Genomic DNA, 56,651 nt, shown 5'->3' on the forward strand with positions numbered 1-56,651 from the left:
ATGTCCTCGGCTTCGTTCAGGCCGTAGCTTACGACGTTGAACCACTTCCCCGACATGTTGACCGGCGAGCCGTGCGTGAGGTGACCGCCTTCGGCGAGGCTCATGCCCATGATCGTGTCGCCCGGCTTGAGCACGGCGAAAAACACGCCCTGATTCGCCTGCGAGCCGGAGTTCGGCTGCACGTTCGCGGCTTCGGCGCCGAAGAGCTGCTTCACGCGGTCGATCGCGAGCTGCTCGACGATGTCCACATATTCGCAACCGCCGTAATAGCGCTTGCCGGGATAGCCTTCCGCGTACTTGTTGGTGAGCTGCGAGCCTTGCGCGGCCATTACGGCCGGGCTCGTGTAGTTTTCCGACGCGATCAGCTCGATGTGATCTTCCTGGCGGCGGTTTTCCTGCTCGATCGCCTTGAGCAATTCGGGATCGACATTGGCGAGGGTACTTTCGGCTCTGTCAAACATACGTTTTCCGTGAGATCAAAACAGGTTGACCGGATCGCGCGTGCGCCACGTTCGAAGCAGACGCAAAAGACGCTGGAAACCGATGGAGTCCAGGCGCGGCGGATAGAGGAAGAATCCGGTTTCGCGGAACGGACAGCCACCAGCAACGCAGCGACGGCGTGCGGATCTCAGCTGCCCAGGCGAACGGCAAAACGACGCTCCGCGCTTCCTGGTGGGTCGCTCCACCTTGAATCCGAAGATTCTATCGCCAGTCACGCGGGGTTTGAGCGTTGTAGTGTAATGGGCGGCCATGCTTTAGGCAACCGGCTTACAGGGCAATCGGACGGGCGCGCAGCCACGCTTAAAGCACGATCGTTCGCGCCCACGGTTGCTTGCCGCGCCGCATCAATGGAAGTACGCTTTGCGCCGTTGCCGGACGCGTCGCCCTGCGCGCGTCGGCTTTGCCCGTCTCAGTCCATTCGGAGTCCGCTCATGATCGTTTTTGTCACCGGCGCGTCGGCCGGATTCGGCGCCGCCATCGCCCGCACGTTCGTCAAAGGCGGCCATCGTGTGATCGCCGCCGCGCGTCGCAAGGAGCGCCTGGTCGCGCTGTCGAACGAACTCGGCGACGCGCTTCTGCCAGTCGAACTCGACGTACGGGACGAAAACGCCGTCCGCAACGCCGTCGCGGCGCTGCCCGAGGCGTTCGCGCAGATCGACGTGCTGGTGAATAACGCCGGACTCGCGCTCGGCCTCGAACCCGCGCAACGCGCGAATCTCGACGACTGGAAGAACATGATCGACACGAACTGCACGGGTCTCGTGACGGTCACGCACGCGATCTTGCCGGGCATGATCGAGCGCAATCGCGGACATGTGTTCAACATGGGATCGGTGGCGGGCACGTATCCGTACGCCGGAGGCAACGTGTACGGCGCGACGAAGGCGTTCGTGCGGCAGTTCAGCCTGAACCTGCGCGCGGACGTCGCCGGCACCGCCCTTCGCGTGACGGACATCGAGCCGGGGCTCGTCGGCGGCACCGAGTTTTCGAACGTGCGCTTCAAGGGCGACGACAGCAAAGCCGCGACTGTATATAAGGATGTGCAGGCGCTCACGCCCGAGGACATCGCCGACGCGATCTACTGGATAGCCACGCGCCCGGCACACGTGAACATCAACGCGATCGAGATGATGCCGGTCGCCCAGACGTTCGCACCGTTGCAAATTCACCGCGGCTGATTCCGATATCTGCCTAAGGATTTGGCGGGGGTGCTTCCGGTTCCGGTAAAATGCCGCCGATGAATATTTGTCAAAATGCGAGCCAGATCGTGTTTATGAGCCTCTGCGCGAGCGGAGCGGCGCAAAGGTGAGTGATCCGTTGACTTTCGAGTGGCCGATTCGGGTGTATTACGAGGACACCGACGCCGGCGGCATCGTCTTCTACGCGAACTACCTGAAGTTCTTCGAACGGGCGCGCACCGAATGGCTGCGCGCGTGCGGAATCGATCAGCAGCGTCTCGCCGATTCGAGCGACATCCTGTTCGTCGTGAGACGCACGGCCGTCGAATATTCGTCGCCGGCGCGCCTGGATGACGTCATTCGCGTTGTAAGTCGCATCGAGCGCCTCGGCCGTGCATCGGTGGATTTTCATCAGGAAGCGTGGCGCGACGGCGTGCTGCTCGCGAGCGGCGACATTCGCGTTGCCTCGGTGGATCGCGCGTCGATTCGTCCGGCCGCCATTCCGGATGCGGTGATCGAAGGATTGAAGCGCGGCCCGCACGCGACGCTCGCCGCGGCATCGCGCGGCGCAGATCAAGACCGAGCCTGAACGATGAACTCATCGCACACCGAAGCGAAACAGGGCATCGGGGACAGAGGAAGCATTAACGAGCATGAGCCGGCCACGGCACGGCTTTCGTTTGATTCACATCCATTTCACGAAAGCATGACGCTTTGACCGGACGCCCCTTTCGGGACGTAACAGCAGACCTTTATGAACAATACACAAGACCTGTCGATCATTTCCCTCGTCGTTCACGCGAGCCTGCTCGCGCAGGCCGTGATGGCGCTGCTGTTGCTGCTGTCGCTCCTGTCGTGGACCTTCATTTTCCGCAAGTGGTTTGCCATTCGCCGCGCGCGCGCGCAGACCGAGCGCTTCGAGCGCGATTTCTGGTCGGGCGGCGACCTGCAGGCGCTGTATCAAAGCGCGGCGAACAACCGTCACACGATCGGCGCGCTCGAGCGTATCTTCGAATCCGGTATGCGTGAATTCCTGAAGGGCAAGGAGCGCCGGATCACCGATCCGGGCGCGATTCTCGACGGTTCCCGCCGCGCGATGCGCGCCGCCTTCCAGCGCGAAATGGACGTGCTCGAAGCGAACCTCGCGTTCCTCGCGTCGGTCGGTTCCGTGAGTCCTTATATCGGTCTCTTCGGCACGGTGTGGGGGATCATGAATTCGTTCCGCGGTCTCGCCAATGTGCAGCAGGCGACGCTCGCGAACGTGGCGCCCGGCATCGCCGAAGCGCTCGTCGCGACCGCGATCGGCCTCTTCGCCGCGATTCCCGCAGTGGTCGCGTACAACCGCTACGCGCACGACATCGACCGTCTGGCGATCCGCTTCGAGACCTTCATCGAAGAGTTCTCGAACATCCTGCAGCGTCAGGCGCACTAACAGAAGGAGTCCGCGATGGCAGGCCCCATTCGTTCCAGCATGCGCGGCGGCTCGCGCCGCGCGATGGCCGACATCAACGTCGTGCCATACATCGACGTGATGCTCGTGCTGCTCGTCATCTTCATGGTGACGGCGCCGCTCGTTTCGCCCTCGATCATCAATCTGCCGACCGTCGGCAATGCGCAGCCGCAGGAGCAGCAGCCGCCGCTCGTCATCAACATCAAGGCGGACGGCAGCATGAACGTGCGCTACAAGGAAGAAGGCGGCGCGACGCAAGAGCAGAAGATGACGATGAACGATCTCAACAGCTTCGTGCTCAACCGTCAGGAATCGCATCCGGATCAGCCCGTCGTGATCGCGGCGGACAAAACCGTGAAGTACGAAGTCGTGATGAACGTGATGTCCGATATGAAGGCGCGCGGCGTGAAGCGCGTCGGATTGCTCGTCAAATCGCAATGACCCTTTCGCACAGGCCGACACGCGCATCGTCCGCGCGACCGAATCGCCCGCCGCGTGAACGCGGCACGGGTAAGGCGTTCGCGCTCGCGGCGTTGATGCATCTGCTGCTCGGCTGGTTCCTGTATCACGGCATCAACTGGCAGAACAACACGCCGGCGGGCGCGGAAGCGGAAATCTGGACCGAGATTCCGGACACGCCCGCGCCGACGCCGCGCCCTGCCCCGCCGCCGCCCGCGCCGGTGAAGGTGCAGCCCGCGCCGCCGCCGGCGAAGGACGAAGACGCGGACATCGCGTTGCAGGAGAAGAAGCGCAAGCAGCAGGAAGCCGCCGCGCGCGAAGCGCAACTCGCCGAGCAGCGCCGTCAGCAGGAAGAGGCGAAGCAGGAAGCGGAAGCGAAGCGTCAGCAGCAGCTCGCCGCGCAAGCCGCCCAGCAGAAGGCGATGCAGGACAAGCAGAAGCAGATCGAGCAGCAGCGTCAGGCCGACCTGCAGAAGCAGCAACAGAAGGCGCAGCAGGACAAGCAGCGTCAGCAGCAGCAAGCCGAAGCGCAGAAGCAGGAACAGCTCAAGGAGCAGAAGGAGAAGGAGAAGGAACAGCAGGAAGCCAAGGCGAAGGCCGACGCGCAAGCCAAGGCCAAGGCTGAGTCCGACGCGAAAGCGAAGGCCGCGGCGCAAGCGAAAGCCAAGGCCGACGCGGAAGCGAAAGCCAAGCTCGATGCCGAGCGCAAGGCGCGTCTCTCGCAACTGCAAGGGCAGTTGGGCGGCGGCACGGCGGGCAGCGGCGAAGGCCTGGCCAAGAGCGGCACCGGCAAGGGCGCGGGCGGCAATGCGACCTCGCCTGGCTACGCCGAGAAGGTGCAGCGTCGCGTGCGGCCGAACATCGTGTGGGCCGGCGAAACGGCCGGGCTCGAAACGGTCGTGTCGGTGCGCTGCTCGCCGTCGGGCACGCTGCTGTCGGCGAATATCACGCGCTCGAGCGGCAACGAGCAGTGGGATCAGGCGGCACTGCGCGCGGTACAGCGCTCGGATCCGATGCCGGTGGATATCGACGGCAAGGCGCCTTCGAGCTTCACGATCACGCTGCGTCCGGCGGGCAGTTAACGCGCTAGTCAGCAGTGAAGCGCGCTTGAAAGCTCGCATTAAGCAGCGGGAACGAAATGTGCGACCGCGGGTCTGTTCTGCAGTCCGCGGACACTTGAAAACGCTTTTATCTGGAACCTATACAGCATGAGTTTGATGACGAAGCTTGGCCTGAAAACGCTGGTCGCGTCCTGCCTGATCGCAGCCGGCACCGCTGCGCACGCCCAGTTGAACGTACTCGTGACCGGCGTCGGTTCGACCCAGTTTCCGATCGCGACGGCCAATTTCGCCAATGAAGCGAGTTCGCCGCAGCAAGTCAGCGCGATCATTCGCCAGGATCTGCAGCGCAGCGGCAAGTTCACGAATATCGACGCCGGCAGCGCGCCGGTCGCGGAATCCGATACGGTCGATCTCGGCGCGTGGAAGGCAAAAGGCGCGGACGCGTTCGTGTCGGGTAGCGTGAACAAGCTGCCGAACGGCCAGTACGAAGTGCGCTTCCGCCTCTATGACACCGTCAAGCAGCAGAACCTGGGCGGCCTGTCGCTCGTCAGCGCCGAGAGCGGCCTGCGCATGAGCGCGCACAAGATCGCCGACTACATCTACGCGAAGTTGCTCGGCGGCCGCGGCGTGTTCGCAACGCGTCTGTCCTACGTCATTCAGACGGGCGGCCGTTATCAATTGCAGATTTCGGATTCGGACGGTCAGGACGCGAAGATCGCCCTCTCCAGCCCGGAACCGATCATTTCGCCGGCGTGGTCGCCGGACGGCACGAAGGTCGCATACGTGTCGTTCGAGAAAAAGAAGCCGGTGGTGTACATCCACGACCTGCCGACGGGACGTCGCGTAGTCGTGTCGAATCAGAAGGGCAACAACAGTGCCCCGTCGTGGTCGCCTGATGGCCGCAAGCTCGCGGTCGCGCTCTCGCGCACGGGCAACACGCAGATTTTCGAAGTCAACGCAGACGGCTCCGGCCTGCGCCGTCTGACACAAGGCAGTTCCATCGACACCGAGCCGTTCTACTCTCCTGATGGCAACTGGATTTATTTCACGAGCGATCGCGGCGGCCAACCGCAGATCTACAAGATGCCGGCGGCGGGTGAAAGCGCCGGCGCGGCCCAGCGGGTCACGTTTGCGGGTGCGTACAACACCAGCCCGCGCGTGAGTCCGGACGGCAAGCAACTCGCGTACATTTCGCGCACTGGCGGCGGCTTCAAGCTGTATCTGCAGGACCTCGCGTCCGGCACGGCGACGGGGCTGACCGACACGACGCATGACGAATCGCCGAGCTTCGCGGCGAATGGTCAGTACATCCTCTACGCCACCCAAGTGAACGGACGTGGCGTGTTGGCAGCCGTTTCGACCGACGGTCGCACGCGGCAAGTCTTGTCAGTTCAGGGCGGTGTGGTGCGCGAGCCGTCCTGGGGTCCGTTCATGCAATAAGTCCAGCAATAACGTTTCACATACAACGTTCAGCTACAACACAAGGAGAGGTACCATGATGTCGAAACTTCGTATCGGCCTGGCAGTTGCGATGGTCGGCGCATTGGCGGCATGTCACTCGGGCGTGAAGCTCGACGAAGGCCAGAACAAGGGTGCAGTCGGCACGCAGCCGAACCCGACGGACGTGAAGCAGGTCAACATCGACCCGCTGAACGATCCGAACAGCCCGCTCGCCAAGCGCAGCATCTATTTCGACTTCGACAGCTATGCCGTGAAGGACGACTATCAGCCGCTGCTGCAACAACACTCGTCGTACCTGAAGAGCCATCCGGAGCGTCACGTCCTGATTCAAGGCAACACCGACGAACGCGGCACGAGCGAGTACAACCTCGCGCTCGGCCAGAAGCGTGCGGAAGCCGTGCGTCGTGCAATGTCGCTGATGGGCGTCGCCGATTCGCAGATGGAAGCCGTGTCGCTCGGCAAGGAAAAGCCGACGGCAACGGGTCACGACGAATCGTCGTGGGCACAGAACCGCCGTGCGGACCTCGTGTACCAGCAGTAATTTACTTAACGTAACCAGTCACGGGTGAGTCGCCCTATGTTGTATCGCTTTCCCTTGCTGCGCGCGGCCGCAGCCGCGTGTGTAGTCGGTTCGACGATGCTGAGTGCGCCCGCGCACGCCGGCGTCTTCGACGACAACGAAGCGCGTAAAGCCGTGCTCGATCTGCGCACGAAGACTGACAGCCTGTCCAGTCAGTTGCAGGCCGCGCAGCGCACGATTCTCGATCAGCAGAATCGTATCGACCAGCTCAATCAGCAGGTCGCGACGGTTCGTGGCCAGAACGAGGATCTGGCCAACCAGGTCGCCACGCTGCAGAAGCAGCAGAAGGACTATTACGCCGATCTCGATTCGCGCTTGAAGAAATTCGAGCCGCAGCAAGAGACGATCGATGGCGTGACGGGTTCGGTGCAGCCGGGCGAGACGGAAGCGTTCAACGCAGCGTCGACTCAGTTTCGTAACGGTGACTACAAGAATGCCGCGGCGTCGTTCAAGGCGTTCGTGGCGAAGTATCCGCAGAGCCCGTATCAGCCGACGGCGCGGTATTGGCTCGGCAATGCGCTCTATGCGCAGCGCGACTACAAGGGATCGACTGCGATCTGGCAGGACCTGGTGAAGAGTTATCCGACGCATCCGCGAGCGCCCGAGGCGTTGCTCGCAATCGCGAACAACCAGATCGAGCAAGGTCAGAAAGCGGCTGCCAAGCAGACGCTTCAGCAGATCATCTCGCAGTACGCCGGCACGGAAGTCGCGCAGACCGCACAGAGCAAGATGTCGCAAGTGAAGTAAGCGAAGCCGGCGTTTGGCGTTTCGCGCCTCTCGAGGATAATGCCCGCGGGCAATGAAGCCGCGGGCGTTTTTCTTTCGATGATTTGATGATTCTTCAACCGAGCGGGTTGACAGATTCGCGAATCGAAGTTTATAATTTTGCCTCTTTCGGGTCGTTAGCTCAGCTGGTAGAGCAGCGGACTTTTAATCCGTTGGTCACAGGTTCGAATCCCGTACGGCCTACCAAGTATCAGGTAAGAAGCCCAGTCATTGCGACTGGGCTTTTTGCTTTGGGCGTTCGGTCCTTCGCATCACTGTTCCAGCAGCCTTAGCCGCGGCGTGAGCTCGAGCGCGGCGACGGCCTCGAACATATCGTTCGCTTCACTCAACGCACGGTCCGCTTCGGCCTTGCGCTTCTTGTAGCTCGAATGTCTGTTGAACCCGGCGCCCAGCAGCATCACGCCGACCAACGCGCTCGGCCAGACGAAGTACGCCGCGAGCAGGCACAACACGCCCCAGAACGTGTAGGGCCAGAGCTTCGGCTCGGCGGGTATCGAATTGCGCGCCATCTCGATTCTGGCGAGCGCCCGTTCCAGTCCTTCGACGCAACCGCCGCGCTCCCGCAACCGCCCTTCTATTTCATAGACCGCGCGCATCGTCTTCTCCTTCGACGGAAGCGACAAGGAACCGATGTCCGTCAGCAAGCTGATCGATTCGTTGACTTGCGCGAAGGATGGCGCCAACGACACGAAGGTCTGTTCATGCTCGGGAAGCGCCATCGCTTTGCGGACGTCCGAACGCCCCACGCAGACCCCGTGCGAAAAGAAATATTGCTGGATCGCGCGCGATGTCCGGCTCTTGAGTCCCGCGAGAAATTCCTCGTTGGCCTGTTCCCTTCTACTCATTGTTTTCGCTCCTCGACATGCTGGGGCCTCATCCCCCGGCGCCGCTATTCTTTCCGCTTATGTCGAAGACCGTCACCCGAAAAATCCGAAAGCCTGATGGCCGCCCCGTCCGATCAAGACACGATTTGTCTCGATAGTTTCTATAATCAGGAGCAACCTTTCCTCGCCTGCGCATCATGACCTCCAGCCTCGACGAAGCCATCCTCCGCGTGCTCCCTACCGAGCGCGACGCGACCGCGTGGCTATCGACGCCCGAAGTCCGCAGACGTCTCGAAGAGCGCGGTCATCGCGTCGGCTATACGAAGAAGGTGCAGCGTCATCTGACGGCGCTCGAAGCCGATGCGCGCGTCGTATCCATGCTCAACGGCCGCGAGCTGCTCTGGCAGCGCAAGCCGTGGCTGCACGGCCTGCAGGAAGGCATGAGCGGTTTGATGAGCGCATCGGAGGCGGTGGCGTTTCACATCCTCCAGCGCTTTGCGGGCAACAAGCTGCCGAATGCCGTCACGCGCGACATCGATCCGCTGTTCAAGGCCGCCGAATCGCGGCTGTCGCAGGAAACGGCGGACAGCCGCATCTATCGCGCGTGGGCCGACAAGATCGATTCCGTCGATGGCGCTTTTACGCTGATTCGGCCGAAGCTGCGTCCGGAAATCTTTCAGACGGTCGCGACCGCTACGTTCTTCGAGCGCGAACTGCTCGTGCAATATCGCGCGGCATATCGGGGCGAACGCAGCGACGAACCGCGCACGAAAAAGCTGTGGCCGCTCGCGCTGGTCGAATCCGCGGGCGTGATGTATATGGTCGCGCAAGATCCGAGTCGCGCGCCGCGTCCGGAGAAAGGCGAAACGGAATGGACGCGCGCGCTGTATCGGCTGGACCGGATTCGCTCGGTTTCCGAGTCGGGCGAATCTTTCACGTATCCGGACGATTTCAAGCTGCGCAAATACATCGAAACGCAGCAGGTCTTCGACTTTCTGCCCGAGCCGCCGGTGCTGCTCGAACTTGCCTTCGAAGGCAACGCGGGCAATCAGTTGCGCGAATCGCCGATGTCGAAGGATCAAAAAATCGACACGTTGCCCGACGGCCGCATGAAAGTCACCGGCACCGTCACGCCAAGTCTCAAGCTGCGCTGGTGGCTGCGCGCGCTCGGCGCGGGCGTCGAGATTCTCGCGCCGCAAGCGTTGCGTGACGAGTTCGCCGAGGATTTCGCCAAGCTGGCGAAGCGCTATCGGACGAGCTGACGCATCAGCCCATATAACGCACGTTCACCTGCGGCCCGAACACCTCGCGCACGATATCGACGAGATGATCGTGGTGGCTCAGAAAGATCACCTGCGTGCGTTTCGCGATCTGCGCGAGCACGCGCAAGCCGGCGCGCGCGCGGCCATCGTCGAAGTTGATGAAGAGATCGTCGGCGACGAACGGCAACGCCGACGCCTTCTCGCCATGCTCTTCCAGCGCCGCGAGCCGCAGCGCGAGATACAGCTGATCGCGCGTGCCCTCGCTCATGCCGGCGATATCCACATGCTCGCCGCTCGCGCGAATCGCGGACAGCGCCATCGGCTGACGATCGTAATCGACGACGAGCCGCGAGAACGTGTCGAGCGTGAGCGCCGAAAAAATCGTGCTTGCGCGCGACAGCATCGGTCCCTGACGGCGCTCGCGATAACGGTCGATCGCCCACTTGAGCAGCGTCGACGCCGTTTCGACCTTGACGAAGCGCTCGGCGGCATCGGACATCGTGGCGAGCGCTTCCTGGCGCTTCGCTTCGGCGCGCGCGGCGTTCGCTTCGCCTGAAATGGCATTGAGTTCGCGGCGCGCGGCGTCGAGTGCCGTCGCCGTTTCGCTCGCGATTCTCACCGATTCCGACAGCGCCGCGCCCATGCGCGACAACTCCGCCTGCACGTTCGACATGTCCGCGCCCTCCACTTCCGCGATTAGTTCGTCGAGCGTCAGGCCATCGCCGCCCTTGATGAGCGCGGCGCGCGCGTCGTCGACGGCGGCGGCCAGTTCGCGCTTCTTCTGCGATTGCGCGATGCGTGCCTGAAGCACGTCCGGCGTATCGACACCCGCCAGATCGTAGAGCGGACGCAGCGTCGCCTTCGCTTCCTCGACATCGGCGTGAGCGTGACGCACGTGCTCGCTCGCCGACGCGTGCTCCTTCTTCAAACGCTCACGCTCGCCATGCGCGGCGCAAGCGAGATCGAGACGCGCCGACAACGCCGTCGCAGTCGCGTTCGCGCCGAGCGCCGCGAGCGATTCGTCGAGTTCGCGCGCAAGGTGCGATGCCTCGGCGTCGAGCGCTGTTAGCGCCGCGCGCATCGCGTCGATCTGGCCGTTGCGTACGGTTTCGATGTGCGTCAGTTGCGCGCCGATCTTCTTCACCATGTCGATGGCCGCTTCCGCCGCCGCCTGCGAATCCGCTGCGTTCGCGAGTCCCGCTTTCGCGATCGCCGCCGACCACTCGCATTGCCAGCGTTCGAACGCTTCGCGCGCCGCTTTCGCCGCGCCTTGCCGCGCGGTGCGCTCGGCTTGCGCTTCGTCGAGTCGCGCGGATACGTTGCGGCGCGTGACCGCGGCTTCGTCGATGGCCGCGATCTTCGCCTCGGCCAGATCGCAGAGCGCGTCGAGATCGGCGCGTGCGTCCGCGTCGTCCAGATGCCGCGCGAGTTCGTCGCGGCGCGCGCGGGAATCGGCGGCTTCGCGCGCGAGTTCTTCGGCGCGCGCATCGAGCGTCTGCGACGCGGCCAGCGCCTTGTCACGCGATGCGATCCACGACGGCGCATCGTCGAGCGACATGTCCGCGATCTGCGACTGCGCGGCGAGCGCGCGCCACGATTCGTCGAACGATGTCAGCGCCGATTCTGCTTCGCGCACGCTTTGCTCGCGTCGCGCGAGCGTCGATTCTTCGTTCGCGACGCGCCGCTTCAAGGCCGCGAGTTGCGTCGCGTGATTCACGGAACCCAACTGACGATCGGCGAGACCATCCGCCGCGTGCATCGCCGTTTCGAAACCGGAAGCGCCTCGATCGAGCGCGACGTCGCCGGACCGGATCGCGCGCCACGCTGCATCGCGCGACGTACGCGCGTCCCGAACCTGATCGCCCGTCACGACATCGTGCGTCTCGACCAGACTGTCGAGTTCCGATCGCACGGCGTGCAGCGCGTCCTGCGCTTCCTTCGCACGATCGGCCGCGAGCGTCAGCCGCGACGACAGATCCTGCCGCTGCGCGCGCAATGCGGCGATGCGCTCCGCCGCCGGCAGCGTCATCGACTTGAGTTCGCCGATCGGACGCGACCATCGCCCGAGCGACGCCATGCCCGCTTCGAGCAACTGCTGCGCGTCGCGCTTCGCATCTTCGAGGCGCTGCTGCGTCGCGCTCGCATCGCGATACTTCTGCGCGGCACGCAATGCAGCGCGCAGACCCGGCGACACATCGCCGTTCGCGATCGCCGCGAGCTTCGTTTGCAGCGTGACGATCTGCGCGGCGCATGCGTCGGCGGCTTGCTCCGCATTGCGCGCGGCGAGTTCGAGTTCGCCGCGTTCGAGCATCAGGCTCGTGACGGTCTGAAGCGCGAGCGCGCCGGGCATCGCGCCGCGCACGCCCGCTTCGTCGAGCGGCCAGCCGAGCTGCGCGCCGTCCTGCGCAATCTGGCGCAGCCGCAGCGCGACTTCCTGTTCGAGCCGCGCGATTTCGTTCGCGTGATCGGCACAGCGCTGTCGCGTGGCGTCGAGCGCACGAATGCGCGCTTGCGCGGCGAGGACCGCGTCGTCGATCACGATCGCGTCGAGATCGGCTTGCAACTGCGCGGCGGCTCTTGTGTGGACGTCGAGCGCGCTTTGCGCCGCCGCGAGCCGCTTCAGCGCGTTTTGCAGCGTCGCCTCGGCGTTCGCGGGCAGATCGACGGCATCGCCCACTTCGCGCAATTCCGCGGCCTTCTCACGCCACACGTTCAAGTACGGCGCCACGCGCCTCACGCGCTCCAGCTTGGCGCGCTGCGTTTCGAGCTCCGTGCGGCGCGCGTCTTCATCGCGACGCTTCTCCTCCGCCTCTTCCACGGCGCCGTGCGCGCGACGCCACTGCGCCGTTCTCACGCTCGCCGTCTTCAGCTCGGCGGTGGCTTCGTCGTATTGCTTCAGGCCGATGTAATACGCGCGATCGCCCGACTTGCGCTTCGCCCACAGTCGATCGGCCTCGTCAGCGAGACGTTGGCGCACGTCGCCGAGACTCGCGATGCCCGCCGCCGATTGAAACAGCACCTGCCCGACATCGCTCGATGCATCGAGAATGGCTTCGCCGCCGCGCCGCAGCGCCTCGTGATTCAGGCAGTACATCTGCTCGAAGAAGCCTTTATCGGATGCGCCCAGAAACGTCGCCAGCGCGTCGGCGGGCAGCGCATCGCCGTTCGGCGTGCAGAGCGGCGACTTGCGGCTCTTCGTACGATGGAACGCGAACGCGTCGCCGCCCGTTTCGATCGACGCCCCGAGCCGCAGATCGCTTTGCGGATGCACGAACGCAAGCGGCGAGCTATGCGGCATGCCGAAGAGCAACTCGGAAATCGCGTTCTTGATGGTGGATTTGCCCGCCTCGTTCGGACCGACGACAAAGTGAAAATCGTGTTCCGCCGCCGGAAACTCCACCGTGTGATCGGTGAATTTGCCGTAGCGGATGAGTTCGAGCTTGCCGATACGCATGCCTTACTCCGCGTCCGATAACTGCGCGATCAGCCCCGAGCGCACTTCGGCGACGAGCTTAGCGAGTTCGCCATTGCGCACGTGCTCGAGCTCCGGCACGGACTTCTGCAACTCGCTCGGCGCCTGCGACGCCAGTGCGATCAGCCTTTCCTTCAACATGCTCAGAAACTCCGGGTCGGATTCCGCTTCGATGAGAAGACCGTGAAGATCGGCGAGCGCATCGGTGCGGCCGGTGGCCGGCTCGCTGTGCGCGAGCGGCTCGGTCGCGATCCTCACTTTTTCGAGCCAGAGCCGGTCGTGGCTGATCGCGGCGATCTGCGCGAGGACTTCCGCGCGCAGTTGCGCTTCCAGCCCGAAGAGTTCGCCGTGCGCCGCGGTCGCGCCGGCGATCGTCACGCGCACGGCGTGCGGCACGGGCGCCGCGGACGATTCGACGAGCGCTTCGAGCGCACGTCCGACCGCGAGCGCGACTTCATCGAGCGTACCCGCCTGCGATGCGTCGACCGTCACGGCTTCCCAACGCAGCACGTCGATGAAAAGCCGCTCGACGCTCACCTCTTCCGCGTCCGAAACATTGACGATGACCGCGCCGCGCCGTCCCGTCTCGCGGATATTGCGTCCTTGCAGATTGCCCGGAAACACGATGGTCGACGCGTCCTGCCAGATTGCGTAATCGTGCACATGGCCGAGCGCCCAGTAGTGATATTCCTTCGCGTGCAGTTCGGCGACGGAGCACGGCGCGTAGCTCGCGTGCGTCGATCCGCCTTCGAGCGCGGTATGCAGCACGCCGATATTGAAATATCCCGCGACCGGCGCCGGATACGCGGTGACGAGATTCGTCGTGACCGCTTTTTCCTTGAAGCTGTGGCCGTGAAGCGCGACCTTCAGATCCTCGATGAGAAAGGTCTGCGGCTTTCGCGTCGAGAAGGTGTGGACGTTGTCGGGCAACTGAAGCTGGCTCGTCATTTCGCTTTCGGCGTCGTGATTGCCGAAGAGCACGTACACCGGAATGCCCGCGCGACGCAGCCGCCCCATTTCACGGCAAAAGAAGATGCCCGTGTTGTGATCGCGCCAAGTGCCGTCGTATAGATCGCCGGCGATCACCATGAAGTCGACTTGCTCGTCGACAGCCACCGACACGAGCTTCGAGAAGGCCTCGCGCGTGGCGTTGCGCAGCATGTCCGCGGGCGCGTCCGCGTAGGCGGAGAGGCCGTGCAATGGGCTGTCGAGATGGATGTCCGCCGCGTGTATGAAGCGCATGGCGCTCGCTCCTTTCAATGGGACCGACGATCATAGCAGCCGGTCAAGACACATCGTGTCCCGATCGACGATGCGTCTTCGGGACGCGATATGTCCCGCCCCGCTCGCAGAATCACTCGTCCGGATTCAACGCGAAACAAGGACCAGACGATGAACGCAACACTCGAACGAGACGCCACGATCACGAGCCCTTACACGCCGGGAAACGTCGATGCCGCAATCGGGCATCTGGAACGCGTGCTGTCGGCGGAAAGCGCGAATTCGCTGTTCGGCCAGACCTATTGGCGTACTCGCGTGCAGCAGGTGAGCGCAACGCGTGGCCTGCTTCACGAGCAGCGCGTGCGGCTGGAACGGCTGATGAAACTGCTGTCGGATGCGGGCCGTGTTCAGCCCTTCGAGCGCTGAACGGCTTGTGCCAGCGCGACGAATTCCGCGACCGGCACTTCCTCGGCGCGGCGCGTGAGATCGAAGCCGAGCGCGTCGAAATCGATCGCGTCGCGGTACGCGCTCAGGTTGTTGCGCAATACCTTGCGGCGCTGCGCGAACGCGGCTTTGACGACGTCGCTCAGCACGGTTTCGTCGACTTCGGGCAACTCGTGCGGCGCGAGCGGAATCATCCGCACGATCGCGGAATTCACCTTCGGCGGCGGATTGAACGATTCGGGCGGCACGTCGATCAGCTTGTTCATCACGTAGCGGTATTGCAGCATCACCGAAAGACGCCCGTAGTCCTTGCTCGCGGGTTCGGCGATCATGCGTTCGACCACCTCGTCCTGCAGCATGAAATGCTGGTCGATGACCTTGTGCGCGAACGTCGTCAAATGGAACAGCAGCGGACTCGAAATGTTGTACGGCAGATTGCCGACGATGCGCAGCGTCGGCTTCTCACTTTCGAGCGCGAGCGAAGCGAAATCGAAGTCGAGCGCATCGGCGGAATGCACGACGAGCCTGTCGCCGAAACGCTTTTCCAGACGGCCGATCAGATCGCGATCCAGTTCGACGGCGTGCAGCGGCGACTCGGGCGTGGCAAGCCGCTCGATCAGAGGCTCGGTGAGCGCCGCGAGGCCCGGCCCGATTTCGACCATGCGCTCGCCGCGCTTCGGCGCGATCACATCGACGATGGAATCGATCACGCCCTGATCGACGAGAAAGTTTTGCCCGAAGCGCTTGCGCGCGAAATGGCCTTGGTGTTTGGTCGACATACTGATTCGAATTGATTGCGCGCGAGTTCAGGCGCTGCGCTTGTGGCGCGCCATCGTAACGGCGGCATCGATGGCGGCGATCATGCTGCCCGGATCGGCGCGGCCCGTGCCGGCGAGATCGAGCGCGGTGCCGTGATCCACCGACGTGCGGATGATCGGCAAGCCGAGCGTCACGTTGATGCCTTCGCCGAAGGTCGCGTACTTCAGCACCGGCAAGCCCTGGTCGTGGAACATCGCGAGCACGCAATCGGCGTCTTTCAGATAGCGCGGCTGGAACAGCGTATCGGCGGGATACGGACCGGGCGCATCGATGCCGAGCGCGCGGGCGCGTTCGAGCGCAGGCGTGATGACGTCGATTTCCTCGCGGCCCAGATAGCCGTTTTCGCCCGCGTGCGGATTGAGCCCGGTGACGCGAATGCGCGGCGCGGGCAAGCCGAAATGCGCGCGCAGATCGTGATCGATGATGGTGAGCGTTTCGACGAGACCGTCGATGCTGAGCGCCGCCGACACGTCCTTCAGCGGCAGATGCGTGGTCGCGAGCGCGACGCGCAAGGGACGTTCGCTGGAACCCGCGAGCATCATCACGACGCGCGGCGTATGCGTGCGCTCGGCGAGGTATTCGGTGTGGCCGGTGAAGGGCACGCCGGCATCGTTGATGGTGCTCTTTTGCAGCGGCGCGGTGACGATGGCGTCGAACCGGCCGGAGACCGCGCCGTCGATGGCGGCATCGAGCAGACCGAGCACGTAGTGCCCGTTCGCCGCATTCAGTTTGCCCGCTTCGGCGGGAACGGCGAGCGCGTGATGTTCGATGTCGACCGAGTCGGGCCATGCGCCGCCCGCGCGGGACGTGAGCAGATCGCGATCGCCGAGCACCGTGAAGCGCGCCGATGGCCAGCGCTCGCGCGCCTCGCTTAGCGCCGCCGCCGTCAGTTCCGGGCCGACGCCGGCCGGCTCGCCGGTCGTAATGGCGATGGCGAGCGGTCGGGCATCGGCATTCATGCTGTTACTGCGCTTGGGCAGCGACGCCCTTGTACTGCACGTACGCGGTGTCGCGCAGTTCGCGCAGCCAGTCGGAATACGCCTGCTCGGCCTTGCGCTGGCCGATCGCCTGACGCGCGATGTCGAGTTGCTGCGACGCCGATCCTTCCGCATCCCGGCGAGCGAGCACCTGAATCAGGTGATAGCCGTACTCGCTGCGCACCGGATCGCTGACCGCGCCGTCCTGCAGGTTGTTCATCGCGCGCTCGAATTCCGGCACGGTCTCGCCCGGGCTGATCCAGCCAAGATCGCCGCCTTGCGACGCCGAACCGTCCTGCGAATACGTGCGCGCGAAGTTGGCGAAATCGCCGCCGTTCGCAACCTGCTGCTTGATGTCGAGCAGCCGCTGGCGCGCGGCCTGTTCCGACATGCCGTCCGACACGCGCAGCAGGATGTGGCGCACGTGCGTCTGCACGAGTTTCGGCGCATCGCCGGCGGTGCCCTGGCTCGCGCGGCGATCCACCAGCTTGATGATTTCGAAACCGCCGTCGGTGCGCAGCAGCGTCGGCACGACCTGGCCCGGACGCAGCGTCGACACTGCAGTCACGATGCCCGCCGGCAGCGAGCCGGGCGCGCGAAAACCGAGATCGCCGCCCTTGCCGGCGTCCGTGTCCTGCGAATTCTGCTTTGCGAGCTTGGCGAAATCGTCGCCGGCTTGCGCCTGCTTGAGCACGGCTTCGGCCTGCGCCTGAACCTTCGCGACTTCGCTTTCCGGCGCGTCCGACGGCAGCTTGAACATGATGTGCTGCAAACGCAGATCGCTCGCGTTGCGCGCGCCCGGACCGCGCTGGCTGGCGATGTAGTTCGCCACTTCGCCGTCGGACACGGTGATCTTGCTATCCACTTCCTTTTCGCGCAGCTTCGAGAGCGTGAGCTCCGTGCGCGCGTCGCGCATGAAGGTGGACCAGGGCACGCCCTGCGCCTCGATGCGCGAGCGGTAGACGTCGAGCGTCATCTGGTTTTGCTGCGCGAGACGCGCGAGCGTGCGGTTCACGGTGGCGTCGTCGATGACAATGCCGTCTTCCTTCGCCTTCTGGAGCTGAATGCGCTCGATCACCATCTGATCGAGCACTTGCCGCTGCATCTGATCCGCAGGCGGCACCGGCGCGTTTTGCTGCTGGAGACGCTTGACGATGAGGGCGGTGCGCTCTTCCAGCTCGCGCTGCGTAATGACGCCGTCGTTCACCACCGCGACGACGGAATCCGCGACCTGCACATTGCGATTCGACAACGCCTGCGCACCGGCCGGCGAACTCAGGATCAGCGCGCCGACCAGCACGCCCGCTGCGATTGCCGTCGATCGAAACATATTCACGTTTGCCACAGATACTCCATCAAATACGGACTTCACCGTTCGTGTCCTGCTTGTGTGTCCTGCCCTGCGCGGCCGCCGACGCGCTCTTCGCTGCACGTCCGTGGACGCCGCGAGCCCGATCCGGCCTCACTCGTAATCGCTGTACCGGGAGAGCGGCGGCGCCGCCGCCGGCGGAGGCTGATAACCCTGAACGCTCGCGCGGAACGCGCTGACGAGCCCGTTGTCGACGTTCGACAAGCCCTTGAACGTCAGCTGCGCGAGCACGCGCGTGCCCGAGGACGGCTGGCCCAGCGTGTTCACGCCGTTGGCGTAGCGCTGCATGCCGAAGCCGAACGCCCAGCAGTCGGCATCGTACTGGAAGCCCAGAAGCCCGTCGACGAGACGATGGCTCGCGAGATCATAGTTCACGCGGCCGACGGCATAGAGACGGTTCGTGAGCGGCCATTCCCCCGAGACCAGGATCTGGTTGATCGGCTCGTTCACCAGCGTTGTCTGGTTCGAACGCGTGTAGCGATAGCCGACGTTGATCACCTTGCGCGCGCCGGGACTGAACGCAAAACCGATGCTCGAGCGCACGAGCTGGTTGTTGTCCACATTATATTGGAACGCAGTTTCCGAAGCGAAACCTGCACCCAGCTTGATGGCCGCGCCGGCGATCAGGTCGGAGTGCTTTGCCTGTCCCGGCGGCTGATCCGGCGAGATCGTGACGCGCTGGCTCTGGAAATAATACTGCTGCGCGATGACGAAACGCGCACGCTCGTCGCCCGTCGCCGGGTTGATGAAGCGCGTGGTCAGGCCGGCCGTCAGGCGATTTGCGTCCGCGATCCGGTCGTTGCCGACAAACGTGTTCGGCGTGTAGATCTCAGCGAGACCGAAGTCGGCTTCGGCGGTATCGAAGATCGGCGCAAAGTCCTGATTGTGATACGGCGTGTAGACGTAGTAGAGCCGTGGCTCCAGTGTCTGGATGTAGTCCTGCCCGAAAAGCCGCACCGAGCGGTCGAACACGAGGCCCGTGTCGAAGCTGAGCGTCGGGATCGACTCGGTGAAATTCTTCGGCTGTCCCGCGACCGGCGGCGACGAACCCGCGACCTGCGTCGTCGCGATATGGCTCAGATCGTACGACGCGAAGTGCCATTGCACTTTCGGCGTGACGAAATAACCGGGCGCATTGACGCCGTAGCTCAGGTACGGATTGAAGTACAGTCGGTTGCCGTCGGTGGCGCCGTCGGTCGTGATCGTGAAGCGCGTGGCGTCCAGTTCCGCGCCGTAGTCGAAGCCGCCGACGTTGTACTTGTTGTACTGAACGTTGACCTGCGGCTCGCGGGCGTACGGCGGCGTCGAGGGTTGCAGCGTCTGCCAGCGCTGTTCGCGCGCGAGCACCGACCACGGGCCGTTGTTGTACGTGAGCCCCGCTTCCTGCTGATACAGCAGTTGCGTGCCGTTCAGGAACTGATTCGACGCGTTGCCCAGGTCTTCCGGATATTGGTCGTCCGAAACCTTGTTGTAATTGATATAACCGCCGAAGCCGCTACCGAAGTTCTGACGGTGCTGCCAGAAGATCGCATAGCGGTTCGAGTGCGTCACGCGATCGTCGGGCAGGTAGTTGACGTCGAGCGAGCCTGAGTACGTGGGCGACAGGTAGCGATACGTCGCCTCGCCCAACACGCCGCGCTTCGTCATGATGCGCGGCGTGACGGTCAGATCGCGATTGGGCGCGATATTGAAATAGTACGGGACCGTCAGTTCGAAGCCGGTCGTCGAACTGAGCGTGAAGGTCGGCGGCAGAAGGCCGCTGCGACGGTCGCCGGTCAGCGGAAACGACAGCCACGGGCTGCCGAAAACCGGCACGCCCTGGAAGAACAGCACGCCATTGTGCGCGATGCCCTCTTCAGCGCCGGTGTCGAAATCGAACGAAGTGCCCTTGATGTACCACGCCGGATCGGACTCGCACTGGCAGGCCGTATACGTGCCGTGGTCGATGCGCGCCCGCTCGTTGTCGATCATGTCGGCGCGGGCGGCGCTGCCGGATCCACCCGTGAGGTTGAAACGGTACTTCGGGTTCGTCATGAACCCTTCGTTCGCTTCTACCTTCAGATGCGCTTCGGGACCGACGAACGACACGCCGTTGTTGATCAGCCTGACATTGCCGAAAGCATCGGCCATGTCGGTGTCCTGGTCGTAGTGGAGCGCGTCGCCCTTGATGACCGTGACCGTGCGCCGGATCTCCGCCGAGCCCTTCGCCGCCATGTCTTCGTCGGTCGTGCCCGTCGCCTTGTCACTGAGGAGGAAGGTCGAGGGCTGCTGGCCGTTTTGCAGCGGGCGTTCCTGGAGCTCCGGCGCGAGGCGCAGGCTGCCCGGGCCGTCGAGCGGCTGCGGATAGGCGGCGTCGCCCACGAGCTGCGCGTGGGCAAGAGCGGGCATCAAGCCTGGAACGGATAGAAGCGCAGCGACGAGCCGCCGCCTGCGTGGCTTGTCGTCGCCTTTGATTTTCGATACGGGAAACTGTCGTGGCGGCATGTATGGGTGGCGGTTCGATCCCGTTCGCGTCCCACGCGCCCGATGCCGCCGGGCAGGCGGCCGCGCCTTTCCGCAGTCACGAACTTGACGGTCCGTTGCTAAGCGGGGACGACACTCGATCGAACGGTGACGCTCACAGTCGTCGGGAGCCTGGTGCCAGGCGTGAAACGGATCGCTTAAAAAAGTCGTGGGGTATTATATGGCAAGATGTTTGGCCCCTCGAATTTATGACGCACATTCCTTCCGACGCCCGCCTGAACCAGCTTCGCTCGTGGCTCGAAAACGTCGCCGGACCCTACCGGCTGAACGTCGCGAGCCTCGCTCCCGCCTCCGCCGATGCCAGCTTTCGCCGCTATTTCAGGCTCGAGAGCGATTCGGCGTTCGGCAAAACGCTCATCGCCGTCGATGCGCCGCCGCCGGAAAAATGCCGCGAATTCGTGCAGGTCGCCGGGCTTCTCGAGGCCGCGAACGTGCATGTGCCGAAAGTTTTGGAAACGGATTTCGACGCCGGTTTCATGCTGCTCACCGATCTCGGCACGACGACTTACATGTCGGTGCTCGACGAAAAGAACGCGCGGCCGATGATGCGCGCCGCGATCGACACGCTGATCCGCTTTCAGCAAACCGCGCGCGAAGGCGTGCTGCCGCCGTTCGACGAGGCGTTCCTGCGCCGCGAGATGGAGCTGATGCCCGAGTGGTTCATCGGACGCCATCTGGGCCGTGAAGTCACCGCCGACGAACGCAAGACGCTCAACGCCACGTTCACGCTGCTGGTGCAAAGCGCGCTCGCGCAGCCGCAGACTTTCATGCTGCGTGACTTCATGCCGCGCAATCTGATGGTGTGCGAACCGAATCCGGGCGTGCTGGACTTTCAGGACGCGGTGTACGGCCCGATCACGTACGACATGGCCTCGCTCATGCGCGACGCGTTCATCAGCTGGGAAGAAGAGTTTCAGCTCGACTGCGTCGCGTATTACTGGGGGCGCGCAAAAAAGGCCGGACTTCCCGTCGATGAGGATTTCGGCGAGTTCTATCGCCAGCTCGAATGGATGGGCCTGCAGCGCCACATCAAGGTGCTCGGCCTCTTCGCGCGGATTCACTATCGCGACGGCAAGCCGCGCTATCTCGCCGATCTGCCGCGCTTCATCGGTTATGCGCGCAAGGTCGCGGAACGCTACGCGCCGCTGTGGCCGTTCGCGCGTCTGCTCGATTCGCTGGAAGGGCGCGCGGTCGATGTCGGCTACACCTTTTAATTCACGATGACGCACGCTTTGAAAACGGCGATGATCTTCGCCGCCGGACGCGGCGAACGCATGCGCCCGCTCACCGACCTCTGTCCGAAGCCGTTGCTGCCGGTCGGCGGAAAGCCTTTGATCATGTGGCAGATCGAGCGTCTCGCGGCGGCGGGCGTCGAAACGATCGTCATCAATCATGCGTGGCTCGGCGATCAGATCGAAAGCGCGCTCGGCGACGGTTCTCATATGGGCGTCGAGCTGCGCTATTCGGCCGAGACCGAAGCGCTGGAGACGGCGGGCGGCATCGCACGGGCGCGTCATCTGATCGGCGATGACGTGTTCATCGCGGTAAGCGGCGACGTCTTTTGCGACTTCGATTACGCGACCTTGCGCGAGCGCGCCTCGACGCTCGCTTCGATGCCCTCGCCCGGCATGCATCTCGTGATGGTGCCGAATCCGCCGTTCCATCCGAAGGGCGACTTCGCGCTGAACGACGGCACGCTCGCGCTGGAAGGCGAGCCGCGCTATACGTTCGGCAACATCGGTCTGTACGACACGCGCATGTTCGACGATCTCGCACCCGGCACGCGCCGCGCACTCACGCCGTACTATCGCGAAACCATCGCGGCCGGGCGCGCGAGCGGCGAGCTCTACGAAGGCCGATGGGAAAACGTCGGCACGCCCGCGCAGCTCCGCGCACTCGACGAGGAACTGCGGGCGGGGTGAGCTTCGGAGATTGGGACGCATCCGATGGTAAAATGCGCGGTTCTCGCGTCTTTTCCTTCCATTGCGACAAGCAATCATGTCCGATACCCGTCCCGATACCCTCTTTGCGCTCACCGCGCTCTCGCCGCTCGACGGCCGCTATGCCGCCAAGACCGAAGCCCTGCGCGACTGGCTTTCCGAAGCCGCGTTCATGCGCCATCGCGTGACGGTTGAGATTCACTGGCTGATCGCGTTGTCGCGCGCGGGTTTGGCCGAAGTGCCGCGCTTCTCCGACGCTTCCGAACAGTTCCTGCTGGGCCTCGCCGAGCGCTTCACCGCGCACGATGCGGCGCGCATCAAGGACATCGAACGCGTGACGAATCACGACGTGAAGGCCGTCGAATACTGGCTCAAGGAGTCGGTCAAGGGTCAGCCGGAACTGGAGCGCGCAAGCGAATTCATCCACTTCGCGTGCACGTCGGAAGACATCAACAACACATCGCACGGTCTGATGCTGGCCGGCGCGCGCGAACGCGTGATTTTGCCCGCGCTGCGCTCGGTGCATGAACGTCTCGTGAAGCTCGCGCACATGCACGCAGAGCAGCCCATGCTTTCGCGCACGCACGGTCAGCCCGCCAGCCCGACGACGCTCGGCAAGGAAATCGCCAATGTCGCGGCGCGTCTTGCGCGCGCGATCACGCGTATCGAGAAGGTCGAACTGCTCGGCAAGATGAACGGCGCGGTCGGCAACTTCAACGCACATCTGTCGGCGTATCCGGACTTCGACTGGGAAGCGTTCTCGAAAGATGTCGTCGAAAATCGGCTGAAGCTCACGTTCAATCCGTACACGATCCAGATCGAGCCGCACGATTACATGGCCGAACTGTTCGACGCCGTCGCGCGCGCGAACACGATTCTGCTCGACCTCGATCGCGATGTGTGGGGCTACATTTCGCTCGGCTATTTCAAGCAGAAGACGAAGGCCGGTGAAATCGGCTCGTCGACGATGCCGCACAAGGTCAATCCGATCGACTTCGAGAACTCAGAAGGCAATCTCGGCCTCGCGAACGCGACGCTGCGCCATCTCGCGGACAAGCTGCCGGTCTCGCGCTGGCAGCGCGATCTGACCGATTCGACGGTGCTGCGCAATATCGGCGTCGCCTTCGGGTACTCGCTGCTCGCTTACGACGCGCTGATCCGTGGCCTCGACAAGCTCGAAGTGAACGCGGCGCGTCTGAACGAAGATCTCGACAATACGTGGGAAGTGCTCGCCGAGCCGGTGCAGACGGTGATGCGCCGCTACGGCATCGAGAACCCGTATGAGCAATTGAAGGAACTGACGCGCGGCAAGGGCATCACGCGCGAGGCGCTGCAGACGTTCATCGGCGGGCTGGCGATTCCGGCCGACGCGAAGAAGCTGCTGCTTGAGATGACACCCGGCTCGTATATCGGCAAGGCGGTGGAGCTGGCGAAGCGGATCAGCTAAGCAAAAAGACAAAAGCCCCGGAATTCCGGGGCTTTTTTCATTGGAGCGTCATTTGCGCGTCTTCAACTTCTCGAGCACGTTGTCGACGATCTGCTCGGGCGTGAGCTCGATGCTTTCCGTAATCGCCTCGTCCTCGCCGGGTTCTTCCAGTGTGTCCAGTTGGCTCTGCAACAGCGACGGATCGAAGAAGTGTCCGGTGCGCGAACCGAGACGCTCGCGAAGCACATCCATCGTGCCGTGCAGATAGATGAAGCACACGTCGCGATCGCCGTCGCGCAGGATGTCGCGATACGAGCGTTTCAGCGACGAGCACGTGAATACCGCCGTCTCGCCCGCACGCTGCTTTTCCTCGATCGCGGCACGAATGGTCTTGAGCCACGGCCAGCGATCCTCGTCGGTCAGCGGGATGCCCTTGTGCATCTTCTCCTTGTTCGCGGCGCTGTGGAACGCGTCGCCGTCGGTGAAAGTGCAGTGCAGCCGCTCCGCCAGCATCTCGCCGATGAGGGACTTGCCGGCACCCGACACGCCCATTGCGATCAAAATCATCGAAGTCTCCTTACACGAACATCGCGAGCACGAAGGTCAAGCCCAGGCCCATCAGAGAGATGATCGTTTCGAGCAACGACCACGTCTTGAACGTCTGACCGACCGTCATCCCGAAATACTCTTTGATCAACCAGAAGCCGCCGTCGTTCACATGCGAGAAGATCAGCGAGCCGGAGCCGGTGGCGAGCACCAGCAGTTCCGGGCTCGTGTGACCGCCCGCCGCGGCGGCGATCGGCGCAACGATGCCGCAGGCGGTGGTCATCGCGACCGTGGCCGAGCCTGTCGCCAGACGGATCAGCGCGGCGACGAACCAGCCAAGCAACAGCGGCGACAGGTTCGCCGACGACGCGGTCGCGACGATCTGCTGCGAAATGCCGCTATCGCGCAGAACCTGGCCGAAGCCGCCGCCAGCGCCGACGATCAGCGTAATGCCCGCGATCGGCGCTAGGCACTCGCCGCAGAACTTCTGAATCTGCTCACGGTTGAAGCCCTGCTTCGCGCCGAACGTCCAGAAGCTGACCAGCACGGCGATCAACAGCGCCATATCCGACTGGCCGATGAAACGCAGCAAATCGTTCGGCAGCGTTTTCGGCGTGAAAACCAGATCGGCCCAGCTCCCGATCAACATCAGAATGACTGGCAGCAGAATGGTGAACAACGTGATGCCGAAGCTCGGCAAATCGCGCTTCTTCTCGGTATCGCCGTGCTTCTGGGTGAACTGGTCGGCGAGCGCGTTGGCGTCGGGCAGCTTGATGTATTTGTGGATCAACAGCGCGAACAGCGGGCCGGCGACGATTGCAGTCGGCACGCCGACGATCAGACCGTAGGCGATTGTCTTTCCGATATCGGCGTGGTACGCCTGCACCGCGAGCAACGCAGCCGGGTGCGGCGGAATCAGACCGTGCACGACCGAGAGACCCGCCACCATCGGCAGACCGATCAACAGCAGCGACTTGCCGGTGCGCTTCGCGACGTTGAACGCAATGGGAATCAGCAGCACGAAGCCCACTTCGAAGAACACCGGCAAGCCGACGATGATCGCGACGACCATCATCGCCCAGTGAATGTTCTTCTCACCGAAGAGATTGATCAGCGTATTGGCGATGCGCTCGGCTCCGCCCGATTCGGCCATCATCTTGCCGAGCATCGTGCCAAGGCCGACGACGACAGCAATGTGACCGAGCGTATTTCCGTTGCCGGTTTCGAACGACTTCACGATTTTGTCCATCGGCATGCCGACCGCGAGGGCAAGCAATACGGACACGATCATGAGAACGAGGAACGGGTAAACCTTATAGCGGGCGATCATCAGGATCAGAACCGCGATCGCGATCACCGCGTAGAGCAGTAGCATGCTCCCGTGGACGGCTGGCATAACGCCTCCTTGATTTTGTTGAGGTTTTCTGCGCTATGTATGCGTTTGCCGTCGTTGCACTGCACACGCGGCAACATCCGGCAAGCGCAAACACGGCGCTGGGCAACGGAATTTTACTTGTAAGCGAGGAAGTCGGCCGAGAAATGGCAGCGAGAAGCGCGCGCGTGCGAAACGCGGCCCCGCTTCCCACCGGACGTCCAATTGGCGCGCGCGGCTTCCGCTTGGCCTGAGCTGCGGATTGTCGGCGCGGAACCACGATTACTTGGCGATCTTGCAATCCGGGCGGCGTCCCGCCACACGGAACATGTCGTCCGGATCGCTAGCTTCTTGCCGGTAAGCCGCTAATGTGGCGCCCTGACCGTCTGCCAAGTTGCATACCGCGCCGCCAGAACTCTTCTTGCCTCGCGCCATGGCATCTCGGCGACTCAGCACCCCCCGGTTAAAAGTAATTCAGCGGATTTTCCCAATGCTGCGACACGACGATATCGGTATGCTTGGCAAGATACGTCGAGGTGTCGAAGCGTCCGAGAAACACCGCCTTGTGATTCCGCACGATGTCCAGCTGGTTCTTCAGCGCAATGAATTCGCGGCACTGCGTGGCCAGATGCTGCGCGTTGGTCACCTGAAGCAATTGAATGTCGTCAGGCCGTTCGCGATAAGCCAATTCCGCGATCATCGCCGGATAAAGACAGAATTTCACGATAATGATATTCGGCTCCATCACGCTCAGGCGACGCGGCCCGCGTGCGGCTGATGCTCGCCCGAATGCGGCGACGAAGCGGTACGCGCCTTCAGGAAAATGGGGCTCCAGATGAATTGCACCATCCGCGCGGTTTGACGACGCATGACTTCAAAGTACGGCGCGCTGATGTTCGCAACTTGCGGAATTCAGATGTCGTCGTAGCGTTGATTGACGAACAGGTTGTCGCCGAAAGTCGGTCTTTTGAACAGAATCGACTCCATCGCTTGGACGTATTCGAAACCGCAACAATAAGAGATGAGGCGCGCGCACCGCTCCTTCGGATAAGCCGTCGCGTTCGCGTCGATCTGGCCACCAAGCTCGATCAACACATCGACCTTGTCCTTCGCATCATCGAATGTGACGGTGAGCCAGCGCTCGAGATCCCAGGGCAATTGGTTCGTGTTCGCCACATGCGTCGTGTTGAGGAGCACGACGCTCTCGACGGTCGGACAGTTCTTGAGTGCTTCCGCGAGAAACACCGCGTTCTGCTTGATACCGTTGTTCCACAACGTTTCGGCCTCGTGGAACAGGCCGATCGTATGCCAGTTCGCAACTTCTTCATTCCCGTTAACGCCGTTGCCTCGCGGCAGATGCTTGAATCCCGAACTCACGCCTTCGCGTACACGGCCTCGATCGCCCGCGTGTAGATCCGCACGTTGTCTTCGTTTTCCGGGTCGAGCGTGTGAAGGAACTTCTTCGCGGTCGCGCGATAGCTTTCGAGATTGGCATCGTGCTCGGCGAAGGCGCGAAGCAACGCGCGGCCACCCTCTTCGCAATCAAATTCGTGATAGCGATAGCCGCACTCGCCGATAAGATGCGAGTTGTGAATCAGCGGATAGCCGCCGTAGAGCGCTTCGTAATAAACGTAGTTCTGCGGGTTTTCCCACTGATGGCTCACGACCGCATCGACGGAGGCCGGCACGATATGCGCGAAGGGGAATCGTCCCTCGAAGTTGCCAAGCCCGTGTCTCACGTAATCGAGGCTATGCGCAAAGCCGACGAACGCCGCGTGATCCTTCAGCTTGAACGTGTTGAAGGCCCACACGCGTTCGAGCATGTCCGGATTCTCGCGATGCGCCGCGTCGCAGGCGAGCATTGGGATATAGCTCGTTTTCACCATGCAGACGTTCGGCTCGAAAATGCCCACGCGCCAACGACGGCGCCCCGGCTGATAACCGAACTTCTGACCGTTGGGCAGCTTTGCCGCTTCACGTTCGAGTACGACCGGGCTCCACAGGTGTGGCATCAGCTTCACCGGCGCGCGGAAGAGCGTTTCGAAATACGGTTTGCAGCTGACTTCGTATTCGGGTAGCGTCCAGACTTCGTCGTAAGGCGCGCCCGAAATCAGCAGCGCGTGCTGGAGATTGAAGACCATGCGTTCGATATCGATGACATAGTCGTTACCGACACGCATCGTGATGACCTTGCCGCCCTTCTCGCGGAACTTGATCGCCCATTCCTTGCTGAGCTGCGCGCTCATTTCGATCATGACGTCGAGTTTCGACATGGCCGTTTCCATGTCGATGAGCGGCACGGGTGAATCAGACAGGAAGCGCTTTGCGTCTTCGGGGCCGCCGTCGCCGCCGCCCGTCACGAGATAAGTCGATTTCACGCGCGGCGAGCGCATGAGCAACATCACGAGATAAAGGCAGTTCTGGAAGATGCCGTTTTCCCACAGCGACTGCTCGCCTTTGCGGATAAAAATGGAAACGCCGACGGTGATCCGCTCCGGCCCGCGGGATTTGCTTTGCATGTTCATACGCCTACCTCGAGCTTGCTTCCCGCACAAAGGATGATCAACCGTTCTGCGAACGCATCCAGGTTGGCTTGATTGAAAGGACTGACCGCGTCGATGACGCGCTGTGCATCTGCGCGATATGCATTGAGATTGTCGTCATGCTCACGGAACGCGCGCAGCAACTGACGTCCGCCCTCTTGCGCGTCGAAACCCGGATAGTAGTAACCGGCGTCCTTCAGCCACGGCGAATTGTGGACGAGGGGATAGCCGCCATAAAGCACATCCAGGTACAGGTAATTCTGATCGTTGCCCCACTGATGCGACACGACTGCATCGGCGTATTGCGCCATGAAACCAGCGATATCGTTACGGCCATGGAACGTCGCCTTCGAGGCTTTCACAATGTCGAGCGAGTTGGCCATGTACATGAGCGTCGGGTGATCTTTCATGTGCATGGAATTGAGCACATGCATGGCGGACACGCTCGAACGATCCGCGCGATACGCCTCTTCGCAGACGAGCATTGGAATGCTCGACGTTTTCACCACCGAAATATTCGGCTCGAAGATTGCGACCCGGAAACCTTGCGGCTGGATGGCCGGTTGGGCCGACTTGTCCGCGCGGCGCTCGTAGCCGAAGCGCAGACCGTGCTCCTCGACTTCGACGATACGGCTCTCGATGAACTGCGGATGCCAGATGAACGGAATGATATGAACGGGACAGCGATGCAGCATACGCATCATCGGGACGAAAGCACGATCCTTCAACATCAGCCAGACCTGGTCGTAACGGTCCGCGCGCATGACGTGCACGGGTTTGTCGAACACCGGCGCTTCGACGAGCCCGACGTACGGCTGGCCGCAGCAGTAGTACGCGACTTTCTTGCCACGCGCGCGCATGAGATCGAGCCATTCGGTGTCGAGCGCGCCGCCCATTTCGAAGATGACGTCGACGGCGTCGGTCGCATCATGCGTCCGCATGATGCGCAGGCCTTTCGACGCGGCGTCCACCTGCGGCGGCAATGCGTTCTGGTCGCCCACGTCGATGAGCGAAACACTCTCGATGAACGTAAGCTTTTGAAGCGCTTCCGACAAGAAGATCACGTTCTGGCCCAGGCCGTTTTGCCAGATGCTTTGGCCTTGATGTGTGACGACTGATATTCCGACTCGGATGGTCATCGGATTGGCATCGTTTCGGCCGGCACACTGTTAAACGCTGATGCGGCGGGATCGGCGTTGGTGCGAGCAGCATCGCGCGGAAGTACGAAGGCATGGTGCAGCATGCGCCGAACCGTCCTGATTCGCTCCCGCGATTAAATATATCGGGAACTTCTGAAAGCTAAATATATAGAAAAATCGCTAGAATTCCCAGTGAACCAGGGATTAATGAGACAAGTCCTATGCGAGTCTTAAATGCGCAAAACGTCTTAAACACAATGCGTTTCGAAATTTGGATTTATACGATTCAAATATTGATCGAATCGCTTGACGAAAAAGCTTGATGTTCGCGTGCTCGACTGACGGCGCACGCGAAAGCATGTCTGAAGAGGAGCATCGTCGGGCGCGAAGTGCCCTGACCGAAAGGCGAAAAAACAAAACGCGCCCGGCCGCTCGCACGGCCGCGACGCGTTTTCGATTAGTGCAGCAATTTACTTATGCGGCGCCAATTCGCTCGCCGCCCGCGCGAGGCGCGTGACTTCCTCCCAATTCTGCGCGGCGAGCGCGGCCTTCGGCGTGAGCCACGACCCACCGACGCACACCACATTCGGCTGCGCCAGGAAGCTCGACGCGGTTTCTGCCGTGATGCCGCCCGTCGGACAGAATTTCAGGTTTGGGAACGGTCCGTAGAACGCCTGAAGCATCGGAATGCCGCCCGCCTGTTGCGCCGGAAAGAACTTGACGATTTCATAGCCGAGTTCCATCGCCGTGATGATATCGCTTGGCGTCATCACGCCCGGCAGGAGCGGCAATCCGGCGTCCTGCGCGGCCTTGTGCATGTCCTTCGTGAGACCGGGCGACACGCCGAACTGCGCGCCCGCCTTCTTCGCCTGCGCGCAATGCTCCGGCTTCGTGATGGTGCCCACGCCGACGACGATATCGTCTGCCAGTTGGCTCGCGCGCTCGATCGCACCGATGCCCGCCGGCGTGCGCAGCGTGATTTCCAGCACCTTCACGCCGCCCGCATGCAGCGCACGCGACACGTGCTCGCCTTGCTCGATCGTTTCGAAAGCCAGAACCGGGATCACCGGTCCCAGACGCACGATTTCGCTTACCGTTTTCATTTGATACGACTCCTGGTTTTTGAGCGGCGCCATTGGGGTCTGTCCGCGGGTTTCTCTCAGGTCCCGGGCGATACGCCCTTCGTTGTTCCGTTCAGTGATTCGTGGCGTGCGCCTTGTTCAGCGCCGACGCCGCCGCCCGCGCATTGTCGCGAAGCGCGTTTCGTTCGGGCGCGGCGGCCGTCGCATGGGCGTGTCCGTCGTGGCTTGCTGCCGCGCCGATCAACGCGCCGAAGACCGACGCGCCCTGCTCCGCCGGCAACGCCGCGCTGCGGAACACGCCGAACAACTCGCGGCCGAAGCCCGCTTCGTTCTCCGCTTGATGCAGCGGAGCCTCGACTTCGCGTGATGCCCACTCGTTCGCATCGATTTCGATGTCGAGCACGCCCGCGGGTGCGTCGATCACGAGCATATCTCCGGTGCGGACCTTGCCGAGCGGACCTTGCAGCAGCGCTTCCGGCGATACGTGAATGACCGCCGGGACCTTGCCCGATGCGCCCGACATGCGTCCATCGGTCACTAGCGCGACGTGAAAGCCCTGATCCTGCAATACGCCCAGAAGCGGCGTCAATCGATGCAACTCCGGCATGCCGTTCGCGCGCGCGCCCTGGAAACGCACGACGGCGACGAAATCGCGCTTCAGTTCGCCCTTGTCGAACGCTTCCTGCACTTCTTCCTGCGAATTGAAGACGATGGCCGGCGCCTTCACCACGCGATGCTCCGGCGCCACCGCCGATATCTTGATGACGCCGCGCCCGAGCTTGCCCTGCATCAGCCGCAGTCCGCCGTCCGGCTGGAACGGCTCGCCGATCGCGCGCAGCACCTTCGTGTCGTGGCTCTCCGCCACGCCGTCGACCCATTGCAGTTTGCCGTCGATGAGCTTCGGCTCCTTGGTGTAATGCGACAGCCCTTTGCCGACGACCGTCTGCACGTCCTCATGCAGCAGCCCGCCTTCGAGCAGATTGCGCACGAGGAACGCGACGCCGCCTGCTGCGTGGAAGTGATTCACGTCGGCCTTGCCATTCGGGTAGATCTTCGCGAGCAGCGGTACGACCTGCGACAGCTCGTCGAAATCGTTCCAGTCGATCACGATGCCCGCCGCCCGCGCGATCGCCACGAGATGCAGCGTGTGATTGGTCGAACCGCCCGTCGCGAGCAGCGCAACGATGCCGTTCACGATCGCCTTTTCATCGACGACATGACCGATCGGCGTGTAGTTGCCGCGTTCGAGCGTGATATCGAGCACGCGGCGCGCGGCCTCGGCGGTGAGCGCGTCGCGCAGTTCCGTATGCGGATGCACGAACGCCGCGCTCGGCAGATGCAGGCCCATCACTTCCATCAGCATCTGATTGCTGTTGGCGGTGCCGTAGAACGTGCAGGTGCCGTGACCGTGATACGCCGCCGCTTCGGCTTCGAGCAGCGCGCCGCGATCGCACTTGCCGGTCGCGAATTCCTGGCGCACCTTGGCTTTTTCGTCGTTGGTGAGGCCGCTCGTCATCGGGCCGGCTGGGACGAAAATGGTCGGCAGATGGCCGAACTGCAGCGCGCCGATCGCGAGTCCGGGCACGATCTTGTCGCACACGCCAAGGCACAGCGCCGCGTCGAACATGTTGTGCGTCAGCGCGACGGCCGTGCTCATCGCGATGACTTCCCGCGAGAACAGCGACAGCTCCATGCCCGCGTTGCCTTGCGTGATGCCGTCGCACATAGCCGGCACGCCGCCCGCGAATTGCGCGATGCCGCCATGCGCGCGCGCCGCCTGCTTGATGATGTCCGGAAAGCTCTTGTACGGCGCGTGCGCGGAGAGCATCTCGTTATAAGACGACACGATACCGATGTTCGGCTCGCGCACCGCCTTGATCGCGAACTTTTCTTGGCCCTCGAGGCCGGCGAAGCCGTGCGCGAGATTGGCGCAGGACAGCGCACCGCGCGCCGGGAACAGGCCGTGCGCCGCGTCGATGCGCGCGAGATAGGCTGCGCGCGTCGGTTTGCTGCGTTCGATGATGCGATCGGTGACGTTCTTGAGTTGCGGATGCGGGGAAACCATCGAAGCTCCTTCGTCTCACTCCCGGCTGCCTGCCGTTGAGATTGGGTTGAACATTGCGAGGGACGGCGTTTGGATCGTTGTCTTGTGATGGTGCCGTGTCTCGCGAGTTTAGGAGAAAAACTACACGATGACAATCGAAAACCTGGCCAGAACGACAAGCAGCCAAATGAATAAGACACTTATCCCACGGACGTTTACGGGATTTCCCTAAGATTCTGCATGCAGTTTATGTAGTATTTGTACAAAACTGATCATCCGTTATAGTCCGTAGCAATTTTCAGAATAGGCGAGAATTCCGATGTTGCTGTCCCAAGTCGAAGCGATGCGCGCGCAACTGCGTCCGTCCGAGCGCAAGCTGGCTGAGTACGTGCTGGAAGCGCCGCGCGAGGTGCTCGACCTTTCGATGACCGAATTCGCCGCGCGCGCGGGCGTCAGCCAGCCGACGATTGCGCGTTTCTGTCAGGCGCTCGGCTTTTCGGGATTTCGCGAGTTCAAGATTCGCTTGGCGCAAGGGGTAGCAGCGGATGTTCCTACCGTGTATCGCGACGTCCGCACAGATGAACCGGCCGCCGGCGTCGCGGCGAAGGTGCTCGACCGGACCATCGGCGCATTGATCGCGGTGCGCAACAGCCTGTCGTCGGACAGTGTCGCGGCCGCGATCGCGATGCTCGCGGAAGCACGGCGCATCGAGTTCTACGGCGCGGGCGGCTCGGGCATCGCCGCGCTCGACATACAGCACAAATTTTTTCGGTTGGGCGTGCCATCTGTCGCATACTCGGACCCGCACACGTACACCACTTCGGCGGCGCTTCTTGGTGCGGGCGATGTAGTCGTCGCGATATCGAATACGGGACGCACGCGGGACATTCTCGACGCGTGCAGATCGGCGCTGAATGGCGGAGCGAAGGTCATTGCGATCACGCACGGCAATTCGCCGCTCGCGCGTCTCGCCACAGTCGGATTGTTCGCAAACGTCGATGAAGATACCGACATATTTTCGCCGATGACATCGCGCGTTTCACATCTCGCGATCGGCGACATTCTGGCAGTCGGTCTTGCCCTGGCGCGCGGACCCGCGCTGGCGGAAAAGCTCGCGGAAGCGAAGGACGTGCTCGAAGGGCGGCGTGTGGGTGCGTAGACGGCGAAGTTCGCTTCGACGTCGAATGAAGGGCGATGGATCGCCTATTCTTCCCACCAACCCGATGTCTTGCAGGACCATGCAACGTGGACTGTTCCTTCACTGTCGAGCGCTTTGAAATCTGTGTTTATGGCGGAAAGCCGGACGAAGCGCTCGGGCCGCTGTGCGCATGCAATCATTACCTGCGGTCTTCCACGCTGACATGATCGATACACCCCGACGTCTCCACATGCGGAGCGTGGGCACGTCGTTGCTGGCGATCAACGTGTCGAACATGCGGCTCCCGCCGATTACGTCGGCGATCCGGCATGTTTCAGCGAAAAGCTATTGAAACTTCCGAAAGATGGCCAGCCCCATCGGCCGTCGCCCGCGATGGAGCCAGTCGACTATCCGGCGAAGAAACCAACCGCAGAGATTAATATCGGTATCAGGAAGGGAAGTGTTCGAGCGCATCGACGGCGCCATGTTCATGCGCGCGTACATGCCCGGCTGGCTGGTCGCGGACACGGTCGAGGAATATATCGAAGCGGCGGTCAGGCTCGCGAACAATCACGAAGAACGCGAATCGCCGCGCCGCTACATGCTTGACAAGAATGTGGTCCAGCGTTCCTTCGAGGGCCGTCCCGAAGTGTTCGGGGAAATGGTCCTCGATCTGGTGAAGCAGGAACGCGTCAGAACGGCTTGATCACGACGAGCAGCGTCGCGCCGAGCAGCCCGAGCACCGGCAGCTCGTTATACATCCGATACCACTTGTCCGAACGCTTGTTTTCGCCGCGCTGAAATGTGTGCAGCAAGCGCCCGCAATATGCGTGATAGGCGATCAGCAGGACGACGATCGTCAGCTTAGCGTGCAGCCAGCCCTGCCCCGCGCCGATGCCGACGACGAGCCACAGCCACAGCCCGCACGCGAGCGCGGGCACGGCGATGAACGTCATGAAGCGAAAGAGCTTGCGCGCCATGAGCAGCAGGCGCGCGGTGGCCGCGGGGTCTTTCTCCATCGCAAGGTTCACGAAGATGCGCGGCAGATAGAACAGCCCCGCGAACCATGAAGCGACGAGCACGATATGCAGCGATTTGATCCAGAGCATCGGTTCTGATTTTTATTGACGGACTTCGCCGCGCCCCAGCACGACATATTTGAGCGACGTGAGCCCTTCGAGACCGACCGGTCCGCGCGCATGCAGCTTGTCGTTCGAGATGCCGATTTCCGCGCCCAGACCGAATTCGAAGCCGTCCGCGAAACGCGTCGATGCGTTGACCATCACGCTCGCCGAATCGACTTCGCGCAGGAAGCGCATCGCGCGGTCGTGGTCTTCGGTGACGATGGCGTCCGTGTGGTGCGAGCCGTACGTGTTGACGTGCTCGATCGCCTCGTCGAGATCGCCGACGACCTTGATCGCCAGCACCGGCGCCAGATATTCCGTGCTCCAGTCTTCTTCGGTCGCGTCGACGAGCGAGCCGACCTGCGCCGCTTCGAGCACGGCGCGCGCTTGCCCATCGACGCGCAACTCGACGTCCTTCGCCTGGAACGCGCGCGCGAGTTGCGGCAGCGCCTCGTTCGCGATGCCGCGCGCGACGAGCAGCGTTTCCATCGTGTTGCAGGTGCCGTAACGATGCGTCTTCGCGTTGTCGCAAATGGCCGCTGCTTTCGCGAGATCGGCGCGATCGTCGACGTAGACGTGGCAGATGCCGTCGAGATGCTTGATCATCGGCACGCGCGCTTCTTCCATCAGGCGCGCGATCAGGCTCTTGCCGCCGCGCGGCACGATAACGTCGACGAATTCGGTCATCGTGATGAGCTTGCCGACCGCCGCGCGATCCGCCGTCTCGACGACCTGCACCGCGTCCTGCGGCAAGCCCGCCGCTTCGAGCCCGACGCCGATCAGCTTCGCGAGCGCCGTGTTGCATTCGAGCGCCTCGGAGCCACCGCGCAGAATGGTCGCGTTGCCGGATTTGAGACACAGCGCGGCGGCGTCGATGGTCACGTTGGGCCGCGATTCATAGATGATGCCGATCACGCCGAGCGGCACGCGCATCTGCCCGACCTGAATGCCGCTCGGACGGAACTTGAGCCCACTGATCTCGCCGATCGGATCGGCCAGCCCGGCGACCTGACGCAAGCCTTCGACCATCGTGTTCAGCGCCTTGTCCGAAAGCGTCAGGCGGTCGATGAACGCCGCGTCGTGACCCTTTTCGCGCGCGCGGGCGAGATCGCGCGCATTCGCTTCCTTGAGCGCTTCGCGCTCGCGCTCGATGGCGTCGGCCACCCTGATGAGCGCCGCGTTCTTCGCCGCCGTGGACGCCCGCGCCATCGCGCGCGACGCCTTGCGGGCGCGGCGGCCGAGGTCGGTCATGTATTGATCGATGTTCATCGTGGGTCTCGTTGCGTCGGCGCTGCGCGCGTCGAAAAGTTCATTCTAAGCTGTTGCACAGATTGCAACAGCGCGTGACGGAAGCGTTCTAGCGACGCGGTCGTGGCGCTGGCGCGGGCTGCGCCGTCTTGCCGCCGTGCGCGACGGCCATCGCCAGTTCGAACATGCCGGCCCACGGATCCGGCGGCGGCTCGCTGCCGCGCTTGCCCGTGCTGCCCGACAGTCCCTTCACCTGCCGATCCAGCCGCGCCGCCAGCGACAGCGCCTTTTCCAGCGCCTCGTCCGTCACGCGCGAGAGCGCCGGGCCGATCAGCCGTTCGCGCGGACCCCAGACGCGGTTCTCGCGCATGAGTGTCGCGAGCGGCTTGCCCGATGCGACGCCGCGCTTGATACGCAGCAGCGTGCGAACTTCCTCGACGAGCGCCCACAGCACGAGCACTGCCGCCTCGCCTTCGCCTTTGAGGCCATCGAGCATGCGCGCGAGACGGCCGACATCGCCCGTCAGCATCGCTTCGTTGAGTTTGAACACGTCGTAGCGCGCGACGTTCAGCACCGCGTCGTGAATCTGCTCGAACGTGAGCACGCCCTCGGGATACAGCAGCCCGAGCTTCTGGATTTCCTGATGCGCGGCGAGCAGATTGCCTTCCACGCGTTCCGCGATGAACGACAGCGCGCGCCGCCCTTCCTCGCCCGGGGCGACACGCTGGCCTTGCTGCGCAAGCCGCTGGCCGACCCACATCGGCAACTGCGCGCGCTCGATCGGATCGACCTTCAACGCGACGCCCGCGCCCAGCAACGCCGTGAACCAGCCGGATTTCTGCGTCGCGCTGTCGAGACGCGGCAGCGTAACGAGTGTCACGACGTCCGGGTTATCGGCATCGGCGAGCGTCTTCAGCGCTTCCGCGCCTTCCTTGCCGGGCTTGCCGGTCGGAATGCGCAGTTCGATCAGTTGACGGTCGCCGAACAGCGACATCGACTGCGTTGCGCCGATGAGCGCGCTCCAGTCGAATCCACGCTCGACCGTGAACACCGTGCGATCGGTGAAGCCCGCCGCGCGCGCCGTTGCCCGAATGCGGTCGCACGCTTCCTGCGCGAGCAGATGCTCGTCGCCGTAGACGACGTACAGCCCTTTCAGGCCTTTGGCGAGATGCGCTTCGAGCGCGTCGAGCTTCAGTTGCATGATGCCAAGCGAACCCGGCCGATCAAAGCGGCGGCACCGGCAGCGGCGCGCGCGGCGCGACGCCCGGTGTCTGCTCGCCCGGCGCCGGGTGCAGCGAACGCACGGTCGCGAGACGGCGCGTCAGCTGATCGACGGCGTCGTTGCGCATGTCGTTGTAGAGCAGCGTCGCTTCCTGCGATTTCGCGAGCGTGTATTGATCGCTGTATGTCATCGAGCGATTCAGCGCGATGGTGCTCGGCGGAATCAGTAACGTGCCGTCGGCGCCGAGCAGTGTGTAGTTCAGCGAGAAGACGAGCTCGTATTCCTGGATCACGCCCTGCGCGTTCAGGCTCAGCGTGCGCATGCCCTGGCCTTCGTTCAGATTGAGCGTCGCGTCCGGCTTCTCGAACGGTTTGACGATCACGGTGTCGCTGCCGCCCTGAACCATGCGCTCGAGGCGCGCGACCATCTGCGGCGTGCCGCCGGTGATCGCGAGCCGCTTGAACGCGTAGTCCTGCTGGCCGCGAAGCTGGAAGCCGCACGCGGACAGCATCGCCGCGCCGCCGAGGAGCGGGACAAACGAGAGAAACGAGCGCCTGCTCGCGCTGACTTTGCCGGTCACATCCACTCCCTTGGTTGTGCGCATCAGACGACCACGTTGACGAGACGCCCCGGCACCACGATCACCTTCTTCGGTGTGCGGCCTTCGGCGAACTTCTCGAACATTTCGTGCGCGATCGCGGCCTTTTCGATGTCTTCGCGCGATGCTTCCTTCGCGACCGTCAGCGCGCCGCGTACCTTGCCGTTGACCTGCAGCACCAGCTCGATTTCCGACTGCTCGAGCGCGGCTTCGTCGACCTTCGGCCAGGGCGCATCGAGGAGCGGGCCGAACTCCTTCTCGTAGCCGAGTTCCGACCACAACTGGAAGGTGATGTGCGGCACGACCGGATACAGCACGCGCAACAGCACGCCGAAGGTTTCGTTCAGCACGCCGGCGCCGACGTTCTTCGCGCCTTCGACCGCGTTGAGCATCTTCATGGCGGCGGACACGACCGTGTTGTACTGCAGACGGCCGTAGTCGAAATCGGCCTGCTTTAGCACGGTATAGATTTCGCGGCGCAAGGTCTTCTCGGCGTCGCCGAGTTTCGATGCGTCGAGCTTCGCGTGCTGACGCAGCGCATCGGCGTTGTCATGCGCGAAGTGCCACACGCGGCGCAGGAAGCGGCTCGCGCCTTCGACGCCCGCGCCCGACCATTCGAGCGACTGCTCGGGCGGTGCGGCGAACATCACGAAAAGACGGGCCGTGTCGGCGCCGTACTGATCGATCAGCGTTTGCGGATCGACGCCGTTGTTCTTCGACTTCGACATCTTCTCGACGCCGCCGAGCACGACCGGCTTGCCGTCCGCGTTCAGCGTCGCGCCCGTCGGGCGGCCCTTTTCATCGTGCGTGACCGTGACTTCGAGCGGGTTGTACCAAGTCTTCTTGCCGCTCGCGTCCTCGCGATAGAACGTTTCATTCAGCACCATGCCCTGCGTGAGCAGATTCTTCGCGGGCTCGCTGAACTTGATGAGGCCCATGTCGCGCATGACCTTGGTCCAGAAGCGCGAGTACAAGAGGTGCAGAATCGCGTGCTCGATGCCGCCGATGTACTGATCCATCGGCATCCAGTAATCGGTGCGCTCGTCGACCATCGTCGGCGCGTCCGGCGCGGTGTAGCGCGAGAAGTACCAGGACGAATCGACGAAGGTGTCCATCGTGTCGGTTTCGCGCTTCGCCGCCGCGCCGCACTTCGGGCACGTGCAGTTCACGAACGCTTCCGACTTCGCGAGCGGGTTGCCCGAGCCGTCCGGCACGAGGTCTTCCGGCAGCACGACCGGCAGATCTTTCTCCGGCACCGGCACGTCGCCGCACGACGGGCAATGGATGATCGGAATCGGCGTGCCCCAGTAGCGCTGGCGCGAGATGCCCCAGTCGCGCAAACGCCAGGTGACCTGCTTGTCGCCGAGGTTCTTCGCCTTGAGATCGGCGGCGATCGCGTCGATGGCTTCTTCCGTCGTCAGGCCGTCGTACTTGCCGCTGTTGATGAGCCTGCCCGCGGTCTTGTCGCCGTACCATTCTTGCCAGGCGTCGGTCGAGTACGTCTTGCCCTCGACATCGATCACCTGCTTGATCGGCAGCTTGTACTTCTTCGCGAACGCGAAATCGCGCTCGTCGTGCGCCGGCACGCCCATCACCGCGCCTTCGCCGTAGGACATCAGCACGTAATTGCCGATCCACACTTCGACTTGTGCGCCCGTCAGCGGATGCGTGACGAAGAAGCCGGTCGGCACGCCCTTCTTTTCCATCGTCGCGACATCGGCTTCGGCCACGCCACCGCGCTTGCATTCGTCGATGAACGCCTGGAGATCGGCGTTGTCGCGCGCGAGGCGCGTGGCGAGCGGATGCTCCGCCGCGACCGCCGCGAACGTGACGCCCATGATCGTGTCGGCGCGCGTGGTGAATACGCGCAACAGTTTCGCTTCGCCGTCGATTTCATACGGGAAGCCGAAGTTCACGCCGAAGCTCTTGCCAATCCAGTTCTGCTGCATGATCTTGACGCGCTCGGGCCAGCCGAGGCCGTCGAGATCGTCGAGCAGTTGATCCGCGTAATCGGTGATGCGCAGGTAGTACATCGGGATTTCGCGCTTTTCGACGAGCGCGCCCGAGCGCCAGCCGCGCCCGTCGATGACCTGCTCGTTGGCGAGCACGGTCTGATCGACCGGATCCCAGTTGACCGTGCCCGTCTTCTTGTACGCGATGCCCTTTTCCAGCATCTTCAGGAACAGCCACTGGTTCCACTTGTAGTAATCCGGCGAGCAGGTGGCGACTTCGCGCGACCAGTCGATGGCGAGGCCCATCGACTGCATCTGCTTCTTCATGTACGCGATGTTCTCGTACGTCCACTTCGCCGGCGGCACGTTGTTCGCCATCGCCGCGTTTTCGGCGGGCATGCCGAACGCGTCCCAGCCCATCGGCATCAGCGTGTTGTGGCCGTTCATGCGCAAGTAACGGTACATCACGTCGTTGATGGTGTAGTTGCGCACGTGACCCATGTGCAGCTTGCCCGACGGATACGGCAGCATCGAGACGCAATAGAACTTGGGCTTGGCCGACGTCTCGGTCGTCCGGTAGACGTCGTTCGCGCGCCAGTTGCTCTGCGCGGCGGATTCGACGTCGGCGGGTGCGTATTTATCGTGCATGGTGTGATTTGGCTTTCGGCAAATGCTGGGAACGGACTTTGGGACTCGCCGCTATCGATTCGGGCAACGAGGCCGGGCGCTGCGGCATTGCTGCCACGCGGCGTCGGAATTCGGGCCTGCTGGCTCGGGCCAAGGCCCGCCGAACGGGGAAATCGCGATTATACCGTTCGATGCGCGCCGGTTCGCGCGCTTATTGCGCGGGCGCTGGCTGCTGCGGTTTCGCGGGCTGCGTGACGAAGCCGATGCGCTCCAGACCGGCCTGCTGCGCCGCGCCCATTACCTGCGCGATGACGTCGTAGCGCGTCGCGCTCGACGCACGCAGATGCAGTTCCGGCTTCTGCGCGCGCTTGCCCGCGTCGGCGAAACGCGCGCGCATCTGATCGAAAGTGACGGGCGTGTCGTTCCAGAAGAGCTTGCCGGCGTCGTCGATGGACAGCGTGACGGTTTGCGGCGTCTCGCGCGCGGGCTGCGACGAGACTTTCGGCAAATCGAGCCGGATCGCGTGCGTGAAAAGCGGCGCGGTGATGATGAAGATGACGAGCAGCACGAGCATGACGTCGATGAGCGGCGTCATGTTGATGTCCGCCATCGGCGCACCGTTCGTCTTCTTGTCGAGTCCGCCGAAGGCCATCGCCGCGCTCCTATTCGGCCGGACCGCACACGAACGCATGCAGATCGTGCGCGAATCCGTCGAGTTCCTCGGAAATCTGCCGCACGTAGCGCCCAAGAATGTTGTACGCGAGCACGGCGGGAATCGCGACGACGAGACCGAATGCCGTCATGATGAGCGCCTCGCCGACCGGCCCGGCGACGTTTTCGATCATCGCCTGACCGCTCGACGCGATGTTCGACAGCGCGTGATAAATGCCCCAGACGGTGCCGAGCAAGCCGACGAAAGGCGCCGTGCTCCCCACCGATGCGAGCAGAACCTGACCGAATTCGAGCCTTCGTTGCGAACGCTGCAACGCATGACGCAGCGCGCGCAACACGCGCTCGCTGCGCTCGACGCGGGCGAGCATCGCGCCGGGCATTTCAGCTTCCGAAGCGCGCCACGCGGCTTCAGCGAGTGGCAGAAACACACGCTCGCGATCCGCGCGCTGCAATGCGCCGATGCCATCCTTCAAACTCGGCGCCTGCCAGAAACGCTGCAATGCGCGCGGACCTTGCCACTTGGCGCGCGCCAGAATCCACGCCTTCACAAGCAGGAAACACCAGCTCGCGAGCGACATGGCGAGCAGCAAACCCGCGACCGCGTGCGTCACGGCATCGCCGGATTGAAGGTAATGAATGACGCCCGTTGCTGCCATAAAAAATCAGCGCAGGCCGAGTACGTCCTGCATGTCGAAGAAGCCCTTGTCGTGCCCTTCGAGGAAACGCGCGGCGCGCAGCGCGCCCTGCGCGTACGACAGACGGCTCGCCGACTTGTGCGTGATTTCGATGCGCTCGCCGATGCCCGCGAAGAGCACCGTGTGATCGCCGACGATATCGCCGCCGCGAATCGCGGAAAAGCCGATCGTCGACGGATCGCGCTCGCCGGTCACGCCTTCGCGCGCGTACACGGCGCAGTCCTTCAGATCGCGGCCGAGCGCCTTGGCGATCACTTCGCCCATGCCGAGCGCGGTGCCCGACGGCGCATCCACCTTATGACGATGGTGCGCCTCGATGATCTCGATGTCGTAGCCGGTCGCGAAATGCTTCGCGGCGAATTCGAGCAGCTTCAACGTGACGTTCACGCCGACGCTCATGTTCGGCGCGAACACGACGCCGATCTTCTCGCCCGCCTGCTTCAGTTGCGCCTTTTGCTCGTCCGAAAAGCCGGTCGTGCCGACGATCATCTTCACGTTGTGCCGCAGCGCCGCTTCCAGATGCGCCATCGTGCCTTCGGGACGCGTGAAGTCGATGAGGACGTCGGCGTCGGCGAACACGCGCTCGATGTCGTCCGTCAGCAATACGCCCGTGGTCTTGCCGAGGAACGCGCCCGCGTCCTGTCCGAGCTGCGGCGCGCCGGGGCGGTCGAGGGCGCCGGCGAGTTGCGCTTCGGGCTCGTTGAGGACGGTTTCGATCAGCATCCGGCCCATGCGGCCCGACGCGCCGGCAATGGCGATCTTCATGGCAGTCTCGTGTTGAATCGCGCGCGGCACGCGCGACGGATGATGCGAATGGGCTGTGCGGATGAAGCGGCGCCGCGTCGACGCATGGCGCGGCTTCGTCCTCGAGCGGCTGAACTGCTTACTGGCTTTGCTGCGGCAGATAGAACTGCGCCTGGCCGCTTGCGTTGGCCGGAGCCGGCGACGAACCCGCCGGACCGACCGCGCTGCTGTCCGGAATGTTGATCGTCTGCGGGCGGCGCTGCAGCTGAATCTGCGAGTTGCTGCCGGAACTGTTGGTGGAACCCGGCGCGCCGCCCGAGCTCGTCGGCGCGCTGCTGAACGCCGAGGAGCGCTGACGCCCCGTCGGCATTTCGACTTGCGCCGTTGCGCGGTTCGCGGCCTGCGCGGCTTCCTGGTTCGCATCGCCGGCAAATGCCGCTGCCGTATTCGGTTGCGTCGACGGCTCGCCGACCGGCGCGGTCACCGCCGCGGTCGACGCCACCGGCGCGGATGCCGCCGCCGGCGTCGCAGGCTTCGCGACCTTGACGCCCTTGTCGCCGTCGATTTCGGCGAGCAGTTCGAGGTTCGACGGCAGATTCTCGCCGCCCGACCAGCTCACGACGCGATCGCTCGCGAAGTTGACGACGAAGTCACGCTGCTGAACGACGGATGTCGACCCACGCTTGAAATAGAACACGTAGTCCCAGCGATCGGCGTGGAACATGTCCGTCAGAAGCGGCGTGCCGAGGAGTTGCTTCACCTGATCACGCGACATGCCGACCTGCATCTGCGCCGCGGCTTCCGCCGAAACGAAATTGCCTTGCACAACCGTGATCCGGTACGGCGTGATGCTTTGCGCGATTTTCTGCGTGACGCTGTCGTACGTCGAGCAGCCGGCGAGCAATGCGGCCAAGGTTGCTGCTATTACGGTTCCCCGCATGCGACGGCTCTCCCTGCAATTCGATAAATATTTGGAAAACATTTCACCTTTCACGCGAGGCGCTTCAAGGCCGCACTCATTTCGGCCCTCATTCAGCTAATTCACCTTGACGCCTTGACGCCACTTGGGATGTCAGGATTTGGCAAAACGCATTACTATGAGAACCTTGAATTGTACTCTAGGGATGCCTAGCCATGACCAATCCCGCCGATCTCAAGAATATCGGGCTCAAGGCGACCCTGCCCCGCCTCAAGATTCTCGAAATTTTCCAGCACAGTCCGGTGCGCCATCTGACCGCTGAAGACGTGTATCGAAGCCTGCTCAACGAAGAGCTCGATATCGGTCTTGCGACGGTTTATCGCGTGCTCACGCAGTTCGAGCAAGCCGGCCTGCTGTCGCGAAGCAATTTCGAATCGGGCAAGGCCGTCTTCGAGCTCAACGAGGGATCGCACCACGATCACCTCGTGTGCATCGACTGCGGCCGGGTCGAAGAGTTCTTCGATGCGGAGATCGAACGCCGTCAGCAATCGATCGCTAAGGAACGCGGTTTCAAGCTCCACGAGCATGCGCTCGCGCTGTACGGCGCATGCACGAAGGAAAACTGCCCGCACCGCAAGCATTGAGGTTCGCGCGCCGCTCTTGGGCGCGCGGATGAAAAAACCGCCGTTCATCTCGCGATGGACGGCGGTTTCGTTTCGCCCGTACGTTTCATGTTATGCGCATGCTATCGATTCGCAATTGCATTTCGATTACGGCATGTTGTATCAAGCTGCGCGCGCGGCCGCTTCGATCAGCGCATAACGTTCGGGGAGGTCGATTTCGTCGCAATTCGGCAAGTCGCCGCCGCGATCGACGACGATGAAATCGCCCGGCTCGTCGAGCACGATCAGCGGGTGATGCCACACGCCGCGCGCATAGTTCACGCCCTGCCAGCCGCGCGCGTAAAAGGCCCGCAGACCAGCCGCATCGAACTCGCCCGCAGGCGCGACGACCACGAGATAGCGCACGTCCGCGAGCGGCACGAAAGCCTGACTGCCGAGCGGATGGCGCTCCATCATCGAAACCACGACCGGCTGCGGGCGCGGCTGGCCGCGAAACACGTTGATAAGCGGCCGCCCTCCGCTTTCGAAGCCGACTTCCACGTTCGCGAGATCGTGAAAGCGCTCGGTCGTGCCCGCGTTGATCGGGAAATGACGCGCGCCTTCGAGTTCGATGACATCGCCGAACGGGGCGAAGGCTTCGCGCGTGAGGGGTTCGAGCGTCAATGTTTTCATTCGATTCCTCCGAAGATGCGCGATTCCGCGAGGTGCGTGTCGCGACAGTCGGTCATTTCAATGCCCGGGTTGCGTCGAATCAGATCGCGTGTGCGTGTTCGTTGCCGTGCGCGCCTTGCTCCGATTGCGGCGCGGCGGGCACGAAGCGATACTCGGCGTCCTGATCGAGCACGCGTTTGGCGCGCGCCCGGTCGATGTCGTTCTCCCAGACGCCGACGACCACCGTCGCCACGCAGTTGCCGATCAGATTCGTCACCGCGCGCGCGATGCCGACGAACCAGTCGACCGGCAGGATCAGCACGAGGCCGAGCACGGGAATGGCGGGAATGGCGGAGAGCGTCGCGGCGAGAATCACGATCGCGGAGCCGGGAATGCCGTGCGCGCCCTTCGACGTCACCAGCGACACGAGCACGACGACGATCAGGTCATGCATCGACAGCGGCGTGTTGGTCGCCTGCGCGATGAAGATCACCGCGAGCGTGAGATAGATCGAGAAGCCGTCAAGGTTGAACGAGTAGCCGGTCGGAATCACGAGACCGACGGTCGAATCCTTCACCCCCATCCATTCGAGCTTGCGCATGATCTGCGGCAGCACGGCATCCGACGACGCGGTGCCGAGCACGATCGACAATTCCTCGCGCAGATAGCGCACGAGCTTGAAGATCGAGAAGCCCGCGAGGCGCATCACGATACCCAGCACGACGAACACGAACAGGAAGCAGCTCGCGTAGAACACAATCACGAGCAGGCCGAGCTGCTTGAGCGACGCGACGCCGTACTGGCCGGTCGTGAAGGCGATCGCGCCGAGCACGCCGAGCGGCGCGAGCTTGATGATGAACGCCATGATGCGGAAAAACACATGCGACAGCTCGTCGATGAAAATCGTCACGCGCTGTGCCTTTTCGCCGAGCATCGAGAGCGCCGAGCCGAACAAGATCGCGAACACGAGCACTTGCAGGATGTCGCCTTTGGCGAAAGCGTCGATCGCGGTGTCGGGGATGATCTTCAACAGGAAGCCCGCGGTGTCCTTCAGGCTTTTTGCGTGCTCCGTGTAGGTCGCGAGCGACGCGGCATTGAGCGAGTGCAGATCGATGTTCATGCCGACGCCCGGCCGCGTGAACCATGCGAGCAGCGCGCCGATGACAAGTGCGAGCGTCGTCATGATCTCGAAGTAGACGACCGCCTTCAGTCCGACGCGTCCCACTTTCTTCAGATCGCCCGCGCTCGCCATGCCGCTCACGACGACGCAGAACACGATCGGTCCGATCACCATCTTGATGAGCTTCAGGAAACCATCGCCCAAAGGCCGCAACGACTGGCCGAAATGCGGAAACAGCGCGCCGACCACCACGCCGATGACCAGCGCGATCATCACCCTGCCGAACAGCGAATTCAGAAATCTCGACACGACCGTCTCCTCGTGTAATGTCTCGGGACCAGAGCAACTGTTCCGACTGGTCGGACCAGTGCTGTGATGGGGAATATTAGGAAGCCGATATAGAGCCGTCAAGGAAGCATTGGTAGCGGTTTACCCTGTTCCAGCCGGGTACGGAAATGGCCGCGACACGGTCGTTCACACGTGCGCACGGCACGCGCATACAATGGCGGTCAGACCGGCCAATTCAGTTTTCTTCCTATGAAAAACGTCCCGCATACCGTGACCGACGCCGCCATCGCGACCATTCGCGAGCGCATCGAATCGAGCATGTATCCGGTCGGGAGTCTGCTTCCGGCGCAGCGGCAGCTATCGGAAGAATTGGCGATTAGCCGGGCGTCGCTACGCGAGGCGCTCTCGACGCTCGAAGCGCTCGGCATGCTGCATATCCGGCCCGGCAAAGGCGTGTATGTGAGCAGTGCGCAGGCAAGCAACGCACATCCGTGGCGCTTCGCGGATCAGGCGTCGCTGCCCGACACCTATCAGATGCGCTTCGCGCTGGAGGGATTCGTCGCGCGGCTCGCGGCGCATTCGATCGGCGACGCGGACATCGACTGGCTCGACGACAATCTTGACTCGCTGCACGCCGCGTTGACGGAATCGGCGCTGGAAGAAGCCGCGCAACTCGACTTCGCGTTTCACATGCGTATCGTCAGTCTCGCGGGCAATGCGGCGATCGAATCGATCCTGCGCGGCAGCGCCGACATCATGAAGGAGAGCCAGCGGCTGCCGTTCTATCGGCGCGAACTGGTTTTATCGACGTATCACGAACACGCGGTCATCATCGAGGCTCTGAAGGCGCGCGACGGCGAGAAGGCCGGCCGCGCGATCGAAGGTCACATCGTCAACGCGGCGCAGCGCGCGGGCGTGCATTTTCCCGTTCCGAGCAAAGCTTGAGGCGAAAAAAAGCCGCTCCGAAGAGCGGCTCTGTCGTTTCAGCAGGCTGAAACTTACTTCGCGTTCGCGAGGGCGACCGCCGTATCCAGCATGCGGTTCGAGAAGCCCCATTCGTTGTCGTACCAGCTCGACACCTTCACGAGACGGCCCGACACCTTCGTGAGCGTCGAATCGAACGTCGACGAAGCCGGGTTGTGGTTGTAGTCGATCGAGACCAGCGGCGCATCGTTGTAGCCGAGCACGCCCTTCAGTTCGCCTTCCGACGCTTCCTTCATGATCTTGTTGATCTCTTCGACCGTCGTATCGCGCGCGGCGATGAACGACAGATCCACGACCGACACGTTGATCGTCGGGACGCGGATCGCGTAGCCATCCAGCTTGCCGTTCAGCTCGGGCAGCACGAGGCCGACGGCCGAAGCAGCGCCCGTCTTCGTCGGGATCTGGCTGTGCGTGGCCGAGCGCGCGCGGCGCAGGTCTTCGTGGTACACGTCCGTCAGAACCTGGTCGTTCGTGTAGGCGTGGATCGTGGTCATCAGACCGTTCACCAGGCCGATCTTGTCGTTCAGCGGCTTGACGAGCGGCGCGAGGCAGTTCGTCGTGCACGATGCGTTCGAGATGACCGTGTCCGACGCCTTCAGCACGTTGTGATTCACGCCGTACACGATGGTCGCGTCGACGTCCTTGCCGCCCGGCGCCGAGATGATGACCTTCTTCGCGCCGCCCTTGATGTGCGCGCTCGCCTTTTCCTTCGTCGTGAAGAAGCCGGTGCACTCCATCACCACGTCGACCTTCAGCTCGCCCCACGGCAGTTCGGCCGGGTTGCGGTTCGCCAGAACGCGGATCTTGTCGCCGTTGACGACGAGGTAATCGCCGTCGACCGACACTTCGCCCGGGAACTTGCCGTGCGCCGTGTCGTACTGCGTCAGGTGCGCGTTGGTCTTGGCATCGCCGAGGTCGTTGATGGCGACGATCTCGATGTCGTGCTTCTTGCCGTTTTCATAGAGGGCGCGCAGCGTGTTGCGGCCGATACGGCCATAGCCGTTGATTGCAACGCGAATCGTCATGGTCTATCTCCTTGGCTTAAAAAAACCTGCTTCGCTGACCGCGAATTTTACTGCGCGGCGAGGACGGCCTTCGCCGTCGCGACAACATGCTCCACCGTGAAGCCGAAATGCTTGAACAGCGCGCCCGCCGGAGCCGACTCGCCGAACGTGTCGATGCCGACCACGCCGCCTTCGAGGCCCACATACTTGCGCCAGAAATCCGTCACGCCCGCTTCGATCGCCACGCGCGCCACGCCCTTCGGCAGCACGCGCTCACGATACTCGGCGTCCTGCTTGTCGAAGACGTTCGTGCACGGCATCGACACGACGCGCGCGCCGATGCCTTCCTTCGCCAGCGCCTCGACGGCTTGCATCGCGAGCTGCACTTCCGAGCCGGTCGCGATGAGGATGATCTTGCGCGCGGGGATATCGTCGTTCCAGTCGCGCAGTACGTAGCCGCCCTTCGCGATGTTGGCGATCTGAATGTCGTTGCGCGGAGAGAATTGCAGGTTCTGGCGGCTGAAAATCAGCGTCGACGGGCCGTTGTGCGCGATCGAATGCGTCCACGCGACCGCCGTTTCCACCGTATCGGCCGGACGCCACGTCTGCAGATTCGGGATCAGGCGCAGGCTCGACACATGTTCGATCGACTGGTGCGTCGGACCGTCTTCGCCGAGACCGATGGAATCGTGCGTGAACACAAAGATCGAGCGCGACTTCATCAGCGCGGCGACGCGCAGCGCGTTGCGGCTGTAGTCCGAGAACGTCAGGAACGTGCCGCCGAACGGACGATAGCCGCCATGCAGCGCGATGCCGTTGATCGCAGCCGACATGCCGAACTCGCGCACGCCGTAGTTGATGTGATTGCCCCACTGGATGCCCGCGTGTTCCGGATTCGCGTTTTCAGCGTCGCCTGCGGCGCGAACGGCTTTGGAAGCCTTCCAGTTGGTGAGGTTCGAGCCGGTCAGGTCGGCCGAGCCGCCGAGCAGTTCCGGCAGTGCCGCGGCCAGCCCTTCGATGGCGTTCTGCGAGGCCTTGCGCGTCGCGATAGTTTCGGCCTTCTGATTCGCGTCCTCGATGATCTTCGCGGCAGCTTCGGCCCAGTTCGCCGGCAGCTCGCCGCTCATGCGGCGCGTGAATTCGCTCGCTTCCGACGCGTACTTCGCGCGATAGGCGTCGAACGCCTTGTTCCATTCCGCTTCGGCGTGCGTGCCTTGTTCCTTCGCGTCCCACGCCGCATACACTTCCTGCGGAATTTCGAACGGACCGTAGTTCCAGCCGATCGCCGCGCGCGTCGCCGCGATTTCCTTGTCGCCGAGCGGCGCGCCGTGCGCGTCGTGACCGCCCGCCTTCGTCGGCGCGCCCTTGCCGATGACCGTGCGGCAGCAGATCAGCGTCGGCTTGTCCGACTTCTTCGCGGCGGCGATAGCGGCATCGACTGCATCGACGTTGTGGCCGTCCACGGCGCGGACCACGTTCCAGCCATACGCTTCGAAGCGCTTCGGCGTGTCGTCGTGGAACCAGTGCTCGACGTGGCCGTCGATGGAAATGCCGTTGTCGTCGTACAGCGCGATCAGCTTGTTGAGCTTGAGCGTGCCCGCGAGCGAGCAGGCTTCGTGCGAAATGCCTTCCATCAGGCAGCCGTCGCCAAGGAACACGTACGTGTAGTGATCGACGATCTTCGCGTCAGCCTTGTTGAATTCGGCGGCGAGCAGCGCCTCGGCGAGCGCCATGCCGACCGCATTGCCGACGCCCTGGCCGAGCGGGCCCGTGGTCGTCTCGACGCCGGCCGTGATGCCGTATTCCGGATGGCCCGGCGTCTTCGAATGCAGTTGACGGAAGTTCTTGAGCTCGCTCGTCGGCAGGTCGTAGCCGGTGAGGTGCAGCAGCGAATACAGCAACATCGAGCCGTGACCGTTCGACAACACGAAACGGTCGCGATCGAACCAGTGCGGATTCGCGGGATTGTGCTTCAGATGGCGCGACCACAGCGCGACGCCGATTTCCGCCATGCCCATCGGCATGCCGGGATGGCCGGAGTTGGCTTGTTGAACGGCGTCCATGGCGAGCGCGCGGATTGCGTTGGCCATGAGGGCGGTCTGGCTGGAGGTCGGGATCGTCATGTCGAGTCTGGGCAGGTGCTGAAATGATCCGCGGTGCTTCTCTTGCAGTACTTCTCACTCGGGCCGGACCCGCACACACCACGTTTTCAGGACCGGAACGACTTGGAAACGACGAGAAACGACGAGGATCGGAAGCCCATCATTCTAACAGACCGGTCCGATTGACACGCGTCTGTAAGGGCGCAAATCCGGTGCGTCCGGACGTCCCGGGCGCGGGCATGTTCCGTGCACTTCACGCGTCGCCGCACTGTCACGGCAGCATGACAATCCGTGACCTTACACGGTAACGCGCGCGGTCAACGGACGTTCATCTGGCGAAATCCGTCCGGCGCGCGGCGTATCGCGCAGGTTCCTTGCCGGTCCATTGATCGTACGGCTTCATGGCAAAATGCTTCCCAATGTGCAGCAGCAAGGCTTCAAGGAGTGCTTTCGATGACCGACCCTCGCCCCGCCGACGTGCCCTGGCTGACTCCGTATCTCACCGTGCGCGACGCACGCGTGAGCATTGCGTTTTATGAAAAAGCGCTAGGCTTCGCGGTGCGCGACAGCGTCAACGACGACGGCACGGTCATCCATGTCGAGATGACGTATCGCGGGCAGTTGATCGTGATGTTCGCGCCCGAAGGCGCGTACGGTTCGCAGGCGCGCACGCCGAAGAGCGCGGGGCAAATGGCGCCGCAGTCCTTCTATTTATACGTCGATGACGTCGACGCCACGTTCCATCAGGCGCTCGCAGTCGGCGCGAAGGCGCTCATCGAGCCGCAGGATCAGTTCTGGGGCGACCGCTTCGCGCAGATCGAAGATCCGGACGGCTATCGCTGGGCGATCGCGCGGCATCTGCGCTGAGCGCGCAGGCATTCTCACTATCCGCGGACGGCCGAGTCCGCGATCAATCACTCATGCCACGTTTTCATGTCGACGGCCCGCTCTGCGCAGGCCAAACCTTCGCCCTTCCGGATGACGTCGTGCGTCATGTGCACGTCCTGCGTCTGCAAACGGGCGATGCAATCACACTCTTCGATGGCCGCGGCGGCGAATATCGCGGCGAGCTCGTCGATATCGCCAAACGCGCGGCGACCGCGCGCATCGACGAACACAGCGATCGCGAAGCCGAGCCGCCGTATCGCGTGACGCTCGCACAAGGCGTCGCGGGCGGCGACAAGATGGACTGGCTCATCGAGAAGGCGGTGGAACTCGGCGTCTCGGGCATTGCGCCGATCACGGCCGAGCGCGGCGTCGTGCGTCTCGCCGGCGAGCGCGCATTGCGTCGTCAGGCGCACTGGCAGGCGCTCACGCGCGCGGCGTGCGAGCAATGCGGGCGCAATCGCGTGCCCGAGGTTGCGCCGCCGCGCGATCTCGGCGCCTGGCTCGCCGACCTGCCCGCCGCCATCGACGGCGAACTGCGCCTCCTTCTCTCGCCGCGCGCCGAAGTCAGCTTCGCATCGTTGCCCGTCGATCCGCCGGCGAGTCCCGTCACTTTGCTGATCGGGCCGGAAGCGGGTTTTTCGCCCGCGGAAGAAACCGCGATCGTCGATGCGGGTTTTTCCACGCTCGGGCTCGGCCCGCGCGTGCTGCGCACGGAGACGGCGGGCATTGCGGTGTTGGCGGCGCTGGCCGCGCGCTGGGGCGGCTGGTAAAAAAATAGCCCCATGGAAACCCATCGGGCTATTTTCCTGCTTTGCGCCGGCCTTGGTTCGAATGCTCAGACGAACGAATAGAACACGCGGAAAGCCACTTTCCTTTCCGCCCAGAATTCCGCCGCGTCGCGGAATACGTCCAGCAGCACTTCGCGGCCTTCCTTGTCGAACTTCTGCGCGATCGGCAGTTGTTCCAGCACGATCACGAAACCCGGTTGCGAGCCCGCCTTGTGAACGAGATCGGTGAGCGAATCGTAAAGCGCGTCGTAGTTCTTGCCGAAGTGTTTGGGAAAGAGAAACGAAAGAGCGATAGTCTCGAGCACTTCCTGTTTGCTCTGCGCATGGCCGAGATACGCGTACAGGAAATGCTGGCCGAGGCGGTTCGCTTCGTCCGCGAGATCCTGCACCCGGAACGCGCGAATCGACTGCACGATGTTCGGCCGCACGGTTGCGAACAGCGATTCCGAATCCTCTTGCGGATGGAGCTCCTCGGGCCTGGTCTCGTCGTCGGGTCTGTTGTCGTGTTCTGTCATGCGTAGCCGCAATACTCGCTGGAACAGGTTGCCATCGCCGGTGGCGAAAAGATCACCCGCGACGCTGTGGTCGTGCGCGTAGATGTTGTCGCTCATGCCGTTAATCCCGTAGTTGATCCGCAATGCGTTTGAAACTGGCGTAGTGGTCGTCCGTGTAGTAGCAATCGTCGAGCTTCTTCTTCGGACCGCCACACACGATCCGGCGCGCGCCGCGATCCCGCGCGCGAGGCGTGGGAACGGTGTATTCGTGGTAGTAGCCGCGTGGATGCCGCGGAAGCAAACGCTCGCGATTGCCGAACACGACGCCGTCCTTCTCGAAAGGGAAAGGGCCGCCCGCTTCGATCAGCCGCAAGGTTGCGACCGCCTGCTTGGGCAACTGCGCAATGTAGACGGTGGCCAGCCCGTCGCGCTCCTGCTCGCCGGTCGCTTGCGGTTGCCGCACCTGCGCTTCACGGACCGGTTCGGCCGGCGAGACGGGCGCCGGACTCGCCGAAGCAACCATCTCCTGAACGCCGCTTCGAGGTTCATCCTTGCCGCACGCGCCCAACAAGACGCTCAAGGCGACGAAAAACGAAAGAGCCCTCGCGCGTGTCACCAAACGGTTGTCCTCGCGTTACACCAGAATTCACGACCGTGAAAGATGTAAGGGTATCGCTAATGACACGGCGAAGCAACGTTCGCCCGAAAATCGGAAATTTTTTCGCAGTTTGGAGCGATCCCGCAAATTCTGATGACGTAATCATCCGAAGAATTAGCCGAAATCTGAGAGATTTTTATCCCAGTCAGGATAATAATTTGCTCGGTGGATCTGAAGCGTTGGACGAGCCGCCTCACTCGTCGCCAGCTTCGCGGCATCGCGCTTGCCGTTCGATCCCGCTTTTTGCGTGTAAAGCAAACACTCCTTTGCTTTTTTCGCGGCGTGCCGTGTGTCCACGGCACGCTTTTTTTGCGCAAAAAAAGCGGCGGGAAAGCCCGCCGCGTTCTTGGTCAAAGCAAGCCGCGATCAGCGCGCCGCCGATGCATCCGCCACCAGCAATGCCGTCATGTTGACGATTCGCCGCACCGTCGCCGATGAAGTGAGCACGTGAACCGGCTTCGCCGCGCCGAGCAGGATCGGCCCGATCGCGATGCCGCTTCCCGCCGCCGTCTTCAGCAGGTTGTACGAGATGTTCGCCGCGTCGATGTTCGGCAGGATCAGCAGGTTCGCGTCGCCTTCGAGCGTCGATTCGGGCAGCACTTCCTTGCGCAGACGCGCATCGAGCGCCACGTCGCCGTGCATTTCGCCGTCGACGTCGAGATCGGGCGCGCGTTCCTTGAGGATCGCGAGCACGTCGCGCATCTTCTGCGCGGTCGGCGCGTTGCTCGTGCCGAAGTTCGAATGCGACAGGAGCGCGATCTTCGGCACGATGCCGAAGCGCTTCACTTCTTCCGCCGCGAGCATCGTGATTTCGGCGAGCTGCTCGGGCGTCGGATCGACGTTCACGTGCGTATCGACGATGAAAATCTGACGCCCCGGCAGCACGAGCGCGTTCATTGCCGCGTACACGTTCGCGCCTTCCTTCTTTCCGATCACCTGATCGATGAAGTGCAGATGACGATGCGTCGTGCTCACCGTGCCGCAGATCATGCCGTCGGCTTCGCCCTTCTGCACGAGCATCGCGCCGATCAGCGTCGTGCGGCGGCGCATTTCGAGCTTTGCCATCTGCTGGCTGATGCCTTTGCGCGCCATCATCTTCGCGTACGTCTGCCAGAAATCGCGATAGCGCTCGTCGTGGTCCGTATCGACCACAGAGAAATCGACGCCCGGCGCGAGACGCAGGCCGAATTTCTGGATGCGTTGCTGGATGACCGCCGGACGGCCGATGAGAATCGGCTTCGCGATCTTTTCATCGACGGCGATCTGCACCGCGCGCAGCACGCGCTCTTCCTCGCCCTCCGCGAACACGATGCGCTTCTTCTCCGGCTCGACGCTGCGCGCGAGCTGGAACACGGGCTTCATCGTCGTGCCGCTGTGATAGACGAACTGCTGCAGATGCTGCTCGTACGCTTCCATGTCCTCGATCGGACGCGTCGCCACGCCGCTGTCCATCGCCGCCTTCGCGACGGCCGGCGCGATCTTCACGATGAGACGCGGATCGAAAGGCTTCGGAATCAGATATTCCGGGCCGAACGACAAATCCTGAATGCCATAAGCCGTCGCGACGATATCGCTCTGCTCCTGACGCGCCAGTTCCGCGATGGCGTTCACCGCAGCGATTTCCATTTCCTTCGTGATGACGGTCGCGCCGACATCGAGCGCGCCGCGGAAGATGAACGGGAAGCACAGAACGTTGTTGACCTGGTTCGGATAATCCGTGCGGCCGGTGGCGAGCACGGCGTCCGGGCGCACTTCGAGCGCGAGTTCCGGCAGGATTTCCGGCGTCGGATTCGCGAGCGCGAGAATCAGCGGCTTCGCGGCCATCTGCTTGACCATGTCCTGCTTGAGCACGCCGCCGGCCGAAAGCCCGAGGAACACGTCCGCGCCTTCGATCACTTCGGCGAGCGTGCGCGCGCTCGTTTCGCGCGCGAAGAGCTCCTTGTCCGGGTCCATCAGCTCCGTGCGGCCCTTGTAGACGACGCCGGCCAGATCCGTCACGAAAATGTTCTCGCGCTTCATGCCGAGATCGACGAGCAGATTCAGGCACGCCAGCGCCGCCGCGCCCGCACCCGACGCGACGAGCTTCACTTCGCCGATGTTCTTGCCGACCACCTTCAGACCGTTCGTGATCGCCGCCGCGACGACGATGGCCGTGCCGTGCTGATCGTCGTGGAAGACGGGAATTTTCATGCGCTTGCGGCATTCGCGTTCGACGATGAAGCAGTCCGGCGCCTTGATGTCTTCCAGATTGATGCCGCCGAAAGTCGGCTCGAGCGCGGCGATCACGTCGACGAGCTTGTGCGGATCGCTTTCGTTCAGCTCGATATCGAACACGTCGATGCCGGCGAACTTCTTGAAGAGCACGGCCTTGCCTTCCATCACCGGCTTCGATGCGAGCGGCCCGATGTTGCCGAGGCCCAGCACGGCCGTGCCATTGCTGACGACGCCGACGAGATTGCTGCGCGCGGTGAAGCGCGCGGCGTTCAGCGGATCTTCGACGATCGCTTCACACGCGAACGCGACGCCCGGCGAGTAAGCCAGCGCGAGGTCGCGCTGGTTGATCATCTGCTTGGTGGGGGCGATCGCGATCTTCCCGGGAACCGGAAATTCGTGATAGTCGAGCGCAGCTTCGCGCAACTTGGTATTGGCGTCAGTCGTCATAAGGCGGGCTAGCAGTGCGGGAATTAGAATGGAAGTTCGAACGCATTGTAGCGCCAATCAGTCGCGGTTTCGGACCGCGCTCCATGCATTTCGGCTACAAGTGCCATGACTGGAAAACGTCTGGTCGGTCCGTCCGGCAAGCCTTCGCGGGCATCGGCCGAGTGTTTTCGAGATGCGGCGCCGGTTTCGGCGCGCTGTGTTTTTCATCGTGCATTGCAACAATCAACCTCAAGCGCCGACGCATGCTCTCCGAGTTTTCACTGATCGACCGTTTCTTTGCACGCCGCGCGACGGCGCCTTCCCCGCGTCATGACGAGGAGGCCGCGAAGCCGCTCGGCATCGGCGACGACTGCGCGCTTATCGCGCCGCCGGTTGGCCATCAGCTCGCCATTTCGACGGACATGCTGGTCGAAGGGCGCCACTTCTTTCCCGATGTCGATCCGTACGCGCTCGGTCACAAGGCGCTCGCGGTGAACCTGTCCGATCTCGCCGCGATGGGCGCGAAGCCGCACGCGTTCACGCTCGCGCTCGCGTTGCCGCGCGCCGACGAAGCCTGGCTCGAAGCGTTCAGCAACGGTCTCTTCGCGCTCGCGGAAGGTCACGATTGCGCGCTCGTCGGCGGCGATACGACGAGCGGGCCGCTCAACATCTGCATCACGGTGTTCGGCGACGTGCCGCAGGGTGCGGCATTGCGTCGCGATGCGGCGCGTCCCGGCGACGACATCTACGTATCCGGCACCTTGGGCGACGCGCGCGCGGGCCTCGGCGCGATTCGCGGCGAGTGGTCCGCGCCGGAAGCTTCCGCCTGGCGGCGCGCGCTGGAGCGCCCGGAACCGCGCGTCGCGTTGGGCATGGCGTTGCGCGGCTTGGCGCACGCGGCGCTCGATATCTCCGATGGCCTCGCGGGCGATCTCATGCACATCCTGAAGCGTTCGGGCGTGCGCGCGGTCGTCGATGCCGATGCCGTGCCGT

At 63.1% G+C, this 56,651-nt stretch carries 50 protein-coding genes, 1 tRNA gene, 2 pseudogenes and 1 riboswitch (1 of these 54 running past the window's edge); of the genes and pseudogenes, 21 read left to right on the forward strand and 32 right to left on the reverse strand.

From position 1 onward, the window contains the following. A pseudogene (gene glyA, locus NCR93_RS11280) lies at positions 1–461 on the reverse strand (serine hydroxymethyltransferase); the annotation flags it as partial. 166 nt (positions 462–627) lie between these two features. Next, positions 628–726, reverse strand: a riboswitch (ZMP/ZTP riboswitch). A gap of 206 nt (positions 727–932) precedes the next feature. Between glyA and ydfG the strand changes: the two are divergent. The 9 genes from ydfG (at position 933) to NCR93_RS11325 (ending at position 7,662) form a co-directional block, all read left to right on the forward strand. Beyond that, on the forward strand, positions 933–1,679 hold the full coding sequence (ydfG, locus tag NCR93_RS11285) for a bifunctional NADP-dependent 3-hydroxy acid dehydrogenase/3-hydroxypropionate dehydrogenase YdfG (RefSeq protein WP_008342797.1): 747 nt from the start codon (positions 933–935) through the stop codon (positions 1,677–1,679). Between the two features lie 127 nt (positions 1,680–1,806). After that, positions 1,807–2,268, forward strand: a complete 462-nt coding sequence (ybgC, locus tag NCR93_RS11290; protein WP_250435153.1) for a tol-pal system-associated acyl-CoA thioesterase — start codon at positions 1,807–1,809, stop codon at positions 2,266–2,268. A gap of 165 nt (positions 2,269–2,433) precedes the next feature. Then, on the forward strand, positions 2,434–3,111 hold the full coding sequence (gene tolQ, locus NCR93_RS11295; protein ID WP_008342801.1) for a protein TolQ: 678 nt from the start codon (positions 2,434–2,436) through the stop codon (positions 3,109–3,111). Positions 3,112–3,126: 15 nt separating this feature from the next. Beyond that, a complete protein-coding gene (gene tolR / locus NCR93_RS11300) occupies positions 3,127–3,570 on the forward strand; it encodes a protein TolR (protein WP_008342802.1) in 444 nt (147 codons plus the stop codon). Further along, positions 3,567–4,670 (forward strand): cell envelope integrity protein TolA, encoded by a 1,104-nt coding sequence (gene tolA / locus NCR93_RS11305; RefSeq protein ID WP_008342804.1) that lies wholly within the window; start codon positions 3,567–3,569, stop codon positions 4,668–4,670. The genes tolR and tolA overlap by 4 nt, the downstream gene beginning before the upstream one ends. A gap of 126 nt (positions 4,671–4,796) precedes the next feature. Continuing rightward, positions 4,797–6,089, forward strand: a complete 1,293-nt coding sequence (gene tolB / locus NCR93_RS11310) for a Tol-Pal system beta propeller repeat protein TolB (protein WP_008342805.1) — start codon at positions 4,797–4,799, stop codon at positions 6,087–6,089. Positions 6,090–6,144: 55 nt separating this feature from the next. Beyond that, the gene (gene pal / locus NCR93_RS11315) at positions 6,145–6,651 is read left to right on the forward strand and encodes a peptidoglycan-associated lipoprotein Pal (protein WP_008342807.1); all 507 of its coding nucleotides are present in this window, start codon (positions 6,145–6,147) and stop codon (positions 6,649–6,651) included. Positions 6,652–6,687: 36 nt separating this feature from the next. Further along, positions 6,688–7,437, forward strand: a complete 750-nt coding sequence (gene ybgF, locus NCR93_RS11320; RefSeq protein WP_008342809.1) for a tol-pal system protein YbgF — start codon at positions 6,688–6,690, stop codon at positions 7,435–7,437. 149 nt (positions 7,438–7,586) lie between these two features. Beyond that, positions 7,587–7,662, forward strand: a tRNA-Lys gene (locus NCR93_RS11325). Between the two features lie 65 nt (positions 7,663–7,727). On the opposite strand, the gene NCR93_RS11330 is transcribed toward NCR93_RS11325, so the two are convergent. After that, entirely contained in the window at positions 7,728–8,321 is a 594-nt protein-coding gene (locus NCR93_RS11330; protein ID WP_250532221.1) for a hypothetical protein, read from the reverse strand. Between the two features lie 176 nt (positions 8,322–8,497). On the opposite strand from NCR93_RS11330, the gene NCR93_RS11335 reads away from it, so the two are divergent. Further along, entirely contained in the window at positions 8,498–9,562 is a 1,065-nt protein-coding gene (locus NCR93_RS11335; RefSeq protein ID WP_008342813.1) for a helix-turn-helix transcriptional regulator, read from the forward strand. Between the two features lie 4 nt (positions 9,563–9,566). On the opposite strand, the gene NCR93_RS11340 is transcribed toward NCR93_RS11335, so the two are convergent. Continuing rightward, entirely contained in the window at positions 9,567–13,016 is a 3,450-nt protein-coding gene (locus NCR93_RS11340) for an ATP-binding protein (protein ID WP_250532222.1), read from the reverse strand. A 3-nt stretch (positions 13,017–13,019) separates the two neighbouring features. Then, complete coding sequence (locus tag NCR93_RS11345; RefSeq protein ID WP_250519751.1) at positions 13,020–14,276, reverse strand: metallophosphoesterase family protein; 1,257 nt, start codon at positions 14,274–14,276, stop codon at positions 13,020–13,022. A 150-nt stretch (positions 14,277–14,426) separates the two neighbouring features. On the opposite strand from NCR93_RS11345, the gene NCR93_RS11350 reads away from it, so the two are divergent. Continuing rightward, complete coding sequence (locus NCR93_RS11350; RefSeq protein WP_008342820.1) at positions 14,427–14,681, forward strand: hypothetical protein; 255 nt, start codon at positions 14,427–14,429, stop codon at positions 14,679–14,681. Here the strand turns inward: NCR93_RS11350 and rsmA are convergent. From rsmA to NCR93_RS11370, 4 genes are all read right to left on the reverse strand, one after another. Continuing rightward, positions 14,663–15,478, reverse strand: coding sequence for a 16S rRNA (adenine(1518)-N(6)/adenine(1519)-N(6))-dimethyltransferase RsmA (rsmA, locus tag NCR93_RS11355; RefSeq protein ID WP_250532223.1), 816 nt, complete (start codon positions 15,476–15,478; stop codon positions 14,663–14,665). The genes NCR93_RS11350 and rsmA overlap by 19 nt on opposite strands. 27 nt (positions 15,479–15,505) lie before the next feature. Then, positions 15,506–16,477 (reverse strand): 4-hydroxythreonine-4-phosphate dehydrogenase PdxA, encoded by a 972-nt coding sequence (pdxA, locus tag NCR93_RS11360; protein ID WP_250519752.1) that lies wholly within the window; start codon positions 16,475–16,477, stop codon positions 15,506–15,508. Positions 16,478–16,481: 4 nt separating this feature from the next. After that, a complete protein-coding gene (locus NCR93_RS11365) occupies positions 16,482–17,825 on the reverse strand; it encodes a peptidylprolyl isomerase (protein ID WP_008342825.1) in 1,344 nt (447 codons plus the stop codon). A gap of 132 nt (positions 17,826–17,957) precedes the next feature. Continuing rightward, entirely contained in the window at positions 17,958–20,348 is a 2,391-nt protein-coding gene (locus NCR93_RS11370) for an LPS-assembly protein LptD (protein WP_244807614.1), read from the reverse strand. Between the two features lie 227 nt (positions 20,349–20,575). On the opposite strand from NCR93_RS11370, the gene NCR93_RS11375 reads away from it, so the two are divergent. From NCR93_RS11375 to purB, 3 genes are all read left to right on the forward strand, one after another. Beyond that, positions 20,576–21,601 (forward strand): aminoglycoside phosphotransferase family protein, encoded by a 1,026-nt coding sequence (locus tag NCR93_RS11375; RefSeq protein WP_244807615.1) that lies wholly within the window; start codon positions 20,576–20,578, stop codon positions 21,599–21,601. Positions 21,602–21,607: 6 nt separating this feature from the next. Then, complete coding sequence (gene murU / locus NCR93_RS11380) at positions 21,608–22,309, forward strand: N-acetylmuramate alpha-1-phosphate uridylyltransferase MurU (RefSeq protein ID WP_250532224.1); 702 nt, start codon at positions 21,608–21,610, stop codon at positions 22,307–22,309. Between the two features lie 76 nt (positions 22,310–22,385). Next, on the forward strand, positions 22,386–23,774 hold the full coding sequence (gene purB, locus NCR93_RS11385; RefSeq protein WP_008342833.1) for an adenylosuccinate lyase: 1,389 nt from the start codon (positions 22,386–22,388) through the stop codon (positions 23,772–23,774). 48 nt (positions 23,775–23,822) lie between these two features. Here purB and NCR93_RS11390 read toward each other — a convergent pair whose 3' ends face one another. From NCR93_RS11390 to edd, 7 genes and pseudogenes are all read right to left on the reverse strand, one after another. Continuing rightward, positions 23,823–24,320, reverse strand: coding sequence for a gluconokinase (locus NCR93_RS11390; protein WP_008342835.1), 498 nt, complete (start codon positions 24,318–24,320; stop codon positions 23,823–23,825). Between the two features lie 10 nt (positions 24,321–24,330). After that, positions 24,331–25,695, reverse strand: a complete 1,365-nt coding sequence (locus NCR93_RS11395; protein WP_250519754.1) for a GntP family permease — start codon at positions 25,693–25,695, stop codon at positions 24,331–24,333. Between the two features lie 439 nt (positions 25,696–26,134). Further along, positions 26,135–27,048: pseudogene (locus NCR93_RS32020) on the reverse strand (DUF2827 family protein). After that, a complete protein-coding gene (locus NCR93_RS11415) occupies positions 27,045–28,196 on the reverse strand; it encodes a DUF2827 domain-containing protein (protein ID WP_250478799.1) in 1,152 nt (383 codons plus the stop codon). The pseudogene NCR93_RS32020 and the gene NCR93_RS11415 overlap by 4 nt, the downstream one beginning before the upstream one ends. Beyond that, positions 28,193–29,353: a DUF2827 domain-containing protein gene (locus NCR93_RS11420; protein WP_284502671.1), complete on the reverse strand. Its 1,161-nt coding sequence runs from the start codon at positions 29,351–29,353 to the stop codon at positions 28,193–28,195. Before NCR93_RS11420 ends, NCR93_RS11415 begins: the two co-directional genes overlap by 4 nt. A gap of 470 nt (positions 29,354–29,823) precedes the next feature. Then, complete coding sequence (eda, locus tag NCR93_RS11425) at positions 29,824–30,456, reverse strand: bifunctional 4-hydroxy-2-oxoglutarate aldolase/2-dehydro-3-deoxy-phosphogluconate aldolase (protein ID WP_008342842.1); 633 nt, start codon at positions 30,454–30,456, stop codon at positions 29,824–29,826. A gap of 91 nt (positions 30,457–30,547) precedes the next feature. Next, complete coding sequence (edd, locus tag NCR93_RS11430) at positions 30,548–32,500, reverse strand: phosphogluconate dehydratase (protein WP_250519756.1); 1,953 nt, start codon at positions 32,498–32,500, stop codon at positions 30,548–30,550. Between the two features lie 298 nt (positions 32,501–32,798). Here edd and NCR93_RS11435 point away from each other — a divergent pair, with 298 nt between their 5' ends. Together NCR93_RS11435 and NCR93_RS11440 are read left to right on the forward strand one after the other, a co-directional pair. After that, a complete protein-coding gene (locus NCR93_RS11435; RefSeq protein ID WP_250532225.1) occupies positions 32,799–33,638 on the forward strand; it encodes a MurR/RpiR family transcriptional regulator in 840 nt (279 codons plus the stop codon). Positions 33,639–33,981: 343 nt separating this feature from the next. Beyond that, positions 33,982–34,323, forward strand: a complete 342-nt coding sequence (locus NCR93_RS11440) for a hypothetical protein (protein WP_250519757.1) — start codon at positions 33,982–33,984, stop codon at positions 34,321–34,323. Here NCR93_RS11440 and NCR93_RS11445 read toward each other — a convergent pair. From NCR93_RS11445 to NCR93_RS11485, 9 genes are all read right to left on the reverse strand, one after another. Beyond that, a complete protein-coding gene (locus NCR93_RS11445) occupies positions 34,310–34,726 on the reverse strand; it encodes a CopD family protein (RefSeq protein ID WP_008342849.1) in 417 nt (138 codons plus the stop codon). The genes NCR93_RS11440 and NCR93_RS11445 overlap by 14 nt on opposite strands. A 12-nt stretch (positions 34,727–34,738) precedes the next feature. Next, complete coding sequence (locus tag NCR93_RS11450) at positions 34,739–36,010, reverse strand: glutamate-5-semialdehyde dehydrogenase (protein ID WP_250478802.1); 1,272 nt, start codon at positions 36,008–36,010, stop codon at positions 34,739–34,741. 88 nt (positions 36,011–36,098) lie between these two features. Then, on the reverse strand, positions 36,099–37,190 hold the full coding sequence (gene holA / locus NCR93_RS11455) for a DNA polymerase III subunit delta (protein WP_250478803.1): 1,092 nt from the start codon (positions 37,188–37,190) through the stop codon (positions 36,099–36,101). 22 nt (positions 37,191–37,212) lie between these two features. Next, complete coding sequence (locus NCR93_RS11460) at positions 37,213–37,722, reverse strand: LPS-assembly lipoprotein LptE (RefSeq protein WP_404989936.1); 510 nt, start codon at positions 37,720–37,722, stop codon at positions 37,213–37,215. Between the two features lie 92 nt (positions 37,723–37,814). Further along, entirely contained in the window at positions 37,815–40,409 is a 2,595-nt protein-coding gene (leuS, locus tag NCR93_RS11465; RefSeq protein ID WP_034471496.1) for a leucine--tRNA ligase, read from the reverse strand. A gap of 190 nt (positions 40,410–40,599) precedes the next feature. Beyond that, positions 40,600–41,040, reverse strand: a complete 441-nt coding sequence (locus NCR93_RS11470) for an ExbD/TolR family protein (RefSeq protein WP_034471494.1) — start codon at positions 41,038–41,040, stop codon at positions 40,600–40,602. A gap of 10 nt (positions 41,041–41,050) precedes the next feature. Continuing rightward, positions 41,051–41,716, reverse strand: a complete 666-nt coding sequence (locus NCR93_RS11475) for a MotA/TolQ/ExbB proton channel family protein (protein WP_008342860.1) — start codon at positions 41,714–41,716, stop codon at positions 41,051–41,053. A 6-nt stretch (positions 41,717–41,722) separates the two neighbouring features. Beyond that, a complete protein-coding gene (gene dapB, locus NCR93_RS11480; RefSeq protein WP_250478804.1) occupies positions 41,723–42,520 on the reverse strand; it encodes a 4-hydroxy-tetrahydrodipicolinate reductase in 798 nt (265 codons plus the stop codon). A gap of 118 nt (positions 42,521–42,638) precedes the next feature. Beyond that, positions 42,639–43,439: an outer membrane protein assembly factor BamE gene (locus tag NCR93_RS11485; protein WP_033537302.1), complete on the reverse strand. Its 801-nt coding sequence runs from the start codon at positions 43,437–43,439 to the stop codon at positions 42,639–42,641. Between the two features lie 194 nt (positions 43,440–43,633). On the opposite strand from NCR93_RS11485, the gene fur reads away from it, so the two are divergent. Beyond that, a complete protein-coding gene (gene fur, locus NCR93_RS11490) occupies positions 43,634–44,062 on the forward strand; it encodes a ferric iron uptake transcriptional regulator (protein ID WP_008342866.1) in 429 nt (142 codons plus the stop codon). Positions 44,063–44,203: 141 nt separating this feature from the next. Here the strand turns inward: fur and NCR93_RS11495 are convergent, their stop codons facing one another. Continuing rightward, the gene (locus NCR93_RS11495; protein ID WP_008342867.1) at positions 44,204–44,713 is read right to left on the reverse strand and encodes an ureidoglycolate lyase; all 510 of its coding nucleotides are present in this window, start codon (positions 44,711–44,713) and stop codon (positions 44,204–44,206) included. Between the two features lie 79 nt (positions 44,714–44,792). Next, positions 44,793–46,121 carry a C4-dicarboxylate transporter DctA gene (locus tag NCR93_RS11500; protein ID WP_008342869.1) on the reverse strand — a complete coding sequence of 443 codons (1,329 nt, stop codon included), beginning with the start codon at positions 46,119–46,121 and terminating at the stop codon, positions 44,793–44,795. A gap of 228 nt (positions 46,122–46,349) precedes the next feature. Between NCR93_RS11500 and NCR93_RS11505 the strand changes: the two genes are divergently transcribed. Next, a complete protein-coding gene (locus tag NCR93_RS11505; protein WP_034471690.1) occupies positions 46,350–47,045 on the forward strand; it encodes a FadR/GntR family transcriptional regulator in 696 nt (231 codons plus the stop codon). Positions 47,046–47,098: 53 nt separating this feature from the next. Here NCR93_RS11505 and gap read toward each other — a convergent pair whose 3' ends face one another. Continuing rightward, on the reverse strand, positions 47,099–48,109 hold the full coding sequence (gene gap / locus NCR93_RS11510; protein WP_008342872.1) for a type I glyceraldehyde-3-phosphate dehydrogenase: 1,011 nt from the start codon (positions 48,107–48,109) through the stop codon (positions 47,099–47,101). A 47-nt stretch (positions 48,110–48,156) separates the two neighbouring features. Beyond that, entirely contained in the window at positions 48,157–50,211 is a 2,055-nt protein-coding gene (gene tkt, locus NCR93_RS11515; RefSeq protein ID WP_250532226.1) for a transketolase, read from the reverse strand. A gap of 432 nt (positions 50,212–50,643) precedes the next feature. Here tkt and NCR93_RS11520 point away from each other — a divergent pair, with 432 nt between their 5' ends. Both NCR93_RS11520 and NCR93_RS11525 read left to right on the forward strand, forming a co-directional pair. Next, positions 50,644–51,057 (forward strand): VOC family protein, encoded by a 414-nt coding sequence (locus NCR93_RS11520; protein WP_008342874.1) that lies wholly within the window; start codon positions 50,644–50,646, stop codon positions 51,055–51,057. 53 nt (positions 51,058–51,110) lie between these two features. After that, positions 51,111–51,848, forward strand: coding sequence for a 16S rRNA (uracil(1498)-N(3))-methyltransferase (locus NCR93_RS11525; protein ID WP_008342875.1), 738 nt, complete (start codon positions 51,111–51,113; stop codon positions 51,846–51,848). Positions 51,849–51,913: 65 nt separating this feature from the next. Here NCR93_RS11525 and NCR93_RS11530 read toward each other — a convergent pair whose 3' ends face one another. From NCR93_RS11530 to NCR93_RS11545, 4 genes are all read right to left on the reverse strand, one after another. Continuing rightward, entirely contained in the window at positions 51,914–52,477 is a 564-nt protein-coding gene (locus NCR93_RS11530; protein ID WP_008342876.1) for a barstar family protein, read from the reverse strand. A gap of 4 nt (positions 52,478–52,481) precedes the next feature. Further along, positions 52,482–52,976 carry a guanyl-specific ribonuclease gene (locus NCR93_RS11535; RefSeq protein ID WP_033537314.1) on the reverse strand — a complete coding sequence of 165 codons (495 nt, stop codon included), beginning with the start codon at positions 52,974–52,976 and terminating at the stop codon, positions 52,482–52,484. Positions 52,977–53,132: 156 nt separating this feature from the next. Beyond that, positions 53,133–53,372, reverse strand: a complete 240-nt coding sequence (locus tag NCR93_RS11540) for a hypothetical protein (RefSeq protein WP_250532227.1) — start codon at positions 53,370–53,372, stop codon at positions 53,133–53,135. Positions 53,373–53,384: 12 nt separating this feature from the next. After that, complete coding sequence (locus NCR93_RS11545) at positions 53,385–55,679, reverse strand: NADP-dependent malic enzyme (RefSeq protein WP_008342878.1); 2,295 nt, start codon at positions 55,677–55,679, stop codon at positions 53,385–53,387. Between the two features lie 242 nt (positions 55,680–55,921). On the opposite strand from NCR93_RS11545, the gene thiL reads away from it, so the two are divergent. Next, positions 55,922–56,651: the 5' portion of a thiamine-phosphate kinase gene (gene thiL, locus NCR93_RS11550; RefSeq protein ID WP_250532228.1), read on the forward strand. Its footprint extends 260 nt past the window's final position; only the first 730 of its 990 coding nucleotides appear in the window; its start codon is at positions 55,922–55,924; its stop codon lies beyond the right edge, outside the window.

The sequence above is a fragment of the Caballeronia sp. ATUFL_F1_KS39 genome, from assembly GCF_023630985.1.
Taxonomy (GTDB): Bacteria; Pseudomonadota; Gammaproteobacteria; order Burkholderiales; family Burkholderiaceae; genus Caballeronia; species Caballeronia zhejiangensis.

Excerpts from the sequence above, each read along its gene's own strand:
- NCR93_RS11445 (WP_008342849.1), bottom strand. The coding sequence starts at position 34,726 with ATGCTCTGGATCAAATCGCTGCATATCGTGCTCGTCGCTTCATGGTTC.
- NCR93_RS11470 (WP_034471494.1), bottom strand. The coding sequence starts at position 41,040 with ATGGCCTTCGGCGGACTCGACAAGAAGACGAACGGTGCGCCGATGGCG.
- tolR (WP_008342802.1), top strand. The coding sequence starts at position 3,127 with ATGGCAGGCCCCATTCGTTCCAGCATGCGCGGCGGCTCGCGCCGCGCG.
- pdxA (WP_250519752.1), bottom strand. The coding sequence starts at position 16,477 with ATGAATGCCGATGCCCGACCGCTCGCCATCGCCATTACGACCGGCGAG.
- ydfG (WP_008342797.1), top strand. The coding sequence starts at position 933 with ATGATCGTTTTTGTCACCGGCGCGTCGGCCGGATTCGGCGCCGCCATC.
- NCR93_RS11420 (WP_284502671.1), bottom strand. The coding sequence starts at position 29,353 with ATGACCATCCGAGTCGGAATATCAGTCGTCACACATCAAGGCCAAAGC.
- eda (WP_008342842.1), bottom strand. The coding sequence starts at position 30,456 with ATGAAAACGGTAAGCGAAATCGTGCGTCTGGGACCGGTGATCCCGGTT.
- NCR93_RS11520 (WP_008342874.1), top strand. The coding sequence starts at position 50,644 with ATGACCGACCCTCGCCCCGCCGACGTGCCCTGGCTGACTCCGTATCTC.
- NCR93_RS11370 (WP_244807614.1), bottom strand. The coding sequence starts at position 20,348 with ATGCCGCCACGACAGTTTCCCGTATCGAAAATCAAAGGCGACGACAAG.
- edd (WP_250519756.1), bottom strand. The coding sequence starts at position 32,500 with ATGGTTTCCCCGCATCCGCAACTCAAGAACGTCACCGATCGCATCATC.
- NCR93_RS11545 (WP_008342878.1), bottom strand. The coding sequence starts at position 55,679 with ATGACGACTGACGCCAATACCAAGTTGCGCGAAGCTGCGCTCGACTAT.
- NCR93_RS11485 (WP_033537302.1), bottom strand. The coding sequence starts at position 43,439 with ATGCGGGGAACCGTAATAGCAGCAACCTTGGCCGCATTGCTCGCCGGC.
- NCR93_RS11395 (WP_250519754.1), bottom strand. The coding sequence starts at position 25,695 with ATGCCAGCCGTCCACGGGAGCATGCTACTGCTCTACGCGGTGATCGCG.
- fur (WP_008342866.1), top strand. The coding sequence starts at position 43,634 with ATGACCAATCCCGCCGATCTCAAGAATATCGGGCTCAAGGCGACCCTG.
- NCR93_RS11495 (WP_008342867.1), bottom strand. The coding sequence starts at position 44,713 with ATGAAAACATTGACGCTCGAACCCCTCACGCGCGAAGCCTTCGCCCCG.
- murU (WP_250532224.1), top strand. The coding sequence starts at position 21,608 with ATGACGCACGCTTTGAAAACGGCGATGATCTTCGCCGCCGGACGCGGC.
- NCR93_RS11335 (WP_008342813.1), top strand. The coding sequence starts at position 8,498 with ATGACCTCCAGCCTCGACGAAGCCATCCTCCGCGTGCTCCCTACCGAG.
- NCR93_RS11375 (WP_244807615.1), top strand. The coding sequence starts at position 20,576 with ATGACGCACATTCCTTCCGACGCCCGCCTGAACCAGCTTCGCTCGTGG.
- NCR93_RS11330 (WP_250532221.1), bottom strand. The coding sequence starts at position 8,321 with ATGAGTAGAAGGGAACAGGCCAACGAGGAATTTCTCGCGGGACTCAAG.
- holA (WP_250478803.1), bottom strand. The coding sequence starts at position 37,190 with ATGCAACTGAAGCTCGACGCGCTCGAAGCGCATCTCGCCAAAGGCCTG.
- NCR93_RS11390 (WP_008342835.1), bottom strand. The coding sequence starts at position 24,320 with ATGATTTTGATCGCAATGGGCGTGTCGGGTGCCGGCAAGTCCCTCATC.
- NCR93_RS11340 (WP_250532222.1), bottom strand. The coding sequence starts at position 13,016 with ATGCGTATCGGCAAGCTCGAACTCATCCGCTACGGCAAATTCACCGAT.
- NCR93_RS11530 (WP_008342876.1), bottom strand. The coding sequence starts at position 52,477 with ATGAGCGACAACATCTACGCGCACGACCACAGCGTCGCGGGTGATCTT.
- NCR93_RS11460 (WP_404989936.1), bottom strand. The coding sequence starts at position 37,722 with ATGCTGTCCGCGTGCGGCTTCCAGCTTCGCGGCCAGCAGGACTACGCG.
- tolA (WP_008342804.1), top strand. The coding sequence starts at position 3,567 with ATGACCCTTTCGCACAGGCCGACACGCGCATCGTCCGCGCGACCGAAT.
- NCR93_RS11345 (WP_250519751.1), bottom strand. The coding sequence starts at position 14,276 with ATGCGCTTCATACACGCGGCGGACATCCATCTCGACAGCCCATTGCAC.
- ybgF (WP_008342809.1), top strand. The coding sequence starts at position 6,688 with ATGTTGTATCGCTTTCCCTTGCTGCGCGCGGCCGCAGCCGCGTGTGTA.
- tolB (WP_008342805.1), top strand. The coding sequence starts at position 4,797 with ATGAGTTTGATGACGAAGCTTGGCCTGAAAACGCTGGTCGCGTCCTGC.
- tolQ (WP_008342801.1), top strand. The coding sequence starts at position 2,434 with ATGAACAATACACAAGACCTGTCGATCATTTCCCTCGTCGTTCACGCG.
- NCR93_RS11505 (WP_034471690.1), top strand. The coding sequence starts at position 46,350 with ATGAAAAACGTCCCGCATACCGTGACCGACGCCGCCATCGCGACCATT.
- tkt (WP_250532226.1), bottom strand. The coding sequence starts at position 50,211 with ATGACGATCCCGACCTCCAGCCAGACCGCCCTCATGGCCAACGCAATC.
- NCR93_RS11525 (WP_008342875.1), top strand. The coding sequence starts at position 51,111 with ATGCCACGTTTTCATGTCGACGGCCCGCTCTGCGCAGGCCAAACCTTC.
- NCR93_RS11415 (WP_250478799.1), bottom strand. The coding sequence starts at position 28,196 with ATGAACATGCAAAGCAAATCCCGCGGGCCGGAGCGGATCACCGTCGGC.
- dapB (WP_250478804.1), bottom strand. The coding sequence starts at position 42,520 with ATGAAGATCGCCATTGCCGGCGCGTCGGGCCGCATGGGCCGGATGCTG.
- NCR93_RS11350 (WP_008342820.1), top strand. The coding sequence starts at position 14,427 with ATGAACGCAACACTCGAACGAGACGCCACGATCACGAGCCCTTACACG.
- pal (WP_008342807.1), top strand. The coding sequence starts at position 6,145 with ATGATGTCGAAACTTCGTATCGGCCTGGCAGTTGCGATGGTCGGCGCA.
- NCR93_RS11440 (WP_250519757.1), top strand. The coding sequence starts at position 33,982 with ATGGCCAGCCCCATCGGCCGTCGCCCGCGATGGAGCCAGTCGACTATC.
- gap (WP_008342872.1), bottom strand. The coding sequence starts at position 48,109 with ATGACGATTCGCGTTGCAATCAACGGCTATGGCCGTATCGGCCGCAAC.
- NCR93_RS11435 (WP_250532225.1), top strand. The coding sequence starts at position 32,799 with ATGTTGCTGTCCCAAGTCGAAGCGATGCGCGCGCAACTGCGTCCGTCC.
- purB (WP_008342833.1), top strand. The coding sequence starts at position 22,386 with ATGTCCGATACCCGTCCCGATACCCTCTTTGCGCTCACCGCGCTCTCG.
- rsmA (WP_250532223.1), bottom strand. The coding sequence starts at position 15,478 with ATGTCGACCAAACACCAAGGCCATTTCGCGCGCAAGCGCTTCGGGCAA.
- NCR93_RS11365 (WP_008342825.1), bottom strand. The coding sequence starts at position 17,825 with ATGTTTCGATCGACGGCAATCGCAGCGGGCGTGCTGGTCGGCGCGCTG.
- leuS (WP_034471496.1), bottom strand. The coding sequence starts at position 40,409 with ATGCACGATAAATACGCACCCGCCGACGTCGAATCCGCCGCGCAGAGC.
- NCR93_RS11475 (WP_008342860.1), bottom strand. The coding sequence starts at position 41,716 with ATGGCAGCAACGGGCGTCATTCATTACCTTCAATCCGGCGATGCCGTG.
- NCR93_RS11450 (WP_250478802.1), bottom strand. The coding sequence starts at position 36,010 with ATGAACATCGATCAATACATGACCGACCTCGGCCGCCGCGCCCGCAAG.